The organism is Pseudomonas oryzihabitans (assembly GCF_014522265.1).
Taxonomy (GTDB): domain Bacteria; phylum Pseudomonadota; class Gammaproteobacteria; order Pseudomonadales; family Pseudomonadaceae; genus Chryseomonas; species Chryseomonas aestiva.
On the sequence record NZ_CP017024.1, the window covers coordinates 2,430,176 to 2,486,022 of the forward strand.

The 55,847-nt window shown below is 65.6% G+C and carries 50 protein-coding genes, 1 other RNA gene and 2 pseudogenes (2 of these 53 running past the window's edge); 29 read left to right on the forward strand and 24 right to left on the reverse strand.

Going from position 1 to position 55,847, the window contains the following annotated elements; translation table 11 throughout:
• The 4 genes from secA to BGI51_RS11210 form a co-directional block, all read left to right on the forward strand.
• Positions 1-2,116, forward strand: partial view of a preprotein translocase subunit SecA gene (secA, locus tag BGI51_RS11195; protein WP_187981174.1) — the 3' portion only. Its footprint begins 626 nt before the window's first position; only the last 2,116 of its 2,742 coding nucleotides appear in the window; its start codon lies beyond the left edge, outside the window; the stop codon is at positions 2,114-2,116.
• A gap of 188 nt (positions 2,117-2,304) precedes the next feature.
• The gene (gene argJ / locus BGI51_RS11200) at positions 2,305-3,522 is read left to right on the forward strand and encodes a bifunctional glutamate N-acetyltransferase/amino-acid acetyltransferase ArgJ (RefSeq protein WP_187981175.1); all 1,218 of its coding nucleotides are present in this window, start codon (positions 2,305-2,307) and stop codon (positions 3,520-3,522) included.
• An 82-nt stretch (positions 3,523-3,604) separates the two neighbouring features.
• On the forward strand, positions 3,605-4,243 hold the full coding sequence (locus BGI51_RS11205; RefSeq protein ID WP_133862118.1) for a glutathione S-transferase family protein: 639 nt from the start codon (positions 3,605-3,607) through the stop codon (positions 4,241-4,243).
• Complete coding sequence (locus tag BGI51_RS11210; RefSeq protein ID WP_187981176.1) at positions 4,240-5,187, forward strand: Nudix family hydrolase; 948 nt, start codon at positions 4,240-4,242, stop codon at positions 5,185-5,187. Before BGI51_RS11205 ends, BGI51_RS11210 begins: the two co-directional genes overlap by 4 nt.
• A 141-nt stretch (positions 5,188-5,328) precedes the next feature.
• Here the strand turns inward: BGI51_RS11210 and BGI51_RS11215 are convergent, their stop codons facing one another.
• From BGI51_RS11215 to BGI51_RS11225, 3 genes are read right to left on the reverse strand one after another with little or no spacing between them, the layout of a single operon-like run.
• Entirely contained in the window at positions 5,329-6,378 is a 1,050-nt protein-coding gene (locus BGI51_RS11215; protein ID WP_093254064.1) for an alkene reductase, read from the reverse strand.
• Between the two features lie 15 nt (positions 6,379-6,393).
• Positions 6,394-7,557, reverse strand: coding sequence for an MFS transporter (locus tag BGI51_RS11220; RefSeq protein ID WP_187981177.1), 1,164 nt, complete (start codon positions 7,555-7,557; stop codon positions 6,394-6,396).
• A gap of 16 nt (positions 7,558-7,573) precedes the next feature.
• Complete coding sequence (locus BGI51_RS11225; RefSeq protein ID WP_187981311.1) at positions 7,574-7,864, reverse strand: ArsR/SmtB family transcription factor; 291 nt, start codon at positions 7,862-7,864, stop codon at positions 7,574-7,576.
• A 195-nt stretch (positions 7,865-8,059) separates the two neighbouring features.
• On the opposite strand from BGI51_RS11225, the pseudogene BGI51_RS11230 reads away from it, so the two are divergent.
• The 4 genes and pseudogenes from BGI51_RS11230 (at position 8,060) to BGI51_RS11245 (ending at position 13,906) form a co-directional block, all read left to right on the forward strand.
• A pseudogene (locus BGI51_RS11230) lies at positions 8,060-8,778 on the forward strand (OmpA family protein).
• Positions 8,779-9,028: 250 nt separating this feature from the next.
• Positions 9,029-11,166, forward strand: a pseudogene (locus BGI51_RS11235) (putative bifunctional diguanylate cyclase/phosphodiesterase).
• 186 nt (positions 11,167-11,352) lie between these two features.
• Positions 11,353-12,507, forward strand: a complete 1,155-nt coding sequence (locus BGI51_RS11240) for a phospholipase D-like domain-containing protein (RefSeq protein WP_187981179.1) — start codon at positions 11,353-11,355, stop codon at positions 12,505-12,507.
• 94 nt (positions 12,508-12,601) lie between these two features.
• A complete protein-coding gene (locus tag BGI51_RS11245; RefSeq protein ID WP_187981180.1) occupies positions 12,602-13,906 on the forward strand; it encodes an acyltransferase family protein in 1,305 nt (434 codons plus the stop codon).
• Here the strand turns inward: BGI51_RS11245 and BGI51_RS11250 are convergent.
• Positions 13,881-14,249: a putative quinol monooxygenase gene (locus BGI51_RS11250; RefSeq protein WP_187981181.1), complete on the reverse strand. Its 369-nt coding sequence runs from the start codon at positions 14,247-14,249 to the stop codon at positions 13,881-13,883. The two genes, BGI51_RS11245 and BGI51_RS11250, sit on opposite strands and share 26 nt — an antisense overlap.
• 74 nt (positions 14,250-14,323) lie before the next feature.
• Complete coding sequence (locus tag BGI51_RS11255; protein WP_187981182.1) at positions 14,324-14,725, reverse strand: ketosteroid isomerase-related protein; 402 nt, start codon at positions 14,723-14,725, stop codon at positions 14,324-14,326.
• A 105-nt stretch (positions 14,726-14,830) separates the two neighbouring features.
• Between BGI51_RS11255 and BGI51_RS11260 the strand changes: the two genes are divergently transcribed.
• Positions 14,831-15,418, forward strand: coding sequence for a GNAT family N-acetyltransferase (locus tag BGI51_RS11260; protein WP_187981183.1), 588 nt, complete (start codon positions 14,831-14,833; stop codon positions 15,416-15,418).
• Entirely contained in the window at positions 15,415-16,299 is an 885-nt protein-coding gene (locus tag BGI51_RS11265; protein WP_187981184.1) for a carbon-nitrogen hydrolase family protein, read from the forward strand. Before BGI51_RS11260 ends, BGI51_RS11265 begins: the two co-directional genes overlap by 4 nt.
• 46 nt (positions 16,300-16,345) lie before the next feature.
• On the opposite strand, the gene BGI51_RS11270 is transcribed toward BGI51_RS11265, so the two are convergent.
• The 5 genes from BGI51_RS11270 to yaaA all read right to left on the reverse strand — a co-directional run bounded on the left by BGI51_RS11270 (position 16,346) and on the right by yaaA (position 22,716).
• Complete coding sequence (locus BGI51_RS11270) at positions 16,346-17,866, reverse strand: fumarate hydratase (RefSeq protein WP_187981185.1); 1,521 nt, start codon at positions 17,864-17,866, stop codon at positions 16,346-16,348.
• A 230-nt stretch (positions 17,867-18,096) separates the two neighbouring features.
• Positions 18,097-19,071 (reverse strand): 2-hydroxyacid dehydrogenase, encoded by a 975-nt coding sequence (locus BGI51_RS11275; RefSeq protein WP_187981186.1) that lies wholly within the window; start codon positions 19,069-19,071, stop codon positions 18,097-18,099.
• Between the two features lie 27 nt (positions 19,072-19,098).
• Complete coding sequence (locus BGI51_RS11280; RefSeq protein ID WP_187981187.1) at positions 19,099-19,962, reverse strand: TIGR01459 family HAD-type hydrolase; 864 nt, start codon at positions 19,960-19,962, stop codon at positions 19,099-19,101.
• Between the two features lie 116 nt (positions 19,963-20,078).
• Positions 20,079-21,539 (reverse strand): mannose-1-phosphate guanylyltransferase/mannose-6-phosphate isomerase, encoded by a 1,461-nt coding sequence (locus BGI51_RS11285; protein ID WP_187981188.1) that lies wholly within the window; start codon positions 21,537-21,539, stop codon positions 20,079-20,081.
• A 397-nt stretch (positions 21,540-21,936) separates the two neighbouring features.
• Complete coding sequence (yaaA, locus tag BGI51_RS11290; protein ID WP_187981189.1) at positions 21,937-22,716, reverse strand: peroxide stress protein YaaA; 780 nt, start codon at positions 22,714-22,716, stop codon at positions 21,937-21,939.
• Positions 22,717-23,069: 353 nt separating this feature from the next.
• Here yaaA and BGI51_RS11295 point away from each other — a divergent pair, with 353 nt between their 5' ends.
• The 4 genes from BGI51_RS11295 to moaE all read left to right on the forward strand — a co-directional run bounded on the left by BGI51_RS11295 (position 23,070) and on the right by moaE (position 25,877).
• Positions 23,070-24,461, forward strand: coding sequence for a PhoH family protein (locus tag BGI51_RS11295; RefSeq protein WP_017639124.1), 1,392 nt, complete (start codon positions 23,070-23,072; stop codon positions 24,459-24,461).
• Between the two features lie 230 nt (positions 24,462-24,691).
• Positions 24,692-25,171 carry a cyclic pyranopterin monophosphate synthase MoaC gene (gene moaC, locus BGI51_RS11300; RefSeq protein WP_187981190.1) on the forward strand — a complete coding sequence of 160 codons (480 nt, stop codon included), beginning with the start codon at positions 24,692-24,694 and terminating at the stop codon, positions 25,169-25,171.
• On the forward strand, positions 25,168-25,419 hold the full coding sequence (locus tag BGI51_RS11305) for a MoaD/ThiS family protein (RefSeq protein WP_158896819.1): 252 nt from the start codon (positions 25,168-25,170) through the stop codon (positions 25,417-25,419). Before moaC ends, BGI51_RS11305 begins: the two co-directional genes overlap by 4 nt.
• Positions 25,420-25,421: 2 nt before the next feature.
• A complete protein-coding gene (gene moaE / locus BGI51_RS11310; RefSeq protein ID WP_187981191.1) occupies positions 25,422-25,877 on the forward strand; it encodes a molybdopterin synthase catalytic subunit MoaE in 456 nt (151 codons plus the stop codon).
• 270 nt (positions 25,878-26,147) lie between these two features.
• On the opposite strand, the gene rhlB is transcribed toward moaE, so the two are convergent.
• From rhlB to BGI51_RS11325, 3 genes are all read right to left on the reverse strand, one after another.
• Positions 26,148-27,653: an ATP-dependent RNA helicase RhlB gene (gene rhlB, locus BGI51_RS11315; protein ID WP_187981192.1), complete on the reverse strand. Its 1,506-nt coding sequence runs from the start codon at positions 27,651-27,653 to the stop codon at positions 26,148-26,150.
• A gap of 95 nt (positions 27,654-27,748) precedes the next feature.
• Positions 27,749-28,699 (reverse strand): GGDEF domain-containing protein, encoded by a 951-nt coding sequence (locus BGI51_RS11320; RefSeq protein ID WP_187981193.1) that lies wholly within the window; start codon positions 28,697-28,699, stop codon positions 27,749-27,751.
• A 199-nt stretch (positions 28,700-28,898) separates the two neighbouring features.
• Positions 28,899-29,543 (reverse strand): alpha/beta hydrolase, encoded by a 645-nt coding sequence (locus BGI51_RS11325; protein WP_187981312.1) that lies wholly within the window; start codon positions 29,541-29,543, stop codon positions 28,899-28,901.
• Positions 29,544-29,926: 383 nt separating this feature from the next.
• On the opposite strand from BGI51_RS11325, the gene BGI51_RS11330 reads away from it, so the two are divergent.
• The 7 genes from BGI51_RS11330 to BGI51_RS11360 all read left to right on the forward strand — a co-directional run bounded on the left by BGI51_RS11330 (position 29,927) and on the right by BGI51_RS11360 (position 36,337).
• Positions 29,927-30,955 (forward strand): amino acid ABC transporter substrate-binding protein, encoded by a 1,029-nt coding sequence (locus BGI51_RS11330; protein WP_187981194.1) that lies wholly within the window; start codon positions 29,927-29,929, stop codon positions 30,953-30,955.
• Positions 30,956-31,055: 100 nt separating this feature from the next.
• Positions 31,056-32,243: an amino acid ABC transporter permease gene (locus BGI51_RS11335; protein WP_187981195.1), complete on the forward strand. Its 1,188-nt coding sequence runs from the start codon at positions 31,056-31,058 to the stop codon at positions 32,241-32,243.
• A 9-nt stretch (positions 32,244-32,252) separates the two neighbouring features.
• Positions 32,253-33,353, forward strand: a complete 1,101-nt coding sequence (locus tag BGI51_RS11340) for an amino acid ABC transporter permease (RefSeq protein WP_187981196.1) — start codon at positions 32,253-32,255, stop codon at positions 33,351-33,353.
• 10 nt (positions 33,354-33,363) lie between these two features.
• Entirely contained in the window at positions 33,364-34,131 is a 768-nt protein-coding gene (locus BGI51_RS11345) for an amino acid ABC transporter ATP-binding protein (protein ID WP_039976153.1), read from the forward strand.
• Between the two features lie 264 nt (positions 34,132-34,395).
• Positions 34,396-35,088 carry a phosphatidylcholine synthase gene (pcsA, locus tag BGI51_RS11350; protein WP_133862217.1) on the forward strand — a complete coding sequence of 231 codons (693 nt, stop codon included), beginning with the start codon at positions 34,396-34,398 and terminating at the stop codon, positions 35,086-35,088.
• A gap of 2 nt (positions 35,089-35,090) precedes the next feature.
• Positions 35,091-35,411, forward strand: coding sequence for a GIY-YIG nuclease family protein (locus tag BGI51_RS11355; RefSeq protein WP_187981197.1), 321 nt, complete (start codon positions 35,091-35,093; stop codon positions 35,409-35,411).
• Positions 35,399-36,337, forward strand: a complete 939-nt coding sequence (locus BGI51_RS11360) for a glutathione S-transferase family protein (RefSeq protein WP_187981198.1) — start codon at positions 35,399-35,401, stop codon at positions 36,335-36,337. The genes BGI51_RS11355 and BGI51_RS11360 overlap by 13 nt, the downstream gene beginning before the upstream one ends.
• Positions 36,338-36,396: 59 nt before the next feature.
• Here the strand turns inward: BGI51_RS11360 and BGI51_RS11365 are convergent, their stop codons facing one another.
• The 5 genes from BGI51_RS11365 to BGI51_RS11385 all read right to left on the reverse strand — a co-directional run bounded on the left by BGI51_RS11365 (position 36,397) and on the right by BGI51_RS11385 (position 41,205).
• The gene (locus BGI51_RS11365; RefSeq protein ID WP_187981199.1) at positions 36,397-37,017 is read right to left on the reverse strand and encodes a flavin reductase family protein; all 621 of its coding nucleotides are present in this window, start codon (positions 37,015-37,017) and stop codon (positions 36,397-36,399) included.
• Between the two features lie 10 nt (positions 37,018-37,027).
• Positions 37,028-37,519, reverse strand: coding sequence for a metallophosphoesterase family protein (locus BGI51_RS11370; RefSeq protein ID WP_187981200.1), 492 nt, complete (start codon positions 37,517-37,519; stop codon positions 37,028-37,030).
• A gap of 252 nt (positions 37,520-37,771) precedes the next feature.
• The gene (locus BGI51_RS11375; RefSeq protein ID WP_437179442.1) at positions 37,772-38,896 is read right to left on the reverse strand and encodes a 2Fe-2S iron-sulfur cluster-binding protein; all 1,125 of its coding nucleotides are present in this window, start codon (positions 38,894-38,896) and stop codon (positions 37,772-37,774) included.
• Positions 38,897-38,899: 3 nt separating this feature from the next.
• Positions 38,900-40,156, reverse strand: coding sequence for an aromatic ring-hydroxylating oxygenase subunit alpha (locus BGI51_RS11380; protein WP_187981202.1), 1,257 nt, complete (start codon positions 40,154-40,156; stop codon positions 38,900-38,902).
• A gap of 125 nt (positions 40,157-40,281) precedes the next feature.
• Positions 40,282-41,205 carry a LysR substrate-binding domain-containing protein gene (locus tag BGI51_RS11385; protein ID WP_187981203.1) on the reverse strand — a complete coding sequence of 308 codons (924 nt, stop codon included), beginning with the start codon at positions 41,203-41,205 and terminating at the stop codon, positions 40,282-40,284.
• Between the two features lie 144 nt (positions 41,206-41,349).
• On the opposite strand from BGI51_RS11385, the gene BGI51_RS11390 reads away from it, so the two are divergent.
• Entirely contained in the window at positions 41,350-42,066 is a 717-nt protein-coding gene (locus BGI51_RS11390) for a TetR/AcrR family transcriptional regulator (RefSeq protein ID WP_187981204.1), read from the forward strand.
• A 47-nt stretch (positions 42,067-42,113) separates the two neighbouring features.
• Here BGI51_RS11390 and BGI51_RS11395 read toward each other — a convergent pair whose 3' ends face one another.
• Positions 42,114-44,150: an NADH:flavin oxidoreductase gene (locus BGI51_RS11395; RefSeq protein ID WP_187981205.1), complete on the reverse strand. Its 2,037-nt coding sequence runs from the start codon at positions 44,148-44,150 to the stop codon at positions 42,114-42,116.
• 177 nt (positions 44,151-44,327) lie between these two features.
• On the opposite strand from BGI51_RS11395, the gene BGI51_RS11400 reads away from it, so the two are divergent.
• The 3 genes from BGI51_RS11400 (at position 44,328) to BGI51_RS11410 (ending at position 46,970) form a co-directional block, all read left to right on the forward strand.
• Positions 44,328-45,077 carry an electron transfer flavoprotein subunit beta/FixA family protein gene (locus tag BGI51_RS11400; protein ID WP_187981206.1) on the forward strand — a complete coding sequence of 250 codons (750 nt, stop codon included), beginning with the start codon at positions 44,328-44,330 and terminating at the stop codon, positions 45,075-45,077.
• Positions 45,077-46,003 carry an electron transfer flavoprotein subunit alpha/FixB family protein gene (locus tag BGI51_RS11405; RefSeq protein ID WP_187981207.1) on the forward strand — a complete coding sequence of 309 codons (927 nt, stop codon included), beginning with the start codon at positions 45,077-45,079 and terminating at the stop codon, positions 46,001-46,003. The genes BGI51_RS11400 and BGI51_RS11405 overlap by 1 nt, the downstream gene beginning before the upstream one ends.
• 85 nt (positions 46,004-46,088) lie before the next feature.
• Positions 46,089-46,970 (forward strand): glycine betaine ABC transporter substrate-binding protein, encoded by an 882-nt coding sequence (locus BGI51_RS11410; RefSeq protein WP_187981208.1) that lies wholly within the window; start codon positions 46,089-46,091, stop codon positions 46,968-46,970.
• A gap of 58 nt (positions 46,971-47,028) precedes the next feature.
• Here BGI51_RS11410 and BGI51_RS11415 read toward each other — a convergent pair whose 3' ends face one another.
• The 3 genes from BGI51_RS11415 to BGI51_RS11425 form a co-directional block, all read right to left on the reverse strand.
• The gene (locus BGI51_RS11415) at positions 47,029-48,558 is read right to left on the reverse strand and encodes an apoptosis inducing factor family protein (RefSeq protein ID WP_187981209.1); all 1,530 of its coding nucleotides are present in this window, start codon (positions 48,556-48,558) and stop codon (positions 47,029-47,031) included.
• 81 nt (positions 48,559-48,639) lie between these two features.
• Positions 48,640-49,554: a cation diffusion facilitator family transporter gene (locus tag BGI51_RS11420; RefSeq protein WP_187981210.1), complete on the reverse strand. Its 915-nt coding sequence runs from the start codon at positions 49,552-49,554 to the stop codon at positions 48,640-48,642.
• Complete coding sequence (locus BGI51_RS11425) at positions 49,554-49,979, reverse strand: hypothetical protein (protein ID WP_017639149.1); 426 nt, start codon at positions 49,977-49,979, stop codon at positions 49,554-49,556. The genes BGI51_RS11420 and BGI51_RS11425 overlap by 1 nt, the downstream gene beginning before the upstream one ends.
• A gap of 127 nt (positions 49,980-50,106) precedes the next feature.
• Between BGI51_RS11425 and BGI51_RS11430 the strand changes: the two genes are divergently transcribed.
• Positions 50,107-50,182: non-coding RNA, sX9 sRNA (locus BGI51_RS11430), on the forward strand.
• 43 nt (positions 50,183-50,225) lie between these two features.
• Entirely contained in the window at positions 50,226-52,730 is a 2,505-nt protein-coding gene (gene hrpB / locus BGI51_RS11435; protein ID WP_187981211.1) for an ATP-dependent helicase HrpB, read from the forward strand.
• Positions 52,731-52,794: 64 nt separating this feature from the next.
• Here hrpB and BGI51_RS11440 read toward each other — a convergent pair whose 3' ends face one another.
• Complete coding sequence (locus BGI51_RS11440; RefSeq protein WP_133862081.1) at positions 52,795-53,298, reverse strand: Lrp/AsnC family transcriptional regulator; 504 nt, start codon at positions 53,296-53,298, stop codon at positions 52,795-52,797.
• Between the two features lie 138 nt (positions 53,299-53,436).
• On the opposite strand from BGI51_RS11440, the gene BGI51_RS11445 reads away from it, so the two are divergent.
• Positions 53,437-54,372 (forward strand): DMT family transporter, encoded by a 936-nt coding sequence (locus BGI51_RS11445; protein WP_187981212.1) that lies wholly within the window; start codon positions 53,437-53,439, stop codon positions 54,370-54,372.
• Positions 54,373-54,455: 83 nt separating this feature from the next.
• Here BGI51_RS11445 and BGI51_RS11450 read toward each other — a convergent pair whose 3' ends face one another.
• Positions 54,456-55,196, reverse strand: a complete 741-nt coding sequence (locus BGI51_RS11450; protein WP_187981213.1) for an NPP1 family protein — start codon at positions 55,194-55,196, stop codon at positions 54,456-54,458.
• A gap of 351 nt (positions 55,197-55,547) precedes the next feature.
• On the opposite strand from BGI51_RS11450, the gene BGI51_RS11455 reads away from it, so the two are divergent.
• Positions 55,548-55,847, forward strand: the 5' portion of a protein-coding gene (locus BGI51_RS11455) for a pyridoxamine 5'-phosphate oxidase family protein (RefSeq protein WP_187981214.1). 129 nt of this gene lie beyond the right edge of the window; 300 of the gene's 429 nt are visible here — the first part of the coding sequence; the start codon lies at positions 55,548-55,550; its stop codon lies off the right edge, out of view.

The following is a 55,847-nucleotide window of genomic DNA, read 5'->3' on the forward strand; positions in this document are numbered from 1 at the left end:
CGAGGTGGACTCCATCCTCATCGACGAAGCCCGGACCCCGCTGATCATCTCCGGCCAGGCCGAAGACAGCTCCGAGCTCTACCAGAAGATCAACCTGCTGATCCCGCGTCTGCAACAGCACATCGAGGAAGAGGAAGGCAATCCGACCCAGGTCGGCCACTACACCATCGATGAAAAGACCCGCCAGGTGGAGATCACCGAGCTGGGTCACCAGTTCATCGAGGAGATGCTCACCGAGACCGGTCTGCTGGCCGAGGGCGAGAGCCTCTACTCCGCGCACAACCTGGGCCTCTTGACCCACGTGTTCGCCGGCCTGCGCGCCCACACCCTGTTCCATCGCAACGTCGAGTACATCGTCCAGCAGGACCAGGTGCTGCTGATCGACGAGCACACCGGCCGGACCATGCCGGGTCGTCGTCTCTCCGAAGGCCTGCACCAGGCCATCGAGGCCAAGGAAGGACTGCCGATCCAGCCCGAGAGCCAGACCCTGGCCTCGACCACCTTCCAGAACTACTTCCGCCTCTACAACAAGCTCGGTGGCATGACCGGCACCGCCGACACCGAGGCCTTCGAATTCCGCCAGATCTACAACCTCGACGTGCTGGTGATCCCGACCCACCGCGAGATCGCCCGTAAGGACTTCAACGACCTGGTCTATCTGACCCAGGCCGAGAAGTACCAGGCCATCATCGAGGACGTGAAGCAGTGCCAGGCCGAAGGCCGTCCGGTGCTGGTGGGTACCGCCTCCATCGAGAGCTCCGAGTACGTCGACCAGCTGCTGACCCAGGCCGGCATCGAGCACAAGGTGCTCAACGCCAAGTACCACGAACGGGAAGCCGAGATCATCGCCCAGGCCGGTCGTCCGGGCGCCGTGACCATCGCCACCAACATGGCCGGTCGTGGTACCGACATCCTGCTCGGCGGCAACTGGGAAGTGGAAGTCGCGGCCCTGGAGAATCCCACCGAGGAGCAGATCGCCGCGATCAAGGCCGCCTGGCAGGCGCGCCACAAGCAGGTCATCGATGCCGGCGGCCTGCACGTGATCGCCTCCGAGCGCCACGAATCCCGCCGGATCGACAACCAGCTGCGCGGTCGTGCCGGCCGCCAGGGCGACCCGGGTTCCAGCCGCTTCTACCTGTCGCTGGAAGACAGCCTGATGCGCATCTTCGCCTCCGACCGGGTGAAGAACTTCATGAAGGCCCTGGGCATGCAGGGTGGCGAGGCCATCGAGCACCGCATGGTCACCAACGCCATCGAGAAGGCGCAGCGCAAGGTCGAGGGTCGCAACTTCGATATCCGCAAGCAGCTGCTGGAATACGATGACGTGGCCAACGAGCAGCGCAAGGTGATTTATCACATGCGCGACACCCTGTTGGAAAACGAAGACGTCGGCGACACCATCAAGGGCTTCCGCGAGGAGACCCTGACCCAGGTGGTCAACGAGCACATCCCGCCGCAGTCGCTGCCCGAACAGTGGGACGTTCCCGGCCTGGAAGCCGAGATCTACAGCGTCTTCGGTCAGCAACTGCCCATCGGCCAATGGCTGGACGAAGACGACAAGCTGTACGAGGACACCCTGCGGGTGAAGATCCTCGAACAGCTCGAAGCCGCCTACCTGGAAAAGGAAGACATGGCCGGTCGCGAAGCCCTGCGCAACTTCGAGAAGCAGATGCTGCTGCGGGTGGTCGACGACCTCTGGAAAGACCACCTCACCACCATGGATCACCTGCGTCACGGCATCCATCTGCGCGGCTACGCCCAGAAGAACCCAAAGCAGGAATACAAGCGCGAGTCCTTCAACCTGTTCCAGGAACTGCTGGACAGCATCAAGCGCGACACCATTCGCGTGCTGTCCCACGTCCAGGTACGCCGGGAAGATCCGGCCGAGGAAGAAGAGCGCATGCGCCGCGAGGCCGAGGCCCTGGCCGAGCGCATGCAGTTCCAGCACGCTGAGGCCCCTTCGCTGGTCGACCCCGAGGTGCTCGAGGACGAGCAGGGCGAGGACACCGTGGTGCCCTTGCAGCCCCAGCGCAATGACCAGAAGATCGGTCGCAACGAGCCGTGCCCCTGTGGCTCCGGCAAGAAGTACAAGCAGTGCCACGGCAAGCTCGACTGAGGGCCGGTCCGGGCAGCCGCGGCGACGGCAACCTGTCGGCATAGGCGCCGACAGGTTGTAAACTCCACCCGCTAGGCTGTCTGCGCCCCTTGCCCAGGCTGGGCGAGGCGAGCGCGGGAAGGCTGCTTTCCACGCCGCGACCGGTTTTCCGCTCGCGGCGTTTCCTTTTCTTTCACTGGAGTTTTCCCATGGCTGTCGGTCTCGGTCCGCTCTCCACGCTGCACCCGGTTCCCGGTTTCGAACTCGGTATCGCCTCCGCCGGCATCAAGCGTCCCGGGCGCAAGGATGTGGTGGTGATGCGCTGTGCCGAAGGCTCCAGCGTGGCCGGGGTCTTCACCCTGAACGCCTTCTGCGCCGCGCCGGTGATCGTCGCCCGCCAGCGCTTTGCCGGTCCCGTGCGCTACCTGCTGACCAACACCGGTAACGCCAACGCCGGTACCGGGCAGCCCGGTCTGGCCGCGGCCGAGCGCACCACCAAGACCCTGGCTACCCTGGCCAGCGTCGGCGAGGAGGCGGTGCTGCCGTTCTCCACCGGGGTGATCGGCGAACCGCTGCCCGTGGAGAAGATCGAAGCCGCGCTGCCGGCCGCCCTGGCCGATCTTGCCGAAGACAACTGGGCCGCTGCCGCCACCGGCATCATGACCACCGACACCCTGCCCAAGGGCGCCAGCCGCCAGTTCCAGGTGGACGGCATCACCGTTACCGTGACCGGTATCAGCAAGGGCGCCGGCATGATCAAGCCGAACATGGCGACCATGCTCGGCTACGTGGCCACCGACGCCAAGGTCGCCCGGGGCCTGCTGCAGGATCTGCTGGCCGACGCCGCCAACCGCTCCTTCAACCGCATCACCATCGATGGCGACACCTCCACCAACGACTGCTGCATGCTGGTGGCCACCGGCCAGGCGGCCATGGCGGAAATCACCCAGCCCAGCGGCGGCGCCTTCGAGCAACTGCGCGAGGCGGTGTTCGCGGTATTCGCCGAACTGGCCCAGGCCATCGTGCGTGACGGCGAGGGTGCCACCAAGTTCGTCACCGTGCAGGTAAATGGTGGCGGCAATGCCCAGGAGTGCCTGGACGTCGGCTACGCCGTGGCCCATTCGCCGCTGATCAAGACCGCGCTGTTCGCCTCCGATCCCAACTGGGGCCGCATCCTCGCCGCCGTCGGCCGGGCCGGCGTGCCCCAGCTGGATGTCAGCCTGATCGACGTCTTCCTTGGCGGCGTGCAGATCTGCCAGCAGGGCGGTCGCGCGGCCACCTATACGGAAGAGCAGGGCGCGCGGGTCATGGCCCAGGCCGAGATCGAGATCCGCATCGAGCTGGGTCGCGGCAGCCACAGCGAGACCATCTGGACCACCGACCTGTCCCACGACTACGTGAAGATCAACGCCGAGTACCGTACCTGACGGCTACCCGACGCCTTGGCGCCCGTTCCGACGGGCGCCTGCGGCGGTCCTCGCGGACCGCATCGTTTCGAGGAATCCCCGCATGTCCCAGCTGCAACTCGTGATCGGCAACAAGAATTTCTCCTCCTGGTCGTTGCGGGCCTGGCTGGCCATGGAGCTCAGCGGCGCCGCCTTCGAGGAGGTGTCGATCCCGCTCTATACCCCCAACAGCCGCGCTCTGCTCAAGGCCCAGTCGCCTACCGGCAAGGTGCCGGTGCTCAAACTGGCCGAGGGCACCATCTGGGATTCCCTGGCCATCGTCGAGTATCTCGCCGAGGCCTATCCCGATGCCGGGCTGTGGCCGACGGACACCCTGGCCCGCGCCCATGCCCGCGCCCTGTGCGCCGAGATGCACAGTGGCTTCCTGGCCCTGCGCCGCGAGCTGCCCATGGATCTGCGTCGCCGCCAGCGGCTGAAGTCGACCACCGCCGAGGCGGTGGAAGACATCCAGCGCATCCAGCGCCTGTGGCGCGAATGCCGCGAGCGCTATGGCCAGCAGGGCCCCTACCTGTTCGGTACGCCGACCATCGCCGATGCCTTCTATGCCCCGGTCGCCAGCCGCTTCCGCAGCTACGGGGTGGAACTGTCGGCCGAGGCGGCCGCCTATGTCGAAACCATCTACGCCTGGCCGGCCTTCCAGCGCTGGCTGGCGGAGGCTGAAACGGAGGAGCAGAGCGCATGACTCGTCTGCATGTCGTCGCGGCGGTGATCCGCGACCCCCAGGGGCAGATCCTTATCGCCCAACGCCCCGCGCACAAGCACCAGGGCGGCCTCTGGGAATTTCCGGGAGGCAAGGTGGAGGCCGGTGAAGCGCCGGCCGTGGCCCTTGCGCGCGAACTGGCCGAAGAGCTGGGTATCCAGGTGACAGCGGCGCGCCCGCTGCTGCAGGTGCGCCACGACTATCCCGACCAGGCGGTACTGCTGGATGTCTGGCAGGTGGACGCCTTCAGCGGCGACGCCCATGGCGCCGAAGGCCAGCCGCTGGCCTGGGTGGCCCCGCGTGACCTGGTCAACTACGACTTCCCGGCGGCCAACCGGCCCATCGTCCAGGCGGCGCGTCTGCCAGACCGCTACCTCATCACCCCTGGCGAATTGACCACTGCGGAATTGCTCAACGGCCTGCACCGGGCCCTGGACAGTGGCATCCGCCTGGTCCAGCTGCGCACGCCGGACAACTTCGATCCGCAGTACCGCGACCTGGCGGGCGACGTCCAGGGGCTCTGCACCGGACGCGCCCAGCTGATGCTCAAGGGACCGCTGGAATGGCTGGGCGATTTTCCTGCCGCCGGCTGGCACCTGACCGCCGAGCAACTGCGTCGTTATGCGCCCAATGGCCGACCCTTCCCGGAGCAGCGCCTGCTGGCGGCTTCCTGCCACGACGCCGAGGAGCTGGCCCTGGCCCAGCAGATGGGGGTGGATTTCATCACCCTGTCGCCGGTGATGCCCACCGCGAGCCATCCCGGCGCCCCGACCCTCGGCTGGGTCAAGGCCCAGCAACTGCTGGCCGACTGCAACCTGCCGGCCTACCTGCTGGGTGGGCTGGGCGATGACGATCTCGCCGGCGCCTGGCAGGCCGGCGCCCAGGGCGTGGCGGCGATCCGCGCGTTCTGGCCTACACCGGCGTAGGTTGGCGCTGAGCGCAGCGAAGCCCAACAGGGATGAACGGAACTCGTGACCCTGGGCTTCGTCGGTAGAGCTATCCCAGCCGCCTGCGAAGCCCAAGAAAAAGCCCGCCAATCGGCGGGCTTTTCCTAACGGCGAAGAAAATTACAGCCGCGGATAGTCGATGTAGCCCACCGGGCCCTTGCTGTAGAAGGTGTCCGGGTGCGGCTCGTTCAGCGCGGCGTCCTGTTCCAGCCGTTGCGGCAGATCCGGGTTGGCGATGAAGGGCACGCCGAAAGCCACGGCATCGGCCTTGCCTTCGTCCAGCCAGGCATTGGCCTTGGCCTTGTCGAATTTCTCGTTGGCGATGTACACGCCACCAAAGGCCGCCTTGAGGTCCGGGCCGAGGCTGTCGCTGCCGGCCGCTTCGCGGATGCAGATGAAGGCGACCTGGCGCTGGCCCAGCTCGCGGGCGACATGGCCAAAGGTGGCGGCAGGGTCGCTGTCGCCCATGGTATGCATGTCGCCACGGGTGGACAGGTGCACGCCGACGCGATCGGCGCCCCAGACATCAATGCAGGCATCGGTCACTTCCAGCAGCAGCCGGGCGCGATTCTCGATGGAGCCGCCATAGTTGTCGGTACGCTGGTTGGTGTCGCTCTGCAGGAACTGGTCGAGCAGATAGCCGTTGGCCCCATGGACCTCGACGCCGTCGAAGCCGGCACGCTTGGCGTTCTCGGCGCCATGCCGATAGGCGGCGACGATGCCGGGGATCTCGGCGGTTTCCAGCGCCCGCGGGGTGACATAGTCACGCTTGGGGCGCAGCAGGCTGACGTGACCCTGGGCGGCGATGGCGCTGGGCGCCACTGGCAGTTCGCCGTCGAGGTAACGGGGATCGGAGATGCGGCCCACATGCCAGAGTTGCAGCACGATGCGGCCACCGGCCTTGTGCACGGCGGTGGTCACCCGTTGCCAGCCGGCCACCTGCGCGTCGGACCAGATGCCGGGGGTGTCGGGATAACCCACGCCCATGGGGTCCACCGAGGTGGCCTCAGTGATGATCAGTCCGGCGGACGCGCGTTGCACGTAGTACTCGACCATCAGGTCGCCCGGGACCCGGCCCGGTTCGGCGCGGCAGCGAGTGAGGGGCGCCATGATGACGCGGTTGGGCAGTTCCAGGGCGCCGATCTTGATCGGCTCGAACAGCTGAGTCATGGCTAGCTCTCTTGATTAGCTGGCGGTCGCCAGGCCGCTCTTGCGGGCCTGGCTGGCGGTCAGCAGGGTGGCGATGAGGGCCAGCAGGGCGAGCCCGCTGGCGGCAAGGGGTACCGCGGTAAGACCCAGGCCGTGGTCGATCACCAGGCCGCCGACCCAGGCGCCGAGGGCATTGCCCACGTTGAAGGCGCCGATGTTGAGGGTCGAGACCAGATTCGGCGCGTCCTTGCCGAAGGTGACCACGTTGATCTGCAGGGCCGGCACGGCGGCGAAGGCGGCCGCGGCCCAGAGGAAGAGAGTGATTTCCGCCGGCAGGAAGGCATGACCGGTCCAGCGCAGCGCGGCGGAGGTCAGCGCCAGGGCGACGAAGATGCCTACCAGGCTGGTAGTCAGGCGCCAGTCGGCCAGGCGGCCGCCGACGAAGTTGCCCAGGGTCAGGCCCAGGCCGATCAGCAGCAGGGTGCCGGTCACGCCGCGCGGCGAGACACCGGTGACTTCCTGCAGCAGCGGCGCCACATAGGTGAAGAGGGCGAACATGGAGGCGGCGAAGAACACCGTCATCGACAGCGCCAGCCAGAAGCCCAGGCCGCGCAGGGCGAGCAGCTCCCGGCGCAGGTCTGCGCGCGGCTGGTTGCGGTCGGCCGGCAGTACCCGCCAGAGCCCGATCAGGGCGACCACGCCGATCATTACCACCGCCCAGAAGGTCGAGCGCCAGCCGGCCGCCTGGCCCAGGGCGGTACCCAGGGGCACGCCCAGCACATTGGCCAGGGTCAGACCGGTGAACATCAGGGCCACCGCCGAGGCGCGGCGATTCTCCGGGACCAGGCTCGCGGCGACGACCGCGCCGATACCGAAGAAGGCGCCATGGCAGAGGGCGGTGACCACCCGCGCCAGCATGAGCATGTTGTAGCCGCTGGCCACCGCGCAGAGCAGGTTGCCGACGATGAAGATGCCCATCAGGGCGAGCAGGGCGCGCTTGCGCGGCCAGTGGGCCGTGGCCAAGGCCATGAAGGGCGCGCCGACGGCTACACCCAGGGCATAGCCGGTGACCAGCCAGCCGGCGCTGGGGATGGACACGCCGAGATCGGCGGCGACGTTGGGCAGCAGGCCCATGATGACGAATTCGGTGGTGCCGATGGCGAAAGCGCTCAGCGCCAGCACGATGAGAGAAGCGGGCATCAGGATTCCTTGCAGACTAGAGTTCGCGAGCGAGACGTTGCACAAAGGCCTGGATGGCGGCCTCGTCGCGTTGATAGAACACCCATTGGCCGATGCGCCGCGTAGTGACCAGGCCGGCCCGGGTCAGTACCGCCAGGTGCGCCGAGACCGTCGACTGCGACAGCCCGGCACGGGCCTCGATCTGCCCGGCGCAGACGCCCGTGCCCAGGTCATGGTCCTGGTGCGGGAAGTACCGCCGGGGATCGCGCAGCCAGTCGAGGATCTGGCGACGCAGAGGATTGGCCAGGGCTTTGAGGATCTCGTCCATCACGGTCGCATCGTCATATTGGGTTGTAGCGAACCTTAGATCGTGAAAAATCGATATGCAAGCTATCCATCTTCGATTCTGCCTATCGTGTGTTTAGAGGCTCACTATCGCGATAAGTGTCCAGGGGCGCCGCTTCGTTCAGTTGCGATTCAGATCACGCGGCTAGAATTGCCGGGTGCGGCCCCATTCGCCGCAATGGATCTTCAAGGAGTAAAGACATGGCGCTGCCCACCCGTATCCTTCTCGCCAGCCTGGCCCTGGCCACCCTGGCTGGATGCGCTTCCCCCAATCCCTACGAAAATCAGGGTCAGGCCAGCGGTGGCACCTCCAACACCGCCAAGTACGGTGGCCTGGGCGCTCTCGCCGGCGCCGTCGCCGGTGCTGCCATCGATCACAATCATCGGGGCAAGGGTGCGCTGATCGGCGCCGCGGCCGTGGGCGCAGCGGCAGCGGGCTATGGCTATTACGCCGACCGCCAGGAAGCCGAATTGCGCCGGCAGATGGAAAACACCGGCGTCGAGGTGCAGCGCCAGGGCGATGACATCAAGCTGATCATGCCCGGCAACATCACCTTCGCCACCGACTCGGCCGACATCGCCAACAGCTTCTACAAGCCGCTGAACGACCTGGCCAATTCCTTCAAGCAGTTCGATCAGAACAGCATCGAGATCGTCGGCTATACCGACAGCACCGGCAGCCGCGCCCATAACGTCGAGTTGTCCCAGCGCCGGGCGCAGAACGTCGCCGGCTACCTGACCGCCCAGGGCGTACCCGCGGCGCGGCTGAGCACCCGCGGCGCCGGTCCCGATGCGCCCATCGCCAGTAACGCCACCGCCGACGGCCGGGCGCAGAATCGTCGCGTCGAGGTCAATCTGCGTCCCCTGCCCGGAGCGACCGGCACCCCCGCCCAGTAATGACCGCTCGTCGCCCGTGAACCGCAGTTTCCACGCCCTCGTGAAGGGCGGCGGAAACTGCTTTTCCATTTTGCGCTCTGATAGACGTCGCAAAGGCCTCCTCCTGTCAAATGGCAGGCGGCAGGCGCCTGTCCGGCTGCTACGCTAGTAGGGTTGGAGCGACACATCGCATAACGGACACGAAGGGAAGGGGTAGCCAGCCGCCCATGGCTGCTGCACGGCGGCAGAAGCCGCGGGGAGAAAAGGCTTGATGGAGTGCCCGTTACCGCAGTCAGAGCAAGGCCCGGTGTTGCTGGTGGTGGACGACCGCCAGGAGAACCTGTTCGCCATGCAGGCCGTGCTGGAGGTCGGAAATTGGCGAGTGATCACCGCTGCCTCGGGTGAGCGTGCCCTGCAACACCTGCTGGACGAAACCGTGGACCTGGTCCTGCTCGACGTCCAGATGCCGATCATGGACGGCTTCGAGGTGGCGCGCATCATGCGCAGCAACCTGCGTACCCGCTTCACCCCGATCATCTTCGTTTCCGCCGAGGCCCACTCCTACGAATCGGTGCTGCGTGGCTATGCCACCGGCGCGGTCGACTATCTGCTCAAGCCCGTCGATCCCAATATCCTCCGCCACAAGGTGCGCTCGCTGCTCGATCACGAGCGCAATCGTCGCGAGTTGCTGCAGGCCACCCAGCAGCTGGAGCTGGCCAAGTCCTTCAGCGACTCGCTGCTCGACAATGCCGCCGAGGGCATCCTCACCGTCAACGAGCAGGGCCGGGTGACCTTCGCCAACGCCGCCATCGCCCGCATGTTGCGCTGCAGCGTCAGTGACCTGGTGCATGCCAACTTCCTCGACTTCCTCGAAGGGGGCAGCGGTCTCGACGACTGGCAGACCTCGCCCTTCATGGAACACTACGACCGCCGCGAGACCTATCGCCTGCACGACGCCCGCCTGCGCACCAATCGCGGCGACAGCCTGCCGGTGGCGCTGTCCTGCGCACCGCTGCCGCGCATGCAGCGGGCCATGGTCATCATCGCCCTGGACATGTCGCGCATGCGCGAGTTGCAGGACCAGCTCGAATCCCAGGCCGTCACCGATGCCCTGACCGGGCTGCTCAATCGCCGCGGCTTCAACCAGACCCTGGAAGCGGCGCTGGCGCGCAGCGGCCGCAACGGCAAGCGCATGGCCGTGCTCTACATCGATCTCGACGGTTTCAAGCGCATCAATGATTCGCTCGGCCACGAGGCCGGGGATCGGGTGCTGTGCATCGTTGCCGAGCAGCTCAAGAGCTGCATGCGCCCCTACGACATCCTGGCCCGCATGGGCGGCGACGAATTCACCGCGCTGCTCGATTCCCTCGAACATCCCGAGGATGCCGCCCGCGTCGCCGAGAAGCTGCTGGAGCTGCTGGCCACGGTGCATCGCATCGACGGCATGGAGGTCAGCCTGGGCGCCAGCATTGGCATCGCCAGCTATCCCGATTGCGGCCATACCGTGGACGGCCTGCTGAGATCCGCCGACATCGCCATGTACGAGGCCAAGCGTGGCGGGCGCCAGCAGTATCGCTTCTTCTCACCGGAAATGAATGGCCGTGCGCGTTCCCGGCTGATGCTAGAAGAAAGCGTGCGCAATGCCATCGACAACAAGGATTTCGTGCTTGCCTACCAGCCGCAGGTCTATCTGCGCGATGGTCGCCTGCGCGGCTTCGAGGCGCTGCTGCGCTGGGAGCACACGGTGGCCGGCAAGGTCTCGCCCAGTGTCTTCATCCCGTTGCTGGAAGAAACCCGGCTGATCAACCGCATCGGTGACTGGATCTTCCGCGAAGGCGCCACCAAGCTGCAGTCCCTGCAGGAGATCTACGGCGACGAACTGTTGCTGAGCATCAACCTCAGCCCCGTGCAGTTCGGCATGCCGCAATTGGCGGAGAGCCTGCGCCAGATCATCGAGACCCATGGGCTGCAACCCAGGCAGCTGGAAATCGAGGTGACCGAGTCGGCGCTGATGCACGACATCGACTACACGCGGGCGCAGCTGTCGCAACTGCGTGCCCTCGGTGTGCGCATCGCGGTGGACGACTTCGGCACCGGCTATTCCTCGCTGGCGTACCTGCGCCACTTCGAGCTGGATACCCTCAAGATCGATCAGCTGTTCATCGCCAACATGCTCGATTCCTCGCGTGACGCCGCCATCGTCAGCACCATCCTCGAGCTGGGCCGCAATCTGGATCTGGAAGTCATCGCCGAAGGCGTGGAGACCCTGGAGCAGCGTGACTGGCTGATCGAGCACGGCTGCGAGATCATGCAGGGCTTCCTGGTTTCCCGACCGCTGAGCGCCGAGGTGACCGGACGCTTCCCCAGCAGGTGGACTGGGCCGCCAAGCGGCCCGAGCCAACGCTCTAGGCGCCCTGAGGGCCTGCGCCAGCAGCGAGCAGCCGCCGTCCATCGGCGCAGGCCGCGGGCCAGGCGACGTGCCAGAGCTGGCGGGACTTCCCGGGCCGGCACCTGGCCAGCCAAACCACGCACGCCACTGAACGAACACCCGTCCGTGCCTTCTTATGCAAGGGCCACAGGCACGGAGTAGGAAGCATGCGGGGCGCCGTCTTTCCATGGCGGGAAAACAACAGGTTCGAATTGCTGGTGGACGGCGGTCGGTTCTTTCCGGCCATGCTCGAATCCATCGCTGGCGCCAGTCGCCAGATCGATGTCGAACTCTATCTGGTGGAAGCCGGCAGCTGCTCCGAGCAACTGCTCGTGGCCCTGACCGAGGCGGCCCGCCGCGGCGTCGCGGTACGCTGCCTGTTCGATGGCTTCGGTACCCTGCGGATGGATGCCGGCTTGCGCCGTCAGCTGGAGGAAGCCGGCGCCGAGCTGCGCGTCTTCAATCCCGTGCGCTTCGGCCACGGCCTGCACAACCTGCACCGCGATCATCGCAAGATCTTCATTATCGACGGCGCGGAAGCCTTCGTCGGTGGTAGCGGCGCGACCGACGACTTCTGGGATCCGGCCAAGAGCGACTGCAACTGGCACGAGGTGATGGTGCGCATCCAGGGGCCGCTGGTGGAAGACTGGCTGGCCCTGTTCGAGCGCCAATGGGAAGCGGTCGGTCGCCGCCGCGCCTGGAAGCCGCGTCCGCGGCGCGGGCGCGAGCGTCCACCGCCACCACCCGCTGCCCAGGAAGGGCAGGGCCGGGTGGCCTATGCCGACGCCCGCCAGCACCGAGACATCCTCCAGGCGCTGATTCGGGCCCTGGTGGGCGGCCAGCAACGCATCTGGTTCGCCACTCCCTATTTCCTGCCGACCTGGCGCGTGCGCTGGGCGCTCAGGCGCGCGGCGCGCCGCGGCGTCGACGTGCGCCTGCTGCTCACCGGTCGGCACACCGATAATCCGCCGGTGCGTTTCGCCGGGCAACGCTACTACCGCAGCCTGTTGCGCGCCGGTGTACGCATCTACGAATACCAGCCGAGATTCATCCACGCCAAGATGGTGCTGGTGGACAACTGGGTCAGTGTCGGCTCCTGCAACTTCGATCACTGGAATCTGAGGTTCAACCTGGAGGCCAATGTCGAAGCGGTGGATCGCGGCCTGAGTCAGGCGGTGGCGGCCAGCTTCGTCAAGGATTTCGCCCAGAGCCGCGAGATCACCCTGGAATTCTGGCGCAGTCGCCCCTGGTGGAGACGGGCGCGCGAATGGCTGTGGGGTTCGCTGGATCGCCTGGTGATCGGTGTACTGGGTCGCGGTTAGCAGCCCCGGTTGTCAGGTGCGGGTAACATAACCGATCCGGCGCTGTTGGCCGGACCCATCGTCCCGCGGACGAGGCCAGACGAGTAACGCCTTAGTGCAGACTTTAGATAAACATCGCTTCATCGGTCTGGAGTGGCTCAGGTTCCTGATGGGTTTCTATGTGGTCGTCTACCACACCATCCATTTCTATCCCGAGCGCAAGACCATCCCCCTGCTGGACGAGATCACCAGCATGGGCTTCTTCGCCACCAGCACCTTCTTCGTGCTCTCCGGCTTTCTGCTCGCCCATGTCTATTGCGGTCGCGGCAGCCTGCGCGAGCCGGCGCGCAGCTTCTGGGTCAAGCGTTTCGCCAATCTCTATCCGATCCACATCTTCGCCCTGCTGCTGGCGATGGCGGTGGTGACCTGGATCGGCAGTCTGGGTATCCCGCCGGGCGCCGCCACGGCCAGTATCCGCTTCGTGGTGTTCGACACCAACGAACCCCTGGCGCGAACCAACCCCGAGCTGTTCCAGCACTTCATGAGCAACGCGGAGCTCGCCTTCAACGCCGTGCTGCAGCTGTTCATGCTGCAGGCGTGGAATCCCTATTACCTGACCTTCAACGCGCCCCTCTGGTCGATCTCGGCGCTGTTCTTCTTTTATCTGACCTTTCCCAAGCTGGCCCCGCGACTGATGACCAGCGAGCGTCCCTGGCAGCTGTTGCTGCTGGTCTGGGTGCTCTATCTGATTCCGCCGCTGCTGGTGATCGCCAACCAGAACTATGGCATGCCCTTCACCGGCCTTCTGCAGCGGGTGCCCCTGTTCCGCTTGCCGGAATTCCTCGCCGGCATCCTGCTGTATGCCGTCTTTCGTCGCCAGCACGCGCGGGGCTGGGCGCCGTCGGAACGGCAGCGGCTGTTGCTGGCGAGCTACCTGATCCTGAGTTTCGCCCTGGGTACGGCACTCTTCACCCATGGGCCCAAGTTCTGGTACTTCCTGTTCCATAACGGCCTGTTCCTGCCGTCGCAACTGATCCTGGTTTATCTGGCCGCGCTGGCTCAGGAACCGGCCAGTGAGCGCATCCGCCACTGGTCGCCGCGACTCGGCGGCGCTTCGCTGTCGATGTTCGCCCTGCATGTGCCCCTGTCGGGGATCTACATGACCCTGGAGCAGCTGATCGGCGGCGATCTCAAGGCCTGTCTGAGCGGCAATCGCGAAGTCTGCATCGCCGCCGCCGGGGCCTATACCAACTCCATCGCCTGGTACTGGCTGTTCCTGCTGTCAGTGGTGGTGCTCTGCGTGCTGTTCCAGGAGCGGCTCGTGGTGCCGACTCGCAAGCGCATTCTCAAGGTGCTGCTGCCGCGCCTGGCGCCGCAGCAGCAGCCGCCCCAGGCTAGCGGCGGAAGCCTTCGGCCATGACGAAGAAGCGCGCATTCAGCGCCGCCAGCGGCGCGCGTAGCTGCTCCAGCTGATCGGCCGCACCGAACACCTCGAAGCGTTCCAGGGTGGCGATGGCCTGGGCCTGCTCCAGCAGATCGCCGACGTTGTCCAGGTGGGCCAGCAGCGCCTGGGCATCGCGATAGCCTTCGCGGCAGCGCGCCGTGGCGCCGTCGTAGCAGAAGCCATAGTAGAGGCAGCCGGGTTCGCTCTGGGTGCGCTGCAGCATGGCCACGCCCAGGCGCTTGAAGGCCTCGAGCTGATCGGGTTGGACGGCGAAGACGGGGGCCAGGCTGCAGACGGAATCGCTGGGAAGAGTGGGCATGGAAACTCCTGGGTCAGGGGTGGTCTCCATGCGACCCCTGCCGAGGGGACGGCGCTCCCGTCAACTGACGGACGTCAGCCGCCGACCTGGGCGATCCAGTCGTTTAGGTTGTAGTAGTTGGTTACCCGCGCCACCTTGCCGTCGCGGATCTCGAAGAAGGCCCCCACCGGCAGGCGATAGGTCTGGCCGTTGGCCGGCGGCAGGCCTTCATCGCTGGCCAGGTACTCGCCATGGATGACGAATTCGGCGGCGGCGCGGCGCCCGCTGGGTTCGGCCATGACGACCAAATCGGTCAGGCGTTCGCGATAGCAGCGATTCATGTGTGCCATGAAGGCCGCGAAGGCGGCCTTGCCCACCTGACGCTCGCCCTGGTTGATGTCGTGGACCACATCATCGGTGAGCAACTCCAGAAAGATGTCCATATCGCCGGCATTGAAGGCGGCGTAGTAGGCGTCGATGAGGTCGGTCGTGGTCATGGCGGTTCCTGTCGTGAACGAAAAAATGGCCTTGCCCGCACATGGTAGGGTGCCGCTACGCGGCCGACATAGCCATTCACGTCTCCTGCTTAACCAGAAGAGTCCATGGACATCCAACTCCTCCACGGCGCTGCCATCACCCCGCTGATTCCCGAACTCGCCACCCTGCGCATCGCGGTCTTTCGCGAATTTCCCTATCTCTACGACGGCACCCTGGCCTACGAGTCCCGCTATCTGCAGACCTACGCCCAGTCGCCTGACAGCCTCTGCGTGCTGGTCAGCGACGCCGGCCGCGTAGTGGGCGCTGCCACCGCCTTGCCGCTGGCGGACGAGACCGCGGAATTCCAGCAGCCCTTCCTCGCCAGTGGCTGGCCAGTGGAGCGGATTTACTACTTTGGTGAGTCCCTGCTACTGCCGACCTACCGCGGCCGGGGACTTGGCCGGCGCTTCTTTGCCGAACGCGAGGCCCGGGCGCGGCAGCTGGGGCGCTTCGCCTGGTGTGCCTTTTGCGCCGTGCAGCGCCCGGACAACCATCCTCGGCGACCGCCGCACTACAGAGCGCCACACAGCCTCTGGCAGCGTCAGGGCTTCACCGAACAGCCGACGCTGACCACCCAGTACCGGTGGCAGGATCTCGACGAAACGTTCGAGTCGCCCAAGCCCATGACCTTCTGGCTAAAGGAGTTGCCATGATCCGCCTCGCCGCCTGTCAATACGCCATCGAGCTGCTGGAGTCCTGGGACGCCTACGCTGCGCACCTGACCGACCTCTGCGAGGAGGCCGCGGCCGCAGGCAGTCAGCTGCTGCTATTGCCTGAATACGCCGGCCTGGTGCTCAGCGGCCAGCTGCCTCCCGACGAGCGCAGCGACCTGCAGGGCTCCATTGCCGGCATCCAGCCCCTGATCTCGGTCTGGCGCGACCTCTGCGAAGGTCTGGCGCGCCGGCTGCAGCTCTATCTGCAACCCGGCTCGCTGCCAGTCCTCGACGACGACGGCCGGTATCGCAACCGGGCCTGGCTGTTCGGCCCCGAGGGCTGCCTGGGCCATCAGGACAAGCTGGTGATGACCCGCTTCGAGCGGGAGGAGTGGCACATCGTCGGCGGCCGCGAAGGCCTGCGGACATTCGATACGGCCCTCGGGCGTCTCGGCATCCTGATCTGCTACGACAGCGAATTCCCGCTGCTGGCCCGCCACTTGGCCGAAGCGGGTGCGGACCTGATCCTGGTACCGAGTTGTACCGATACCGTCGCCGGCTTCCACCGGGTTAGGGTCGGTGCCCAGGCCCGGGCGCTGGAAAACCAGGTCGCCGTGTTGCAGTCGCCGACGGTGGGTTTGGCACCCTGGTCGCCGGCGCTGGACGAAAATGTCGGTCGGGCCGGGCTCTTCGTCCCGCCGGATCGTGGCCTGCCCGCGAACGGCGTGATCGCCCAGAGCGCAGAACTCTGTCCGGACGTCAGCCAGTGGCTCTATGCCGACCTCGATCTGGACGAGGTGCGACGGGTGCGGACCCATGGCCAGGTGTTCATCCGCCATGACTGGCTGGAGCAGTGGCAAGTACTGGAACCCAGGCGCTGAATGAAAAAAGCCCAGCACTGAGCTGGGCTTTTTCGTGGGACGGAATCTAGATCTCGACGGCGAGGCTGTCGGCGATCTTCTTCTGCCACACCTGCGGGCCGGTGATGTGCACCGACTCGCCACGGGTGTCGACGGCCACGGTCACCGGCATGTCCTTCACCTCGAACTCATAGATGGCTTCCATCCCCAGTTCCGGGAAGGCCAGCACCTGGGAGCCCTTGATGGCCTGGGCCACCAGGTAGGCGGCACCGCCGACGGCCATCAGGTACACCGCCTTGTGGTCCTTGATCGCCTCGATGGCGATGGGGCCGCGCTCGGACTTGCCGATCATGCCCAGCAGGCCGGTCTGGTCGAGAATCTGGCGGGTGAACTTGTCCATGCGGGTCGCCGTGGTGGGACCGGCCGGGCCGACCACCTCGTCGCCCACCGGATCGACCGGGCCGACGTAGTAGATGAAGCGACCCTTGAGGTCCACCGGCAGCGACTCGCCCTTGTTGAGCATGTCGACCATGCGCTTGTGGGCCGCATCGCGTCCGGTGAGCATCTTGCCGTTGAGCAGCACGGTCTCGCCCGGCTGCCAGCTCTGCACCTCTTCCGGGGTCAGGGTGTCGAGGTCGACGCGACGGGCGCTCGGACCGGCTTCCCAGACGATTTCCGGATAGGCGTCCAGCGGCGGCGCTTCCAGACTGGCGGGACCGGAGCCGTCCAGCACGAAGTGGGCGTGACGGGTGGCGGCGCAGTTGGGGATCATGCACACCGGCAGGGAGGCGGCGTGGGTCGGGTAGTCCTTGATCTTGACGTCCAGCACCGTGGTCAGGCCGCCCAGGCCCTGGGCACCGATGCCCAGCTGGTTGACCTTGTCGAAGATCTCCAGGCGCAGCTCTTCCAGGCGATTCTGCGGACCGCGGGCCTTCAGCTCATGGATGTCGATCTCGTCCATCAGCGATTCCTTGGCCAGTACCGCGGCCTTTTCGGCGGTGCCGCCGATGCCGATGCCCAGCATGCCCGGCGGGCACCAGCCGGCGCCCATGGTCGGCACGGTCTTGAGCACCCAGTCGACGATGGAATCGGACGGGTTGAGCATGGCCATCTTCGACTTGTTCTCGGAGCCGCCGCCCTTGGCCGCGACATCGATCTCCACGGTATTGCCGGGGACGATCTGGTAGTGGATCACCGCCGGGGTGTTGTCCTTGGTGTTCTTGCGGGCACCGGCCGGGTCGGCCAGGATCGAGGCACGCAGGACGTTTTCCGGCAGGTTGTAGGCGCGTCGGACACCCTCGTTGATCATCTCGTCCAGGCTCAGGGTGGCGCCGTCCCAACGCACGTCCATGCCGACCTTGGCGAAGACGGTGACGATGCCGGTGTCCTGGCAGATCGGCCGATGGCCGGTGGCGCACATCCGCGAGTTGATCAGGATCTGAGCGATGGAATCGCGCGCGGCGGCGGATTCTTCGCGCAGATAGGCCTCGTGCATGGCCTGGATGAAGTCGACGGGGTGGTAATAGGAGATGAACTGCAGGGCGTCGGCAACGCTCTGGATCAGGTCATCCTGCTTGATCACGGTCATGTACGCGCTCCTCTTGGCGGTTTCTTGCGTCTCGGTCACGGGCGGTGGCGAGACGGGCGCGCAATTCGGGTCGCACGGACCGGGCCGCGAAGGAGCCCGATCGGAGGGGTGGCCTGACACACTGAGAAAGGCCCACCCGGCCAGGGCGGCCGACCCGAGAGCGGCGCGGCAGTATAGCCTTTAAGCGGCCGGACGGCACGCCACCTGGGTCGACGGTGGGCGATCAGCGCCTAGCGGCGGTCCAGGGCCGCCGGATTGACCAGATCGGTCGGCTGCTTGCCTTCGAGGGCAGCGATCAGGTTGTCCACCGCGCGTTCGGCCATGGCATAGCGGGTCTCGTGGGTGGCCGAACCTATGTGCGGCAGGGTGACCACATTGGGCAGTTCGAACAGCGGCGAGGCTTCCAGCGGTTCACGGGTATAGACGTCCAGACCCGCGCCGCGGATCTGGCCCTGGCGCAGCGCCTCGATCAGCGCCGGCTCGTCGATGACCGGGCCACGCGCCAGGTTGATCAGGATGGCGCTGGACTTCATCAGCCCCAGTTCGCGTGCGCCGATGAGGCCTTCGGTAGCGGCCGACAGGGGCACCACCAGGCAGACGAAGTCGGCTTCCCTGAGCAGGTCGTCCAGCTCGCGGCGCTGGGCACCCATCTGCTCTTCCAGCTCGGGCTTGGCGCTGTTGGCGGTATAGAGAATCGGCATGTCGAAGCCGAAGTGGCCCCGCTTGGCGATGGCGGCACCGATGCGACCGGCGCCGACGATGCCCAGGGTACGGCCATGGATGTCGGTGCCGAAGTGTTCTTCGCCGATGCCATTGCGCCAGTGTCCGGCCTTGACGAAGGCATCCAGCTCCGGCACCCGCCGGGCGGCGCTCACCAGCAGGGTGAAGCCGAGGTCGGCGGTGGTGTCGGTGAGCACGTCCGGGGTGTTGGTGAGCAGGATGCCGCGCTCGGTCAGGTAGTCCACGTCATAGCTGTCGTAGCCGACCGAGACGCTGGCGATGGCTTCCAGGGTGGTGGCCATTTCCAGCTCCTTCTCGCCCAGCTTGCGACTGGCGCCGATCAGGCCCTGGGCCTTGGCTGCGGCAGCGGCGAAGAGATCGAGGTTGGCACTGAAGGGGATCACCTCGACGGTGAAGTGTTCGCGCAGGCGTTCCACCAGCTGTTCGGGCAGGCGGTTGAAGACCACTACGTGCTTCTTGCTCATCGATACCTCGGCGTGTGGAAAAAGGGGTCAGGCCAGGCCGGCTGCCGCGAAACGCGGCAACGCGGGATGCTGCTCCAGCAGGGCGGCGAGACCCTCGCGGGTGGGCTCCTGATTGAAGTCCAGGCCCAGGGCCTCGCGGTGGATGCCGGTGGCGGCCAGCCACAGACAGTCGATGTCCGCCGCCACCGCGCCGGGCACGTCGGTCACCAGGGAATCCCCGACGAACAGCAGGCGCTGGGCACCGCGGGTGGCCAGTTCCTCGGCTGCGCAGCGGAAGGCATAGGGATCGGGCTTGCCGTACCAGGTGACCTCGCCACCCAGGGCGGCAAAGCGATCGGCCAGCTTGCCGGCCGCATAGAAGGGTAGACCCCCGGACACCACGTTGCGATCCGGATTGGCGCAGAGAAAGGGCTTGTCCAGGGCGGCGGCCAGGGGCGCGAAGCGGGCTTCCAGCTCGTCCTCGGGGAAGCTGCCGACGCCGAGGATGATGGCCGCCTGGTCGATATCCTCGACGAAGCGCGCGCGGATCTCCGCGGGCCAGCCGGCCTGGCCGGTGCCAGGACCGGAGAGGTAGATACCGCCTGCGCGGAATTTCGGATCCTGCTGAAAGGCGTCGATGGCCAACTGACCCGAGGTGGTGATGCCGGCAAAGAGTTCGCGCGGCACGCCCAACTTGCCCAGTTCTTCGACCATGCCGTCCGCATCGCGAGAGGCATTGCTGAGAAACCACACCGGCTTGCCCTCGGCGGCGCGACGCTCCAGCCAGGCGCGGGCACCGGGAAAGGTCTCGTAGCCGTCGATCAGCACGCCCCAGAGGTCGAGGATGAAGCCGTCGTAGGCGGCCAGCGCCTCGTCCAGTTGATCGAGGCGGAGCAGGGTGGGAGCGGTCATGCGGCGGATCCGATGGCGAAAAGGGAAACGACAAGCCTAACCCGTTTTGCCGAGCGGCTGCCGAAAACACAGACACCGGCCTGAGCCGGTGTCTGTTTGGTGCCTGTTGGCAGTGCTTAGCGCGTGGGCGCCTTGCCGGCCTTGGCGACTTCCAGGGCCTGGGTGTCGACGCGGCCGTAGATGTCTTCGAAGCGGACGATGTCGTCTTCGCCCAGGTAGCCACCGGACTGCACTTCGATCAGCTCCAGCGGTACCTTGCCGGGGTTGGCCAGGCGGTGCACGGAGGTCATCGGCAGGTAGGTGGACTGGTTCTCGGTCAGCAGGAAGACCTTGTCGTCACAGGTGACCTCGGCGGTACCGGAGACCACGATCCAGTGCTCGGCACGGTGGTGGTGCATCTGCAGCGACAGCTGAGCGCCCGGCTTGACGGTGATGCGCTTGACCTGGAAGCGCTGGCCCATGTCGATGGAGTCGTAGGAACCCCAGGGACGGAAGACTTCCTGGTGTGCCTTGACCTCGTTGCGGTTCTGCTTCTCGAGGGCGTTGACCAGCTTCTTGACGTCCTGGACCTTGTCCTTGTGGGCGATCATGACCGCGTCCTTGGTTTCCACCACGACCACGTTTTCCAGACCGACCAGGGTCACCAGCTTGCCGTTGCCGTGCACCAGGCAGTTGCGGCTGTCATGCAGGACGACGTCGCCCTTGATGACGTTGCCGTTGTTGTCCTTGGCATGGACGTCCCACAGCGCGGACCAGGAACCGACATCGTTCCAGCCGGCGCTCATGGGCACCACGCAGGCGCGGGTGGTCTTTTCCATCACGGCGTAGTCGATGGAATTGTCCGGGCAGACGGCGAAGGTGGCGGCGTCGATGCTGATGTTGATGCCGTCGATGCTGCTGCGCTCCAGCGCCAGCAGGCAGGTGTCGTAGATATCGGTGTCGTGCTTCTTCAGCTCTTCCAGGAAACGGCTGGCGCGGAACAGGAAGATGCCGCTGTTCCAGCAGTAGTCGCCGGAGGCCACGTATTCGGTGGCGGTGACGGCATCGGGCTTCTCGACGAAGCGCTCGACGCGGGATACGCCCTGGGGCAGACCGTCGTTGGAGCCGGTCTTGATGTAGCCGTAACCGGTCTCGGGCGCGGTGGCCGGAATGCCGAACAGCACCATCTCGCCACGCTCGGCGGCGGCGGCGGCCTGTTGCAGGGCGGCCTTGAATTCGGCTTCGTCCTCGATCACGTGATCGGCGGGCAGCACCAGCATCAGGTCGTCCTTGCCGTCAGCGACCAGTTGCATGGCAGCGATGGCCACGGCCGGCGCGGTGTTGCGACCGAAGGGCTCCATGATCAGCGCCTGCGGCTTGCACTCGACGGCCTTGAGCTGCTCTTCCACCAGGTAACGGTGTTCGGCGTTGCAGACGATGATGGGGCAATCGATGCTGCCCTCGCAGCCCAGGCGATTGATGGTCTCCTGGAACATGGTCTGTTCGCTGGTCAGGGCCAGGAACTGCTTGGGGTAAAGCTTGCGCGAGAGGGGCCAGAGTCGCGAGCCGCTACCACCGGACAGGATGACGGGAATCATGGGCGTTACTCCTTCAGCGTCTGCTGATTTGTGGCCGCTGTCCCTGAGGTCGGGACGAAGCGTCCATGCTTCGAAAGATCAACCGGCCGAAAGGTCGACCGGTACAAATTGAACGTGCGGACTGATTGCCATTGGCCAGCATGACCCGGGGCAAGGACCAGACAAAGACAGAATCAAACGAAAGTGGTTCTCAGCGAATTTTCCTTTTTTCGGAAAGGCAGCGGTTTTGAGAGGTCCGGCAACTTTTCGCGCCTGGAACGTCTCCGCCACGGGGCTGAAACCTTTTTTATTGGAGGGAGATGACAGTCTTTCACGGATGGCGGGCACCGAATGTGACCCTCTAGCCAGTTCGATGGCCCAGCGTGTGGGCAATTGTGCCATCCGTCGATTCGCTCGGCTAATTCGGCGGTGTATCGCGCAGAAACACCAGCTTGTCTGCCGAGGAACGCTCGGTCGAGTAGCGATAACCCTGGTCATCGAAATCGCGCAGGTCGTCCACCGTGGAGACGCGTTGCTTGATCACGTGCCGTGCCATCAGGCCCCGTGCCTTCTTGGCGTAGAAGCTGATGATCTTGTAATCGCCATTCTTGAGATCGCGAAACTCCACATCCACGATCCGGGCCTGCAGGCGCGCCCTGCGCACCGCGCTGAAATACTCGTTCGAGGCCAGATTCAGCAGGACGTCGTCACCCTGGGCCGCAAGATCCGCCTTGAGCCAGTCACTGATACGGTCGCCCCAGAAGGCATAGAGGTCCTTGCCGCGCGGATTGGCGAACTTGGTACCCATCTCCAGGCGATAGGGCTGCATCAGATCCAGCGGACGCAACAGGCCATAGAGTCCGGACAGCATGCGCAGGTGCCGCTGGGCGAAGTCGAAGTCGTCTTCCTCGAAATCCTCGGCGGCCAGGCCGGTGTAGACGTCGCCTTTGAACGCCAGCAGCGCCTGCTTGGCATTCTCCGGTGTGAAATCCGAAGTCCAGCTGCCGAAGCGGGCGACATTGAGCGTGGCGATCTTGTCGGACACCCCCATGAGCGCGGCGACCTCAGCCGGGGCGAGCTGGCGGAGCCCGTCGATCAATTCGCGGGAATGCTCCAGGTATTGCGGCAGGGTATGGCGGGACGTGCTCGGCGGTGTGCTGTAGTCCAGCGTCTTGGCGGGTGAAATCACCATCAGCATCGGCTTGGCTCCTCTTGGCGAGGCGCCATTCTAGAAGTCTCCGCCGCCGGGCTCCAGTGGGCCGTGCCGATGGGATCAATAGGTATTGACCACGTTCCCGGGGCGAGGTTGCCGGGTCAGGCGGCAGGAAACAGGGACGCGCGAAAAAAATCGGGTACGGCCAAAAAAAGCTTTTGTGCCTCAGGTCTTTTGCGTTATTACCGAAGTGTCCGTCGCATCTCCCGGGTCCCGTGCCCTCATGTTGGCCGGTCCGTGAACCCGTTGCTGGAGCGACGGCACCTTTCGCAGCGGAGCGTCGTCTGGCGCTCCGTCGACAGGCTTGCGAGTCAAGCGTTTCTACGAGGTGACCGAGTATGGATGATCACGGACGTTCCCGCCCCACCCAGCCCACCCTCTATGTGCTCGACACCAACGTACTGATCCACGACCCGAACGCGCTGCTCAATTTCGAGGAGCACCACGTTGCCATTCCCATGACGGTCCTGGAGGAACTCGACAAGCTCAAGACCGGCAAGCACAACGTTGCCGCCGAGTGCCGGCAGGCGATCCGCCTGATCGACAGCGTGCTCGCCGAATCCTCGCCCGAGGACGTCGAGCGGGGCGTACCCATTCCCCGCGGCAAGGGCGAGGCCAAGGGGCGACTGTCCATTCTCATGGGCCGTCGCGCCGGCCCCATGGCCTGCCTGCCCGACGACATCAACGACAACCGCATCATCAACCAGCTCGTCGAATTGCGTACCCAGCATCCCCAGGAGCGGGTCGTGCTGGTGACCAAGGACATCAACATGCGCCTCAAGGCGCGTGGCTGCGGCATCGCCGCCGAGGACTACCAGACCGACCAGCTGCTCGACGACGTCTCCCTGCTGTCCCAGGGTTATCACAATCTGCCGGGATCCTTCTGGGATAACGTGAGCAAGGTGGAAAGCCGGCAGGAGCTGGGTCGCGTCTGGCACCGGGTACAGCTGTCGGCCGAGATGCCACCCTTCAACGTCAATGACTTCGTGCTCGACGAACAGGGCTTCGTCGGCTGGGTCAAGGCGGTGCGCGACGGCGAGGTCATCCTGCTCGACATGCATCAGGAACCCCTGATGCACCAGGAAGCCTGGGGGCTGAAACCGCGGGACATCTACCAGGCGCTGGCGCTGTTCGCCCTGCTGGAGCCTGACATTCATCTGGTCAACCTGACCGGCGCGGCAGGCTCGGGCAAGACCATCCTGGCACTGGCCGCGGCCATCGAGCAGACCATGGTCACCAAGAGATACCGGCGGATCATCGCCACTCGCAGCGTTCAGGGCCTGGACGAGGACATCGGCTTCCTGCCCGGCACCGAGGCCGAGAAGATGGAGCCCTGGCTGGGTGCCATTACCGACAACCTCGAAGCTTTGCACATGGACGACCACAACCCCCACGGCAGCGTGGACTACATCCTCAGCAAGGTACCGCTGCAGTTCAAGTCGCTGAACTACATCCGCGGCCGCAGTTTCCAGCAGAGTCTGATCCTCATCGACGAATGCCAGAACCTCACCCCGCACCAGATGAAGACCATCATCACCCGTGCCGGCAGCGGCTCCAAGGTGATCTGTCTGGGTAACCTGGCGCAGATCGATACGCCCTATCTCTCGGCCACCAGCTCCGGCCTCACCTACCTGTCCGAGCGCTTCAAGGGCTTCAACCACGGAGTGCACATCACCCTGCAGGGCGTACCCCGGTCCATCCTCGCCGAATACGCAGAGTCCCATCTGTAAGTGCTAGGGCTTGTCTGAAAAGTAGCCGAGCGAAGGTCAGGCAAGGCAAGAATCCGTGAGGAAGCGGAGTTTACGAGTGGTAAATGAGCATTCCGAACGGATTTTTTTACGCAGCATGACTGAGCGCAGGCACTTTTCAGGCACAGCCCACGATCCCCGTCTGGTCACGGGCGGGGATCAAATCCCCAGTAGCAGGTCTACAATGGCAGGTCCTTTCCAGGAGTCATGCCGTGCTGACCCATCTCGATTCCCAAGGCCGTGCCAACATGGTCGATGTCACCGACAAGCAGGTGACCTTCCGTGAAGCCACCGCCGAAGCCCGGGTGCGCATGCGTCCGGAAACCCTCGACCTGATCCAGAGCGGCGGCCATCCCAAGGGCGACGTCTTCGCCGTGGCGCGTATCGCCGGGATCCAGGCAGCCAAGAAGACCGCCGACCTCATCCCGCTCTGCCATCCGCTGATGCTGACCGGTGTCAAGGTCCAGCTGGTCGCCGAAGCCCCCGATGGGGTACGGATCATCGCCACCTGCAAGCTATCCGGTCAGACCGGCGTGGAGATGGAGGCTTTGACCGCCGCCAGTGTCGCGGCCCTGACCCTCTACGACATGTGCAAGGCGGTCGATCGCGGCATGACCATCGAGGCAGTGCGGCTGCTGGAAAAGAACGGTGGCAAGAGTGGCCACTTCCGCGCCGAGGAGCAGCCCGCATGATCCGCGTGCAATTCTTCGCCCGCTATCGCGAAGTGCTGGGCCTCGCCGAGGACAGCCTCGCCTGGGAGCCTGGGCTGGCCACCGTTGGCGACCTGCGTGAACACCTGGTCCAGCGCGGCGGGATCTGGGCCGAGACCCTGGGCGAGCGCGGTCTGATGTGCGCGCGCAACGAAGAGCTCTGCGGACTGGCCGAGCCGTTGCGCGAGGGTGACGAGGTCGCCTTCTTTCCGACCGTGACCGGAGGTTGAGCATGACGATCCGTGTGCAGGCCGAGGCCTTCGATCCCGGCCAAGAACTCAACGCCCTGCATGCCGCCAACACCGGTATCGGTGCCGTGGTGGGCTTCGTGGGTTACGTGCGGGATTTCAACGACGGCCGGGACGTCGGCGGGTTGTTTCTCGAGCACTTTCCCGGCATGACCGAAAAGGCCCTGGCGCGCATCGTCGAAGAAGCGAACCAGCGCTGGCCGCTGCTCAGGGTCGATATCCTGCATCGCATCGGCCGACTGGAGCCAGGCGAGCCCATCGTCTTCGTCGGTACCGCCAGCGCCCATCGCCAGGCGGCCTTCGAGGCCTGCAATTTCGTGATGGACTATCTCAAGACCCGCGCCCCCTTCTGGAAGAAGGAAGACACCTCCGAGGGACCGCGCTGGGTGGAAGGTCGCGCCAGCGACCAGGATGCCGCAGAGCGTTGGGCGAAGGGGTGATGAGGTAGGGTGGAAAACCGCGTCAGCGTTTTCCACCTGCTGCCTCAAGGCTGGCGGTGGATGAGGTTACGCCGTCATCCACCCTGCGACGGATTACTTCCAACAGCTGGCAATCACCGCGCGTGCACGCCGGTAACACTTATCGCGGCCATGGGCCGCTCCTACAGGGGCGCGATACAGGTGTAGGAGCGGCCCATGGCCGCGATAAGAGAGGTTCAGCAAGCGGTCGCGTTGATAGGCCGCTTAGAGTGGCGTTCCAACGCGTCTGCCTCAACGCTGCCGCGGCACCGGCTTGAGCAACTCGGCTGGCGGCATCTCGCAACCGATCTTGCGGCCCAGCAGGGCTTCAATGGGCGGCAGGGCGAAGGAGTCGTCCTCGCCGGCAAAGCTGATGGAAGTACCGGTGGCGCCGGCACGACCGGTACGGCCGATGCGGTGCACGTAGTCGTCCGGGTCTTCCGGCAGGGTGAAGTTGATCACGTGGCTGATGCCGTCGACGTGGATGCCGCGGCCGGCCACGTCGGTGGCTACCAGCACGCGGATCTTGCCGGCACGGAAGCCTTCCAGGGTCTTGATGCGCTTGTGTTGAGGCACATCGCCGGACATCTGGGCGGCGCTGATGCCGTCCTTGGTCAGGCGCTCCTCGATGCGGCGCACCTCGTCACGCCGGTTGGCGAACACCATCACCCGCTCCCAGTTGTTCTGGGCGACCAAGTTGTAGAGCAGGCGGTACTTGTCGCTGGAGGACACGGCATAGACGTGCTGCTCGACGGTGTCGCTGGCCACGTTTTCCGGCTCGATCTCGACGATGGCCGGATCGGTGGTCCACTGCCGCGCCAGATTCATCACGTCGTCGGTGAAGGTGGCGGAGAACAGCAGGGTCTGGCGTTCGCTCTTGGGCGGGGTCTGGCGAATGATCTGGCGAACCTGGGGGATGAAGCCCATGTCCAGCATGCGGTCGGCCTCGTCCAGCACCATGACCTCGACCATGTCCAGGTGCACCTCGCCGCGCTGGTTGAAGTCAAGCAGACGGCCCGGGGTGGCGACCAGGATGTCGCAGTAGCGCGCTTCGAGCTGCTTGAGCTGCTTGTCGAAGTCCATGCCGCCGACAAAGCTCATGACGTTGAGCCCGGTGTACTTGGCCAGGTCCAGGGCGTCGTTGGCGATCTGCACCACCAGTTCGCGGGTCGGCGCGATGATCAGCGCCCGTGGCTCGCCCATGTATCTTTCCTTGGGCGGCGGCGTGGTCAGCAGCTGGGTGATCGTCGAGATCAGGAAGGCGGCGGTCTTGCCGGTGCCGGTCTGGGCACGGCCGATGGCGTCCTTGCCCTTGAGGGTGAAGCCCAGTACTTCCGCCTGGATCGGCGTGCAGTAGGGAAAGCCAAGGTCATGGATGCCGTGCATCAGCCGCGGATCCAGCTTGAAGTCATGGAAGCGCTTCTTGCCTTCCTGCGGTTCGACCGCGAAGTCTTCCAGTTTCCAGGTGTCGACCGGCTTGGGCTTGCGCGGGCTGCGCTCGCGGCGCGGCTTGGCGGATTTTTCCGCCTGGGCGCGAGGTTCCTGTTTTTCGGCCTGGGCACGCGGCTCCTGGCTACGGGATTCGCCTGAGGTGCGCGGTTTGCGTGGCACACGCTCGGCCTGAGGCTCGGGCGCGATGGGTGCAGGAGAGGAGGGGGCTGCAGGAGCGACGCTGGGGGTAGCTTGGGGCGCAGGGGAGGGAGTCGGCTGAGCGACCTCCTGATCCTTGCCCAGAAATTTTTTGAGTGCCTTGAGCACGGAGGGTCTCGATCATCGAAAGCGGAATGAGACCGCAGTGTAAAGCAACCGACGTGCCCGGCAACAACTACCTGCCGAACGCAGGCGCAATCCGGTCAGCCACTGATCCGATTGCGCCCGGCATCCTTGGCCTGGTAGAGCGATTTGTCCGCACGTCCGACCAGTTCATCCAGGGAGTCGGCCTTGCGCATCTGCGCCAGGCCGATGGAGACGGTGACCCCCGGCAGCCTGCCGCAGGGCGAATAGAAGTCCTTGATCTCCGCCAGGCTCTGGCGCAGGCGCTCGGCGATGGCGATCGCTTCGTCGCGATCGATTTCCGGCAGCAGGATGACGAACTCTTCACCGCCATAGCGCGCCATGCTGTCCTTGGGCCGCAGCTGGTCGCGCAGGGTGTTGGCGACCAGGCACAGGGCATAGTCGCCCGCCAGGTGGCCATGGGTATCGTTGTAGCGCTTGAAGTGATCGACATCCAGCATCAGCAGGCTCAGCGGCTGCCGGTTGAAGGCGCAACGGGTGCTTTCGCGCTCGAACAGCTGCTCGAGACGCCGACGGTTGAAGAGGCCGGTCAGGGTGTCGACGTTGGCGTTGCGTTCGGTGTCGACGATGAGCTGATTGCCACGACGCATCCGCTCGCAGAGGATGCCGAGCAGGTTGTGCATGGCCTTGGAAGAGCGTTCGATCAGCTCCAGCACCAGGTCGCGATGCAGGCAGAGCACCAGGGTATCGGCTTCGGCGATGACATGGGCGCTGGGCCGCTCGCTGTCCATGAAGCTGATTTCGCCCGAGCACTCACCCGGACCGAGCAGATAGATGGGCGGATTTTCCGGCGAACCCAGGTGGACCCGCAGGCGACCTTCCAGCACGAGGTACATGTACTGGTTGATCATGGCGGGCGAGAGCAGGCACTCACCGGCGACCAGGCTGCGGGTGGCCGAGCGGGCGATCAGGGCTTCCAGCAGATGGGTCTCCACGCCCTTGAACAGGCGCAGGTCCTTCAGGGAAGCGACCGGGACTTCGGCCAGCCAGGCCGACAAGGGGGCGGCCATCAAAGGATCACCCCGGGGGCTGAAAGGAAAACTCGGGCCATAGCTGCTCCATGCACATCACGACCTTCAGGCACCCCTACTGGACCGGATGGGTACCCCAAAGTTCGTTCGCTTTGCCCTTTCCAGGCCTCCCTTCGCCCCCAGATTCCGCAAATTGTCGACCGGTTTCCAAAAACGAAGCGGTCCGCTGATTCGCGCTTTATTTTCCGCCGAGACGTGCCAGCAGCCAGTCCCGGATATCCTGGATTTCCGCCGGAATCACCTCGTGGCGCATGGGATAACTGTGCCAGAGCGCTTCCACGCCCGCGGCCACCAGCGCCTCGTAGGCGGCGCGCCCGAGGGCCAGGGGAACCACATCGTCCTGGTCGCCATGCAGGCACAGCGCCGGGGTCGCCCCACCGCGATTGACCTGGGCGTCTTCGAAGCTGGGCGCGTAGGTCGACAGCGCCATGACCCCACCCAGGGTGGGGCAGGAGGTGTTGTAGGCGGTATGCAACACCACGGCGCCACCCTGGGAGAAACCGGCCAGCACGATGCGTTCGGCGGGAATGCCCTGGGCCTGCTGGGTCTCGATCAGGCCTCGTACCGTGGTGGCCGATGTTTCCAGCTGGGCGCGGTCGATGGCCCGGGCAGGATTCATGGCCAGGATGTCGTACCAGGAGGGCATGGCCCAGCCGCCATTGATGGTGACCGCCTGGGTCGGTGCCTGGGGCAGGACGAAACGGGTCGAGCTCAGGCTGCGCTGCAACAATTCGGCAACGGGTTCGAAGTCATGCTGGGTTGCCCCCAGGCCATGCAACCAAATGACGCAGCTATCGGCGGTTCCGCTGGGCGATTCCAGCACAAGAGGCGAATTTTCCAAGGCTTTGCTCCAGTTTGGTGCCACTAAAAATGGGTGTGGTAACAGATGGTGCACAAAATGCGTGTCGCATTTTCGTAATTTAGTTGTCCGGCTTTTTGCTCGAAGTCTCGCGATTGCCGGGTTTGAGCCAAGTGAGCATCTGTCGCATTCACTGGTCCGCAAATTGCCTCATCTAGGCTGCGGCCAGGTAGTGCACTAACAGGTAACACTGACTCACTGCTTCGTCATGCCTTCCAGTGCGTCTCCTTCTTCCCTTGATGAAGGACGCCCAGGGATCGGGTGGGCGGGTTCCACGGCAATCAGGCGAGAGACATCGTGCTGCCGTGCGACTGGAACGTAATTCATAAACAAAGTGGAGCTTATCGATGAAGATGGTGAAGTCTACCCTGGCAATTCTGACCACCGCCGCTGCTCTTGGCCTGTCCGGCATGGCTCACGCAGGCGCTACCCTGGATGCGGTGAAGAACAAAGGTTTCGTGCAATGCGGCGTCAGCGATGGCCTGCCGGGCTTCTCCTACACCGATTCCAAGGGTGACTACAAGGGCATCGACGTCGACGTCTGCCGCGCCGTGGCCGCTGCGGTCTTCGGTGACTCCACCAAGGTTCGTTTCACTCCCCTGACCGCCAAGGAGCGCTTCACCGCGCTGCAATCCGGCGAGATCGACGTGCTGTCGCGCAACACCACCTGGACCAGCTCCCGCGATGGCGGCATGGGCCTGATCTTCGCCGGGGTCACCTACTATGACGGCCAGGGCTTCCTGGTGAACAAGAAGCTGGGTGTGAAGAGCGCCAAGGAACTGGACGGCGCCACCGTGTGCATCCAGGCCGGTACCACCACCGAACTCAACCTGGCCGACTACTTCCGTTCCAACGGCATGAAGTTCACCCCCATCACCTACAGCACCTCGGACGAGAGCGCCAAGTCGCTGGAAGCGGGTCGTTGTGACGTCCTGACCTCCGACCAGTCGCAGCTGTACGCCCAGCGCAACAAGCTGTCCAAGCCCGACGACTATGTCGTGCTGCCCGAGGTGATCTCCAAGGAGCCCCTGGCACCGGCCGTCCGTCGTGGTGACGAGGACTGGCTGACCGTGGTCAAGTGGTCGCTGTTCGCCCTGGTCAACGCCGAAGAGCTGGGTCTGACCTCCGCCAACGTCGAGGCCCAGGCCAAGGACTCCAAGAACCCTGACGTACGTCGTCTGCTGGGTGCCGATGGCGAATTCGGCAAGGATCTGAAGCTGCCGAAAGACTGGGCGGTGCAAATCGTCAAGCAGGTCGGCAACTACGGCGAAGTCTTCGAGCGCAACGTCGGCATGGGCAGCGATCTGAAGATCAAGCGTGGCCTCAACGCCCTGTGGAATGCAGGCGGTCTGCAGTACGCCCCGCCGGTCCGTTGATCTCGGCGCCTTAGTCGCCGACCACCTTCCGGATGTGCAGATTCTCGCCCTGCAGCGTTCCCCGCGCTGTGGGGCGAGAATTTAATGAGGCTTCTAGTAGATGCAAAACGTTAGCAAACCGTCCTCGCCGGTCCGTGGGTCTCTGCTCACCGATCCGCAGGCACGCTCCTGGCTGTTCCAGATCGTGGCCGTGATCGCCGTTGTGGCCTTCGGCTGGTTCCTGTTCACCAACACCCAGGCCAATCTCGCCAACCGGGGTATCACCTCCGGCTTCGGCTTCCTGAACAATACCGCCGGCTTCGGCATTCCCCAGCACCTGATTCCCTACAGCGAAGGCGACACCTACGGGCGGGTCTTCCTGGTCGGACTGCTCAACACCCTGCTGGTGTCGGTCATCGGTATCTTCCTGGCGACCATCATCGGTTTCACCGTGGGTGTGGCCCGGCTGTCGAACAACTGGCTGCTGCGCAAGGTCGCCACGGTCTACATCGAGACCTTCCGCAACATTCCCCCGCTGCTGCTGATCTTCTTCTTCTATTTCGCCGTGCTCGCGCCCCTGCCAGGTCCGCGCCAGAGTCTGAGCCTGGGCGAAGCCTTCTTCGTCAACAACCGCGGTCTGTACATGCCCGCGCCGATCGCCGATGCCGGGTTCCTGCCCGGCTTGATCGCGCTGCTGATCGCCATCGTCGCCAGCGTGGTGGTGGTGCGCTGGGCGCGCAAACGGCGGCATGCCACGGGCCAGCGCTTCCCGGTGCTGTGGACCGTACTGGCGCTGCTGATCGGGATCCCGCTGCTGGCGGCCCTGGTCTTCGGCAGGCCGTTGCACTGGGAGGTGCCGGAACTGCAGGGCTTCAACCTGCGCGGCGGCTGGGTGATCATCCCCGAGCTGGTGTCCCTGGCGCTGGCCCTGTCGGTCTACACCGCGGCCTTCATCGGCGAGACGGTGCGTGGCGGCATCCAGGCGGTCAGCCACGGTCAGACCGAGGCGGCCAGTTCGCTGGGGCTGCGTCCGGGGCTGACCCTGCGGCTGGTGATCATTCCCCAGGCCTTGCGGGTGATCATTCCGCCGCTGACCAACCAGTATCTGAACCTGATGAAGAACTCGTCGCTGGGTGCCGCCGTCGGCTATCCGGAGATGGTGGCGCTGTTCGCCGGCACCGTTCTGAACCAGACCGGTCAGGCCATCGAGACCATGGCCATCACCATGAGCGTCTACCTGGCCATCAGCATCAGCATCAGCATCCTGATGAACTGGTACAACAAGCGCATCGCGCTGATCGAGCGTTAAGGAGCGCGTATGAGTAACCAGACCCATACTTTCAAACCGGACCTGCCGCCGCCGCCTTCCAGCGTCGGTGTCCTGGCCTGGATTCGGGGCAACCTGTTTTCCAGCATCGGCAATACCCTCCTGACCCTGTTCGGTCTCTACCTCGTCTGGCTGATCGTGCCGCCGGTGGTGAACTGGGCCTTCATCAATGCCACCTGGAGCGGCAGCACCCGTGCCGATTGCGTGCCAGGCGGTGCCTGCTGGGTGTTCATCAAGGAGCGCTTCGGGCAGTTCATGTACGGCTTCTACCCTGGCGATCAGCGCTGGCGCGTGGATCTGACCGTGGTGATCGCCGTGATCGGGGCGATTCCGCTGTTTCTCGACAGCTTCAAGCACAAGGCCCGCTACGGCCTGGCCCTGCTGGTGATCTATCCGCTGGTGGCCTTCTGGCTGCTGTATGGCGGTCTCGGTCTGCGCGTGGTGCCCTCCAGCGAGTGGGGCGGCCTGATGCTGACCGTGGTGATCGCCGCGGTAGGCATCGTCGGCGCCTTGCCGCTGGGCATCCTGCTGGCCCTGGGGCGCCGCTCCAAGCTGCCGGCGATCAAGGTCATCTGCGTGACCATGATCGAGTTCTGGCGGGGGATCCCGCTGATCACGGTGCTGTTCCTGTCGTCGGTGATGCTGCCGCTGTTCCTGCCCGATGGCATGAACCTGGACAAGCTGTTGCGCGCCATCGTCATGGTGATCATCTTCGAGGCGGCCTATATCGCCGAGGTGGTGCGAGGTGGCATGCAGGCCATTCCCAAGGGGCAGTACGAAGCCGCTGCGGCCATGGGCCTGGGCTACTGGCGGACCACCGGCCTGGTGATCCTGCCGCAGGCGCTCAAGCTGGTGATCCCGGGCATCGTCAACACCTTCATCGCGCTGTTCAAGGATTCGAGCCTGGTGGTCATCATCGGCCTGTTCGACCTGCTCAACAGCATCAAGCGCGCCACCTCCGACCCGGCCTGGCCTGGTCTGTCCACCGAAGGCTATGTGTTCGCCGCCCTGGTCTTCTGGATTTTCTGTTTCGCCATGTCCAGCTACTCCGCCCGCCTGGAGCGCAAGCTGAACACCGGCCACAAGCGTTAGGAGTCAATAGATGAATGTAAGCAACAAGCAGCCGGTCGACAGCAGCAAGGTCATGATCCAGCTCAAGGACGTGAACAAGTGGTACGGCCAGTTCCACGTGCTCAAGGACATCAACCTGACCGTTACCCAGGGCGAGCGTATCGTGCTGTGCGGGCCGTCCGGCTCGGGCAAGTCCACCACCATCCGCTGCATCAATCGCCTGGAAGAGCACCAGAAGGGCCAGATCATCGTCGACGGTACCGAGCTGACCAACGATCTCAAGCAGATCGAGACCATTCGCAGCGAAGTCGGCATGGTGTTCCAGCACTTCAACCTCTTCCCGCACCTGACCGTGTTGCAGAACTGCACCCTGGCGCCCATGTGGGTGCGCAAGCTGCCGAAGAAGCAGGCCGAAGAGATCGCCATGCACTACCTGCAGCGGGTGCGCATTCCCGAGCAGGCCAACAAGTTTCCGGGCCAGCTGTCCGGCGGCCAGCAGCAGCGCGTGGCCATCGCCCGGGCGCTGTGCATGCAGCCGCGCATCATGCTGTTCGATGAGCCGACCTCGGCGCTCGATCCGGAAATGGTGAAGGAGGTGCTGGACACCATGATCGGCCTGGCCCAGGACGGCATGACCATGCTCTGCGTGACCCACGAGATGGGCTTTGCCCGCACCGTGGCCAACCGGGTGATCTTCATGGACAAGGGCGAGATCGTCGAACAGGCCGCGCCGGACCAGTTCTTCGACAACCCGCAGAACGAGCGCACGCGGCTCTTCCTCGGCCAGATCCTGCACTAGGAAGCGACCGGGGCGGACGTGCTCCGCCCCGGTCGTCCTGCGAACCCAGTCACGGGCGTTCGGCGGGAAGGCGGGCAAAGGACAGCAAGGCGCGGTATCCTCAATGTTTGGCGCCCGGTTTCCGGGGTCGGCGGTCAAGGCCCGCCTTGCCGTTCACCGGCTTCATTGTCGATTTCGTAGCGTATTGCCAGAACAGGCGGTGCGCTGGACAGTCGAAGCCGTCATCATAGAGAGACGCCCGTGAACTCCATTTCCCATCCGCTCATGCTGACAAAAGCCAAGGCCTGGGGCGCCCATGCGGTGACCTCCAGTGGTGTGATCCTCGCGCTCCTGGCGCTGCTCGCTCTGGTCGACGGTCAACCCAAGGGTTGCCTGATGTGGCTCGGCATCGCCCTGCTCGTCGACGGGCTCGACGGTACCCTGGCGCGCAAGTTCGAAGTCAAGCGGGTCCTGCCCCATTTCGACGGCTCGGCGCTGGACCTGGTGGTCGACTACCTGACCTATGTGTTCATTCCGGCGATCTTCATCTATCGCTTCGTTCCCTTGCCGCCGCACTTCGAGCTGGTGGCGGTGGGCATCATCCTATTGTCGTCGCTGTTCTGTTTCTGCAATGTGAACATGAAGAGCGCCGACAACTATTTCGTCGGCTTTCCCGCGGCCTGGAATGTGGTGGCGCTGTATTTCTACGTGCTGGACCTGGCGCCCTGGTTCAGCATGGCGGTGGTGCTGGTGCTGGCCGCCCTGACCCTGACCCGGGTCAAGTTCCTGCATCCCTTCCGCGTGCGCCAGCTGATGGCCTTGAACATCGCCGTGACCTCCATCTGGCTGCTCAGCAGCGCCATGATGGTGTTCGTGCATCCCGACAAGCCGCTGTGGCTGATGGTCCTCTGGTTCGCCAGCGGCATCTATTTCGTCGGCGTGTGCGTCTGGCGTACCGCCCGGGAGTGGTTCGCCTGACGGTGAGCGACGACCCCCTGCCACCCGCGCGCACCTGGTATGTCTACCTGGTGCGCGCCGAGAATCAGGCGCTCTATTGCGGCATCAGCGATGATCCCGAGCGCCGTTTCGCCCAGCACCGCAGTGGCCGCGGTGCCCGCTTCTTCGCTTCCAGCCCGGCCCAGGCGCTGGTCTATGTGGAAGCCTGCGGCGACAAGTCGACCGCCCTGCGCCGCGAAATCCAGATCAAGAAGCTACCCAAACGAGCCAAGGAAGCCCTGGTGCTGGCCCTGTCCGGCACCTCGCCCGTGGCTGATTCAGGAGTGCTGTCATGTCCGAGCTGATTCTGCATCACTATTGGCAATCGCCCTTCGCCGAGAAGGCGCGCCTGCTGCTGGGTTTCAAGGGGCTGGCCTGGCGTTCAGTGATCATTCCGCGGATGCTACCCAAGCCCGAGCTGGTGGCGCTCACCGGCGGCTATCGCAAGACCCCGGTGCTGCAGGTGGGGGCCGATGTCTATTGCGACACGGCGCTGATCGCCCGCCGACTGGAGGCGGAGAAGGCGGTACCGGCGCTGTTTCCGGAGGGTCAGGAAGCGGTCGTGGCCGCCTTTGCCGGCTGGGCGGATTCGGTACTGTTCCAGCATGCGGTGGCGCTGATGTTCCAGCCGGAGATCATGGGGCCGCGCCTGGCCAGCCTGCCGCCGGAGCAGGCCCAGGCCTTCATGGATGACCGCAAGGCGCTGTTCAGTGGTGGCAGCCTGAGTCGTCTGACACCCGAGCAGGCCCGGCAACAGCTGCCAACCCTGCTGACCCGGCTGGAAACCCAGCTCGGGCGCAGCGCTGGCGAATTCCTGTTTGGCGCGCCTTCGCTGGCCGACATCGCCCTGGCGCACAACTTCTGGTTTCTCAAGAGCACACCACAACTGGCGCCCCTGATCGACGAGCGTCCCGAGATCGCCGCCTGGTTCGCCCGGGTGCTGGGGTTCGGTCATGGTACCCATGAGGAACTCGGCGCCGCCGAGGCGCTGGAGATCGCCAGGACCGCGGAGCCGCTGGCCTTGCCGAGCGACCAGGCCGTTGCCGTGGAAGGCTTCGCTTGGGGTGACCGGGTGAGCGTGGCGGCGACCGACTATGGGGTGGATCCCGTGGTGGGCGAGCTGGTGCATGCCGACAGCGAAGCCCTGGTGATCCGTCGCCACGACGCGCAACTGGGGGCGCTCCAGGTGCATTTCCCGCGACTGAATTTTCGCGTCAGCGCCGCAGGCTAGTGAGCCTGGAATGCAAAACGGCGCCCTGGGGCGCCGTTTTGCATTCCAGGGCCGACCGCTCAGTCGGGGCGACGCATGCGGAACAGCGCGGCCTCGGTGATCTCGAAATAGTCGGCCGGGCCACCGCCGCGCACGATGGGGCGGGCAGCCGCGGTCTGGTAGATGCCATCCTTGAGCAGGCGCTTGTCGATATGGGCGGCGACTACCTCGCCCAGCACCAGCCACTGATCCAGTTCATCTCCGGCGGCGGTCTTGAGGCGGACGACTTGGCTCAGCTTGCACTCGAAGGCCACCTGGGCCCGAGCGACACGCGGCACCTTGACGACACTGGAGGGCGCGGGTTCGAGGCCAGCCAAGGCGAATTCGTCCACTTCGGGCCCGACCATGGCGCTGCTGGTGTTCATCTCCTCGGCCAGTTCACGGGTGGCCAGGTTCCAGACGAACTCGCCGGTGCGCTCGATATTGGCCACGCTGTCCTTGTAGCCCTGGCTGGAAAAGCCGATCAGCGGGGGCTTGTAGTTGAAGGCATTGAAGAAGCTGTAGGGCGCCAGGTTGAGAACGCCGCTTTCGCTATGGGAGGAGATCCAGCCGATGGGACGGGGCGCGATGATGGCGTTGAAGGGGTCATGGGGCAGGCCGTGGCCCTGGCTGGGTTCGTAGGAGTGGTAATCGATGCTCATCGGGATTCCTTCAGGGGGTGAGTTCCAGGATCTCGGCCTGGAGCTGGCCGGCATCCAGGGTCAGGCGGCCGACGCTGATCGGCAGCCGAAAGCGCCGCGGGCCAGCGCTGCCGGGATTTATGTAGAGTACGCCAGCACGCTCTTCGATCAGCGGCTTGTGCGAATGGCCGCTGACCACCACCCGCACCGTGGCACCGGCGGCCGCCAGATCCAGCTCGGGCAGGATGTGCAGCATATGGATGTCGACGTCGGCCAGGGTCAGGGTGACGCGCTCCGGGATGTCGTCGGCCCAGGGCAGGTCGTCGTTGTTGCCGCGGACCACCGCCAGCGGTGCCAGCTCGCGCAGGGCGTCGAGGATGTCGGGCTTGCCGATGTCTCCGGCGTGCAGGATGAAGTCGCTGCCGGCCAGGGCTTCCAGCGCCTGGGGCCGCAGCAGGCCATGGGTATCGGCGATCAGGCCGACGCGATAGGGGCGAGGTGCGGTGGCTAGGGGGGCATTCATGGGGGCTCGGTGTCTCTCAAGGCCGTCAGCGGGATCGCCATCGATCACGGGGCTGACGCTTCAGTTGAGAGGTGTCCGGACCCTCAGGAGTTCTATACGGAAGCGAAACGCTGGGCGGTGGTCCGCGCGAATCGAGGAACGGCTGTCCTGACCCAGACCCAGCGCGCCGTAGCGCACGGCTGAGCAAAGGCTGGCGGCAGAGACGCCTCGTCGAGGAGCGTCCGGTAGGGCGCCTTCACGGGACCGAAGCTGCTAGAGGTCGAGCACCAGATTGGACGTGGGCCTGCTGCAGCACAGCAGTCGCAACCCGCGGTCGATCTCGCGCTGGCGAATGCCACCGGCATGCCGCATCTCCACCTGGCCTTCGAGCAGGGCCGTCTTGCAGGTACCACAGAGGCCTTGCCCACAGGAGGAGGGCACGATGACACCCGCGCGCCTGGCGGCGCTGAGCACTGTCTGGTCGCCCGCCATGCTGAACACCTTGCCCGAGCGGGCCAGGGTGACAGTGAACAGGGCCTCGCCGACCGCGGTAGGCGCGATTTCGGCGGGGGCCGCCGGACTGCCGATCGTGAAGCTCTCCTGGTGAAAGTGGGCAAGATCGAAGCCGCGTTCCTGCAGGGTGCGCTGGACGGCGTCCATGTAGCCCTGGGGGCCACAGATAAAGACCTCCCGTTCGCGGAAGTCCGGCACCAGTCGCTCCAGCAGGGGCAGATCCAGACGGCCGAGCGGGCCCTGCCAGTCCGCTTCGGCGCCGGGTGCCTCGCAGATGGCGAAGACCCTGAGGCCAGGTTGTGTGGCCTGCAGGTGCGCCAGTTCGTCGCGGAAGATGATGTCCCGGGGGGTACGGGCACTGTGGACGAAGGCGATGTCCGGATCGCTACCCAGGTCGAAGGCGGCGCGCGTCATGGCCATCAGCGGCGTGACCCCCGAGCCGGCGGACAGATAGAGCAACCTGCGCACCGGATGTCCGACCGGGGTAAAGATGCCTGCCGGGCCGGAAGCCTGCAGCCGGCTGCCAACCTCCAGGTGATCGTGCAGCCAGTTCGACACCGGCCCGCCGGGTACGCGCTTGACGGTGATGGCAAGGCTGAAGGGGCGGGTCGGCGTGGAGGACAGGGTGTAGCAGCGCGACAGCCGCTGGCCGTCGATGGTCAGCGACAGGGTGATGAACTGACCCGGCTCGAAGGCGAGGGCCACGAAGTCGGGACAGCGAAAGACGAAGGTCTTGACGTCGGCGGTCTCGACCCGAATGGCGCAGCATTCGAGGGTCTTCTGTTCGGCACTGCTCCAGGCCGCGCCGAACGCCGACCAGGTCCGGGCGTCGTTGAAGCGGCTGCCTTGCGCGGTGGCCAAGGGGGTGAGCGCGGTCATGGTCATTCCTCACACCCCGTGGGCCGCGAGGCGGGCGGCGTACCAGCGGGTGAATTGCTCGACGTAGGTCTCGGTGAAGGTCGAGAAGGGGCCGGGCACGTAGGCGGGATCCTGGGTGCCGCGCTGGGTGAGGGCGACGAGCCCGGCGTCCTGCAGATTGGTCGCCTGCCAGACCTCGATCAGGGTCTGGAGGTCGTAGTCGACGCCTTCCACGGCCTCGGCATGGACCAGCCACTTGGTCCTGACCAGGGTCTGGTCCGGGCCGAGCGGGATGAGGTAGGAGACCACGGCGTGATCGCTCATCACGTGGGTCCAGGAGTTATGGGTCCAGAAATGCACATCGCCCAGGTCGCGGCGCTGCAGGTCGCCCAGCAGCCGGGTACAGGCCACGCGGGTGGTCAGGGTCTGGGATTCGCCGTGGTTGGCGATGACCAGGCGCTGCGAGCGGAACTGGGTGACGCTGTCTTCTTCCAGGTGCTCCACGGCGGCGCAGAGATGGCCCTGGTCTTCCCAGTCCTGCCGGGCCGCGGCATTCTTCGCCTGATACTCCGCCAGGGCCTGGAGCGATTCCGGACTCATGCCGTCGGTGCAGACGCCGAAGTCTTCCGGCAGGAAGGAGGCGTTCAATTCCGGATGGCCCGCAGCACAGTGATAACACTCGCGATTGTTCTCGATCACCAGCTTCCAGTTGCCGTTCTCGATGATCTCGCTCTCGTGGGCGATCTTGCTGAGCTGCAGGGCGTAGGGTGCGAAGCGGGACGTCATCTCGGACGCGAGCGTAGCGATGTCCTGGGGTGGGTCTTCGCTCAGGCAGACCAGGATATGGGCACCCACTACCCGTACCGCCACCGGCAGGAGGCTGCGACAGCTGGCGTCGAAGTCCTGGCCCATGTGCGCGGCATGCTTCAGTTGGCCGTCGAGGTCGTAGGTCCACTGGTGATAGGGGCAGACCAGCATGCCCACGGTGGACTTGCCCGCCTCCCTGAGCCGCGCGCCCCGGTGCCGGCAGACGTTGCGAAAGGCCCGGATGTTCTCGTCGTCGTCGCGCACCAGGATGATGGAGGCCTTGCCGATGTCGAGGGTGGAGACATCGCCCGGCTCGGGGATGTCCGCGGTCACGCCGACCACGATCCAGTGCCGGTTGTAGAAGATCTCGAGGTCCGTGGCGAAGACGTCTTGCCGGCCATACAGCTCGCCGGGTAGACCATGACCCGGCTGGCGCTGGGCGAGCAGCTCGCGATGGCTCTTGGCAGGGGCGTTATCCATGGGGCACCTCAGGGGAGACGTTGGCCGGGGGTAGGTGGCCGCAGTATCGAAGCGCCCCTGGAAGGGGTCAACGCGCTTTATTGTTAAGCTGGCATGAGTCTGGGTTATGCGATGTAACCCTTGATCTAGAGCGGTCCATGGGCGCCTGGCTCGTCGCGCAGCCAGGTCGGCAGCAGCTCGCCCACCACCGACTGGCGACCATGGGGCACCACCAGGTAATAGGCATCGCGCGGCTTGACGATGAAGTCCGTCACCCGGACCAGTTGGCCGTCCGCCAGCAGTGGGGCGACCAGACGCTGCCAGCCCAGGGCGATCCCAAGGCCCTGGGTCGCCGCCCGGATGGTGTCGGCATAGTGGGTACAGCGCAGGCCGATGCGCAGCCGTGGTGGGGTATGGTCCAGGGCGCGGAACCAGGTGCTCCAGGTCATCCAGCCTTCCAGCGTGGCGTCCGAGTCGATCAGCGGACTCTGGTAGAGGTCCGCGATGGAGTGCGGTGCGGCATGGCTCACCAGCCACTCGGGTGCGCAGACCGGAAAGACCTCTTCGTCGAACAGCAGGGTGGCCGTGCCATCATCCCAGCTGCCATCGCCGTAGCGGATGGCCAGATCGGCCTCGCGATGCAGCGGCGGGACCAGGCGCAGCTGGAGATCGGGCAGCAGTGCCTGCAAGGCCGGCAGGCGGGGCATGATCCGCAGATGGGAGAAGGCGCTGGTACAGGCCAGGACGATTTCCTGCTCGGCCTGGCCGTCGAGAATCTTGTCGAAGGTCGCCGCGATGCGCTGCAGGGAATCACCCATGACCAGAAACAGCGCGCTGCCGTCGGGGGTAAGCTGGATGGCACGGTGCAGGCGGTGGAACAGGCGGGTATCCAGCAGTTCTTCCAGGAAGCGGATCTGCTTGCTGACTGCGGCCTGGGTCACCCCGAGTTCCTGGGCGGCCAGGGTGAAGCTGCCAAGGCGAGCGGCAGCCTCGAAGACCAGCAGGGCGTTCATGGACGGGATGAGCCGGCGATAGCCTTTGGAACGTCGCATGGATTCGGAGCGCTGCATGGGAGCCTGCCTTCGCCGGGGCTATGCCTTCAGTCCCGATTCGTCACGGCGGACGCCGTCGAGAAGCAGGAATCCACCTGGGTGCGCAGAGAAAAGCGCGGTGCTGTACAGTTGCTGGACAGTATTGCACGGGATAAGCGGTTGATGGCGCGACAGAGCAAGGCGCGGGACAGGGAAAAGGCCGCCGACAGTGGCTGGCGCGGCTCGGCCGATGGCTGGCTGGAGGCAGCCTACGAGGCCCTGAAGGAATCCGGCATCGATGGCGTCAAGGTGATGCCGCTCGCCAAGCGTCTGAAGCTGTCGCGTACCAGCTTCTACTGGTTCTTCGAGGATCGGGAGCAGCTGCTGGCCGCGCTGCTCGATCGCTGGCGCGACAAGAACACCGGCAATCTGATCCGGCAATGCGAGAGCTATGCGGAAAGCATCGCCGAGGCGATCCTCAATGTCTTCGAGTGCTGGTTGAACGCCGAGCTGTTCGACTCCCAGTTCGAGTTCGCGGTACGCAGCTGGGCGCTGCAATCCGCGGAAGTGACGGAGGCCATCGCCCTTGCCGATCGCACGCGCATGGCGGCGCTTTCCAGCATGTTCCAGCGCTTCGGCTACGACGCCGATGCGGCCGACACCCGGGCGCGGACGCTGTACCTGACGCAGATCGGCTATATCTCGATGAAGACCGCCGAGGGGCTGACCGAACGCTTCCGGCGCATTCCGCACTACACCAGCATCTTTACCGGTGAGCGCCCCACCCAGCGTGAACTCGACCGCTTCTTTGGCAAGTTCGGTTATGCCGAAGCCGAGCCCGGGGTCTTCGTGCCGCTCAGCGAGACCTTCCGCCAGGCGCCGGCAGCGGGCGAGCTCTAGGTCTGTAGGCAGCTAGCCCTGGCCGGCGACCAGGGCGGCTCGCTGGGCTACAGATCCTTCATCAGGCGCAGCGCATCGTAGATCGCCGCATGGGTATTGCGCGCGGCCACGGCATCGCCGATACGGAACAGCTGGAAGCGCCCGGCCGGGTTGGTGACGAGGTTCTGCGGCTTGCCGGCGATCAGGTCCTGGTGCTCCACGGCGCCGTCGTTCTTCGACTGTGGTCGCAGCTCGAAATAGAGATCGTCCAGTGGCACGGTCCCGTGGTTCACCACCACCTGATCGATCACGCGTTCCTTGTGCACCGGGCCGTAGTCGCTCTTGAAGGTGGCGACCAGCCGACCTTCGCGCCGTGCGACCCGGTCGACGCGGTAGGTCACCGTGAAGGTCACGTCGAGATCCTGCAGCGTCCTCATGTAGGGCACCAGGTTCATGGCCATGACTTCCGCGGAAAAGGCCCGATCCGGGGTGACGATCTCCACCTGGGCGCCGCTCCTGGCGATGACCTCGGCGGCCTGCAGGGCGGCATGATCGCCGGCGTCGTCGAAGATCAGCACCTGACGACCGGGTTTGACGTCGCCGGAGATGATGTCCCAGGTCGAGACGGTGAGGTCGTTGCCCTGGCTGAGGATCTCGGTGTGGGGCAGGCCGCCGGTGGCGACGATCACCACGTCGGGTTCTTCGGCCAGCACCGTGTCGGCCTCGGCCCAGGTGTTGAAGGCGAATTCCACGCCCAGACGGTCGCACTGGGCCATGCGCCAGTCGATGATGCTGATCATCTCGCGCCGCCGTTCGCTCTGGGCGGTCAGGCGGATCTGGCCGCCGGGGCGATCGGCGGCTTCGAACACCTTGACGCGGTGGCCACGCTCCCCGGCTACCCGCGCCGCTTCCAGGCCGGCCGGGCCGGTACCTATGATCACCACCTTGCGCGGCAGCGCCGCCCTGGGGATGTCGTGCGGCATGGTGGTCTCGCGGCCGGTGGCGGCGTTGTGGATGCAATAGGCCGCGCCCCCCTGGTAGATGCGATCCAGGCAATAGTTGGCGCCGACGCAGGGGCGGATCTCTTCTTCGCGCTTCTCGATGATCTTGCGCACGATATGCGGATCGGTCATGTGCGCCCGGGTCATGCCGATCATGTCGACCTTGCCCGAGGCGATGGCGTGGCGCGCGGTGGCGACGTCGGGAATCTTCGCGGCGTGGAAGGTCGGAAAGCCGGTGGCCGAGCGGATTTCACCGGCGAAATCCAGGTGCGGCGAATTGCGCATGCCCTGGATCGGGATGACGTCGGTCAGGCCGGCATCGGTTTCGATATGGCCGCGGATCACGTTGAGGAAATCCACCAGGCCACTGTCCTTGAGCAGTCGGGAGATGGTCATGCCGTCGTTGGCGTCGATGCCGCCGGGCAGGGTCTCGTCGCCGGTGTAGCGAATGCCCACCAGGAAGTCTTCGCCGCAGCGCTGGCGAATGCCGCGCAGGATCTCGAAGGTGAAGCGCATGCGATTTTCCAGCGAGCCGCCATAGGGGCCGTCCAGGGTATTGGTCAGCGGCGACCAGAACTGATCCATCAGATGGCCGTAGGCCTGCAGCTCCAGGCCGTCGAGGCCGGCGTACTTCATGCGCTCGGCGGCGTCGACGTAGTCCTTGATGATGCGCTCGATATCCCAGTCTTCGATCTGCTTGGGGAAGGCCCGGTGCGCCGGCTCGCGCTCGTGGGAGGGCGACACCACCGGCAGCCAGTCCGCCTTGTCCCAGCGGGTGCGGCGGCCCAGGTGGGTGAGCTGGATCATCACCGCCGCGCCATGCTCATGGCATTCGTCCGTCAGGTCCCGCAGCCAGCCCACCACCTCGTCCTTCCAGGCCAGCACGTTGTTGAACACCGGCGGGCTGTCGCGGGAAACGGCCGCCGACCCGGCCGTCATGGTCAGGGCGACCCCGGCCTTGGCGCGCTCGACGTGATAGGCGCGGTACAGCGCCTTGGGCATGCCGTCCTCGGGATAGGCCGGCTCGTGGGACGTGGTGATGATGCGATTGCGCAGGGTCAGGTGCTTGAGCTGGTACGGCTGCAGGAGCGGATCGGTGGACATCTCGGGCTCTCCGGGCTGAAGACATCAGGCGTGTTTTCACTCAATCTGGGGTGAATGTACATTAGTGTCAATAAATAAATCCATCGTGTACATTTCTCTTGCCGACGACGCCGAGCCATGGCTAGGATTGGCCCATCTCAGGTGGTAGCCACGGCCCCAGGGGCCCCAGGAGAGACGATGAAAGTGCTGGTCGCGGTGAAGCGCGCCATCGATCCGAACATCAAGGTGCGGGTGAAGACCGACGGTTCCGACGTCGAGCTGGCAGGCGTCAAGATGGCCTTGAATCCCTTCTGCGAAATCGCCGTCGAGGAAGCCATCCGCCTCAAGGAGAGGGGCATCGCCCAGGAGGTCGTGGTGGTGACGGTCGGCGGCAGCGCCGCGCAGGAGCAATTGCGCGTGGCCCTGGCCCTGGGAGCGGATCGAGCGCTGCTGGTGGAGCTGCCGGGCCCCCTGGAACCCTTGAACGTGGCCAAGGCGCTGACCCGGGTCGTCGAGCGCGAGCGTCCGGACCTGGTGCTGTTCGGCAAGCAGGCCATCGACCAGGAAAACAGCCAGACCGGCCAGATGCTGGCGCAACTCGCCGGCCTGCCCCAGGCCACCTGCGCCTCGTCGCTGAGCCATGCGGCGGGTGAATGGATCGTCGAGCGTGAGATCGATGGCGGGCGCCAGACCGTCGCGCTGCGCTCACCCGCGGTCGTGACCTGCGATCTGCGGCTCAACGAGCCCCGCTATGCCTCGCTGCCCGCGATCATGAAGGCCAAGAAGAAGCCGCTGGAGATGCTTGACGGCACGGCGCTGGGCATCGCGACCAAGACGCATACCCGCTTGCTGGGCGTGCAGCCTCCCATCCAGCGCTCAGCCGGCATCCGGGTCCAGTCCGTCGATGAACTGGTGAGTCACCTCAAACAGCGTGCGGGAGTGCTCTGATGGCTACCTTGATCCTCGCCGAACAGCACCAGGGCCAGCTCAAGGCTGGCACGGCGAACGTTGTCATGGCGGCCAGGGAGCTGGCGCAGCCCATCGAGTTGCTGTTGATCGGGCCAGGTGCTGCCGCGGCGGCGGAGCAGGCGGCGGCCCTGGTTGGGGTGGACCGGGTGCTGGTGGTCGAGACCGCCGCGCCGTGCGCCCCGGAAAGCCAGGCCGAGCTGATCGCCGGGCTGGCGGGCCGGCAGCCCGGGCAGTTGTTGGCCGAGGCCAGCGTCCAGGGGCGTAGCGTCCTGCCGCGGGTGGCAGCCTTGCTGGATGTGGGGATGATCGCCGAGGTCATCGGCATCGACAGCCCGACCGTGTTCCGCCGGCCGATCTATGCCGGCAGTGCCATCGCCCGAATCGAATCCCTCGATGAGGTGCAGGTCCTGACGATTCGCGCGTCCGCCTTCGCCCCGGCGGAGCAGGGGGAGCCGACTTGCCCGATCGTGCGCCTGGAACAGGCGTTGCTACCGGCGGCGAGCCGCGTCGTCAGCGAGGTGCTCAGCACCAGCGCACGGCCCGAGCTGGGCAGTGCCCGCGTGGTGGTATCCGGCGGGCGTGGTCTGGGCAGCCGGGAGAACTTCGCCCTGGTCGAGCGGGTGGCCGATCGACTGGGTGGCGCCGTCGGGGCCTCGCGCGCCGCGGTGGATGCCGGCTTTGCCGGCAACGACCTGCAGGTGGGCCAGACCGGCAAGCATGTCGCGCCCGATCTCTATGTGGCCGTGGGGATCAGCGGCGCCATCCAGCATCTGGCGGGCATGAGCGGTTCCAAGGTCATCGTCGCCATCAACCAGGATGCCGAGGCGCCCATCACCCAGGTGGCCGACTACACCCTGGTGGCCGATCTGTTCCAGGCCCTGCCGGACCTGGAGCGGGCGCTCTAGCGGACGCTTTCTACTCAACAACAACACGTTCTTCGCCTTGAGACTGCCAGCAACAACAACACTACAAACGCCGGAGATAGAGCTGATGAATGTTGCACAGAACATGAAGCGCAAGGTGCTGGGTCTGGTCGCCGTGGTGGGCCTGACGATCGCCAGCCAGGTAGTCCAGGCCGCCCAGGGACCGGTCCGCATTGGCTGGGTCAACTGGTCGGACGCGGAAATCACCGCGAAGCTTGCCCAGGTCGCCATCGAAGACCAGCTGAAGTTGCCGGTGAAGCTGGTGCAGGCTGACATCGGCATCCAGTTCCAGGCCATGGCCAATGGCAGTATCGATCTCATTCCCATGGTCTGGTTGCCCACCACTCATGCGGTGTTCGTCGACAAGCACAAGGACAGGCTCACCGATCTGGGCGTGCTCTACGAGGGCAAGCTGGGGATGGCGGTGCCGGAGTCCGTTCCCCAGGGCGAACTCTCCAGTATCGAGGACCTGAAGAAGCCGGAAGTGCGAGCCAAGCTCGACGGCAAGATCCTTTCCTCGGAAGTCGGCAATGGCCAGTACAAACTGACCGAGAAGGCCTTCGACGTCTATCAGCTCAAGGGCTACAAGATCGTCGCTTCGTCCGAAGTCGGCATGCTCACCGAGATGGATCGCAATCTGAAGCGCGGCAAGTGGTCGGTGATCAATGCCTGGAGTCCGCACTGGATGTTTTCCAAGTGGAAGCTGCGCTATCTCGACGATCCCAAGGGGGTCTTCGGCACGGCGGAGCAGATCCATGCCATGGCGCGCAAGGAATTTCCGGCCGAGTACCCGCAGGTTGCCACCTTCTTCGCCCACTACCACCTGCCGGCCGGCGACTTGCAGCAGCTGATGCTCCAGGCGCGTGACAGTTCCGCCGACAAGGTCGTGGCCGATTACTACGCGGCCCACAAGCAGCTGTTCAGCGAGATGTTCAACGCGAAGAACTGAGGCGCCTCGGAGCGACCGGAACGCCCCTGTCCCGCAGGTGCGTCCGGGTCGTTCCCGCTCAGGACGTTGCCAGGACGTCCAGGGCACGTGCGCGTGATAGCGGCTGGCGCATGAGCTGGCTCAGCACCGCGGTGGCGCGCTCCCGCTGGCAAGCCACGACGCCGACCACCCGGTCTTCGGCCAGCAGCAGGGCGACGAAGGTCTGGTCGCCCAGGCTACCGTCGAGGTGCATGTCGTCCCACTGGCGGGGATGACCGAGGTATTCGTAGCGCTTGCCGTGATGCAGGGTCCAGAAGAAGGGCACGTCCGCGTAGCGTTCGGCGTGGCCGAGCAGATTGCGCGCCGCCAGGCGGCCGTGTTGCTGGGCCAGGCGCCAGTGTTCAATGCGGGTCGGCTGACCGGCAAAGGGAAAGGTGGCCAGATCGCCAACGGCGTAGAGGCCCGCGGCGGCCTGGAGCTGGGTATCCACCGGGACGCTGCCGTCTTCGGCCAGGGGTAGATTGGCCAGGAAGGCGGTCGCCGGGGCGATGCCGGTACCCACCAGGACCAGGTCGGCGGGCAGGTGGGTGCCGTCCTTGAGGCTGACCTGGCGCACCTGGTCGTCGCCGGCAAAGCCCACCACCTCGCTGGGAGCATGGAAGGTCACGCCATTGGCTTCATGCAGGGTCTTGAAATGCTGGCCGAGGGTCTCGCCCATCTGCTTGACGAAGGGCAGGGAAGCGGGGGCGACCACGTCCACCGCCAGGCCCTGCTTGCGCAGGGCGGAGGCGGCTTCCAGGCCGATGAAGCTGGCGCCGACGATCACCACGCGGCCTTCTTCAGGCAGATTGGCCAGGATGGCGGCCGCGTCGGCGCGGGTCCGCAGCAGGTGGACGCCCTTGAGCTCGGCACCGGGCACGTCAAGGGGCCTGGGTTCGCCGCCGGTGGCGAGCACGCAGCCGTCGTAGTTCAGGGTCTGGCCGTTGGCGAGTTCCAGCTGGCGGACCTGGGGATCCAGGCGCGTCACCTCGACGTGCAGGCGTTCGATGCGCTGCTGGCGGAAGAAGTCGGCCTCGCGCAGCGGTGGAGCTTCATCGGGGGCCTTGTCGCCCTGGAGGACGAATTTGGACAGGGCGGTCCGGTCATAGGGTTCACCCGGTTCGCGGCCGATCAGCAGCAGGCGGCCGCCAAAGCCGAATTCTCGCAGGGCCGCCGCTACGGCGGTGCCCGCGGCGCCCGCACCGATGACGATGAACAGGCGATCGTCGGACTGGGGCTCCGCCGTCTGCGCGGGCAGGGGCTCGGTCCCGACCAGCACCTCGCCGTCGCGCACGTCCACCGGATAGCGTTGCAAGGCATCCAGCGCCGGCGGTTCGCAGAGGCGGCCATCGTCGACGGCGAAACTCGCCTTGTGCCAGGGACAGACCAGGCGGCCCTGGCAGACCGCGCCCTCGGCCAGCGGCGCGCCGGCGTGAGGGCACTGCGCCTGGAAGGCACGTACCTCGTCACCGACGCGCAGCAGCAGGATTGCGGTGCCTTCGATCTCGACCGCGGTACCGCGGTCTTCGCGCAGGTCGGCAAGGTGCGCGACCGGGTGCATGGTTTTCATGGTGGACTCCGGCGCCGTCTGGGGCGCTCTCTCGAATCAGGCTCAGCAGATTCGAGAGGGCGCAGCGGCGCCGGGTTCCGCTCAGGGGGCGGGCGGCAACGGATGACGGTGCGGAACGTCGGGTGCGTCCAGCGGATCGGCGTGGACCAGCACCTCGGCCTGGGGATACTCGGCGCGGATGGCGGCTTCCACCTCATCGCACAGCACATGGGCACGGGACAGGCTCATCTCGCCCGGCAGCTCCAGGTGCAGTTGCACGAACCAGTGATTGCCGGAGAGGCGGGTGCGCAGGTCATGGGCACCTTCCACCCCCGGAACCTGGCAGGCCAGCTGCAGCATGTGCTCGCTGATGTCGGCGGGCAGTTCCTGGTCCATCAGCACGCCAAAGGAGTCGCGGGCGATGCCGTAGGCGCTCCAGAGGATGTAGAGGGCGATGGCCAGGCCGAACAGCGGATCCAGCCAGTACCAGCCGAAGCCGGTCAGCGCCAGGGCGATCAGGATGCCGACATTGAGCAGCAGGTCGGAGCGATAGTGCAGGGCGTCGGCGCGGACCACCGTGGAGTCGGTGAGGCGGATGACGTGCTGCTGGTAGGCCACCAGCACGGCGGTCAGGGCCAGGGAAAACAGGGTGACGGCGATGCCCAGGGCATGGGCACCCAGGGGTTCGGGTTGCTGCAGCCGCCCGATGGCCTGCCAGGCGATGAGCACGGCGCTGACGCCGATGAAGACCGCCTGGGCGATGCCGGCCAGGGACTCGGCCTTGCCATGGCCATAGCGGTGGTCGTCGTCCGCCGGCTTGAGGGCGTAGTGCACCGCCAGCAGGTTGAACACCGAGGCCAGGCCATCGAGCAGCGAGTCGGTCAGGCCGGCGAGCAGGCTGACCGAGCCGCTGAACCACCAGGCCACGGCCTTGGCCAGGATCAGCGTCGTCGCCACCGCCACCGAGGCGGCAGTGGCGCGACGCAGGAGCCGCTCGGTGCCGTGCGGGTCGCTCATCAGGCGCGCGGGGCGAGGCCCAGGCTGGCGAGCTGCTCGTTGCTGCCGCTGCGCTGCAGCAGGCGCGGATCGTCCAGCGGCAGGTTGTGGCCGGTGGCCTGCTGGATAATGGCCTTGAGGCGCGCGCGATCGACGCTGCCATCCGGGTTGACCGCCTTGTTCAGCTCGCTGGGATCAACCTCGGCGCGCTTGTTGTCGGGCAGGTAGATGGCGCCGGTGGCGAAGTCCACGCCAAAGGCGATCAGGCCGGGAATGATGTAGAACAGCAGGCCGATGGCATCGAGGGCGACGATGCCCGGATCGATCCGGCCACTGCCGGTGATCTGGCCGCGGCGCTCGGGATAGAACAGCGAACCGCAAGCGGTCAGCTGGGTGAACAGGGCTGCGGCGAGGACGCCACACACCGCGCGGGTACGCATCGACATAGACAACCTCCGGTTGGATGAGGCCGCCACTATAGCGGCCGGAATCACGGCGGGCGAGACGCTTTGGAGCGACAAACAAAACTACTGCGCGTCTGCCATACAGGCGCGTGCAGTGCTCGGAATCCTCATGTACCACTCGTACACTGCGGTTCCTGCGCGCCGCGCGCACCTGCCTGACAGCCGCTCGCTACATTTTGTTAGCCGCTCTTATACTGCCCGCCCCGTTGAGACCACCGGCCGTGCCCAATGACGCCCTTGCCCATCGATGTTGTCCTGCCCGAGCTGCGCCAGGCCCTCGCCCACCGCGATGACTGCGTGCTGGAAGCGCCGCCGGGGGCCGGCAAGACCACCCGGGTGCCCCTGGCGCTGTTGCATGAGCCCTGGCTGGCCGGTCAGCGCATCCTGCTGCTGGAGCCGCGCCGGCTGGCGGCGCGCGCCGCCGCCGAGCGCCTGGCCGCGGAACTGGGCGAAGGCGTTGGCGAGACGGTGGGCTATCGCATCCGCCTGGAAAGCCGGGTAGGCCCGCGCACCCGCATCGAGGTGGTCACCGAGGGCATCCTCACCCGACGGCTGCAGGACGATCCGGCGCTGGAGGGCGTCGGCCTGGTGATCTTCGACGAATTCCACGAGCGCAGCCTGGACGCCGACCTGGCCCTGGCGCTGACCCTGAGCGGCCGCGAGCTGCTGCGTGACACCCCGCTCAAGCTGCTGGTGATGTCGGCAACCCTGGAAGGCGAACGCCTGGCTGCCTTGCTGGGCGGAGCGCCGGTGGTGCGCAGCGAAGGGCGCATGTTTCCGGTGACGACCCGCTGGAGCCGACCGCTCGGCCAGGACGAACGCCTGGAGGCGCGGGTGGCCGCCACGGTGCTGCAGGCACTGGACGAGGAGACCGGCAGCCTGCTGGTCTTTCTGCCCGGCCAGGCGGAGATCCGCCGCACTGCCGAGCGCCTGGCGGAGCAACTGCCCGCGGGGGTATTGCTCTGTCCGCTGCACGGCGAGCTGGAGCTGGCCGCCCAGCGCGCGGCCATCGAGCCGGCGCCGGCGGGTACGCGCAAGGTGGTGCTGGCCACCAACATCGCCGAGACCAGCCTGACCATCGAAGGGGTGCGGGTGGTGGTGGACGCGGGCCTTGCGCGCGTGCCGGCCTTCGATCCCGGCAGCGGCATGACCCGCCTGACCACCCGCCGCATCTCCCGTGCCTCGGCGACCCAGCGCCAGGGTCGCGCCGGCCGCCTGGAACCGGGGGTCTGCTATCGACTCTGGTCGGAAGAGCTGCATCAGCAGCTGCCGGCCTATGACAGCGCCGAGATCCTCCAGGCCGATCTGGCCGGTCTGGCCCTGCAACTGGCGCGCTGGGGCATGAACGCCGAGGAGCTGGCCTGGCTCGATCCCCCGCCCGCTGCCGCCCTCGCCCAGGCCCGCGATCTGCTGCTGCGGTTGGGCGCCCTGGACGACCAGGGCGTGCTCACGCCTCACGGCCAGGCCATGAGCGGCCTGCCGGCCCATCCGCGGCTGGCCCACCTGCTGTTGCGCGGTCAGGCCTGGGGCCTGGCCGAGCGTGCCTGCGAGATCGCCGCGCTGCTGGGCGAGCGCGACCTGACCCCGGGGCAGGGCGCCGATCTGCACACCCGTCTCCTGCTGCTGGCGGGCGAAGGCCGGGGGCCGCGCGGCGGCGTGGCGCGCATTCGTCAGCTGATCCGCCAGTATCGCGGCCTGTTGCGCGGCCCGGCCGGGCAGCCGGTGGCCGATCCCGAACACCCGCGCTGGACCGGCGCTTTGCTGGCCTGCGCCTATCCGGATCGCATCGCCCAGCAGCGCAAGGCCGGCGGCCAGGACTATCGCCTGGCCAATGGCCGGGCCGCCAGCTTTGGCGAGCCGGATGGGCTGATGAAATCGCCCTGGCTGGTGGTGGCCGACCTGGGCAGTCGCCAGGGGCAGCGCGAAGAGCGCATCTACCTCGCCGCCGAACTGGATCCGGCGCTGTTCGAAGGGCCGCTGGCCGAGCAGGTGGTGAGTCACGACGAACTGGACTGGGATGAACGCGAGGGGGTGCTGCGTGCGGAACGCCAGCGGCGGATCGGCCAACTGGTGCTGAGTCGCGAGCCGCTGAAGAATCTGGACGCCGCCGCCCGCAGCCGGGCGCTGCTCGGGCTGGTGCGGCGCAAGGGCCTGGAGTTGCTGCCCTGGACGCCGGACTTGCGCCAGTGGCAGGCGCGGGTGGCGCTGCTGCGCCAGCTGGACCTGCAGCAGAAGCAGACGAGCGACTGGCCGGATGTGAGCGACGCCGCCCTGCTGGTCAGCCTGGAAGACTGGCTGCTGCCCTATCTGGAGCGCGTCACCCGGCTGGCCCACTTCGCCACTCTGGACCTGGCCACCATGCTGCAGGGCCTGCTGCCCTGGCCGCTGCCGCGGCAATTGGACGAGCTGGCGCCGCGCAGCCTGGCGGTGCCCTCCGGTTCCAGCATCCGCCTGGACTACAGCGAGCAGCCGCCGGTGCTGGCGGTACGGCTGCAGGAGCTGTTCGGCCTGGCCGACACCCCGCGCCTCGCCGGTGGACGACTGGCGGTCAAGCTGCACCTGCTCTCGCCCGCGCGGCGACCGGTGCAGGTCACCCAGGACCTGGCCAGTTTCTGGGCCAATACCTATGGCGAGGTGAAGAAGGATCTCAAGGGTCGCTATCCCAAGCACTACTGGCCGGACGATCCCTTGATCGCCGAACCCACGGCGCGAGCCAAGCCGCGGGGAACCTGACCGAAGCCTCGAGCGGAACCGCCTGGACGTAGGCCCGACCTGACTGGCCTGGCGTTCCGCACGCTCAACCGTTGCTGCCGGCCGGACGCTTTCGCAGATGATTGGTGGGCAGGGCCGTGGTGTATTTCACCTGGCTCAGGGCAAAGCTCGATCTGATGCTGGCCACGACGGGGATGGACGTCAGGCAGTCGAGCAGGAGCGTCTGGTATTTGCTCAGGTCTTCGCTCACCACCCGCAACATGAAGTCCGCCTCGCCGCTCATGAGGTAGCACTCCATCACTTCCGGGCGCTCCTTGATCGCATTGGTGAAGATCTCCAGGGACTGCTTGTCCTGAAGCTTGAGCGACACATGCACGAAGACGTTGATGGCCAGGTTGAGCGCTGCCGGATCGACCAGCGTCACAGCGCCGCGCAGGACGCCACGCTCCTTCATTTCCGCGACGCGTCGCCAGCAGGGTGAAGCGGAAAGGCCCACGATGTCGGCCAGCTCCGCATTGCTGAGCTCCGCATTTTCCTGAAGCGCATCGAGGATACGCAGGCTGGCCTCATCGAGCGTCGCTCGGCTCATGGTGAGATTTTCCTATGCTGCTCATTTTGTGGGTAGAACTTACCTATCTTCTCTTTTTAGAGGAACAGATAGGTGCGTTTTTTCGCTGGTATCGCCGCATCATGACCCTGGGAAATCTGCTTGCGACAGGGTGGCACCATGAGCGTTTCAATCCAGCATCTGGCGAAAAGCCGCATCAAGGGCCGGGGCATCTCCTCCACCTACCTGTGCCTGGGACTCATGGTGCTGCTGTGGGGCAGTAGCTGGCCGGTGACGAAGCTTGCCCTGCACAGCGTGCCGCCGCTCTGGCTGGCGACCCTCAGATTCGCCAGTGCCGCGCTCTGCCTGTTCGCCTATCTCGGCGTGCGCGGGCAACTCAGGCGGCCCACCCGGCAGGACCTGCCCATCGTCGCCAGCGTTGGCCTGTTGCAGATGATGACCTTTACCGGACTCGGCATGGTGGCGATGGTGCATGTCGACACCAGCAAGGCCGTGCTCCTGGCCTACACCACGCCGCTGTGGTGCGTGGTCGTGGCCTGGGTGCTGTTTCGTGAAGTGCCGACCCGGCTGCAGCTTGCCGGGCTGCTGGTGGGGATGGCGGGCGTCGTCGCGGTCTGCTCCCCTGGAGAGCTCGACTGGACGCAGCCGGACACCCTCGTGGGGGCGGCCTTCCTGCTGCTGGCGGCGGTGAGCTGGGCGTTCGTCATCCTGCATGTGAAGCGCCACCGCTGGGTAACCCCGGCCCTGCTCCTGGCGCCCTGGCAGATGCTGTTGGCCACCATTCCCCTAGCCATTGCCGCCTACCTCGTCGAGGGGCCGCCGGTCGCCATCGTCTGGGATCGAACGCTGGTCGAGGCACTGTTGTTCATCGGTCCGATCGCGACGTCGGCCTGCTTCGTCATCTCGGCGGAGCATGGGCGGAGGATCTCCACGTTCGGCATGTCGAATTTCACCCTGGGGGTGCCGCTCGTGGGTACCGCCTTCTCCTGTCTGGCGTTTGGCGCGACCGTCTCCCCGCTGTTTCTCACCGGGCTCGGTCTGGTGATCCTGGGGGTCGGGGTCTCGGCCCTGGCTACGCGGACCGGCCGTCGCTAGCGGGGTGTCTCCGCAGTCGCCAGCACATCGTTGGCTGGACGCCTGCGGCCACGCAGCCAGGGAGCCCCAGCTACCCCACAGGGTCACTGGGTCTGCCAGGCCTTCTGCAGGTTGGACCAGAAGGCCCCGCCATCCTTGAAGGGTACGTTTGCCGCGCCAAAGTCATAGCTGTTCAGGGTGTTCTTGGCGGGTACCGGCATCCGGCTCCAGCTGATCAGTGGCTGGCTGCGCCCCATGTCGTTGGTGGCATCGGGAGAGTGGTCGGCGAAGCCCTTGTAGGTCGCATGATAGGTGACCTTGGGATGGACGCCCTGGGCGAGATAGCCGCTGCGGCCGCGCCAGACGGGGGGATTGAAGTTCACCTGATATTTGCCGTGGGTGGAATAGTCTATCTTCAATATGGGCGAGCCGACTTTGCACTCATTGGTCCAGACGACGATATCTTCCCAGTCATGGCGATGACCGCCGGCGGCGCCCAGATAGTTCGGCGGCTGATCCTTGGGGAAATACCAGGAATACATGATCGCGCAGTGTTTGAAGTATTCGGCCATGCGCGAATAGACCTGGCCATTGGTGCCGCGACAATGCCCATCCGGAGCGCCCGAGGGATGCAGGCCGCCGCTGACATTGCCCGCGGAATCCACCGCCGGATAGTTGTTGCAGGAGTCCGGACCGTCGGCAATCATCGGCTGATAGTAGTATTCGACGGCGGTGGCGTCGGCACGGATCTGTTGTACCTGATCGTGGTTGATAACGGCGGCGAATACCGGTGACGTCAGGCAGAGTGTCGTGGATACCATCAATAGCGAGATCTTACTGCTCATGAAGAATCTCTCCGCTAAGTAGTAGGGCTGGCGTTCATTCGAAGATGGGGTGCTTGCCGAAAGTTGCTGTATCGGCAACCAAGTCGAACTTGGTCCGCTGGGATTTTCCCTGGCGCGCTTGTTGATTTTATTTAACGGCGGTGACACTTGAATGGCAGGTGCGGCCTAAGAAAGGGAGCGTTGGCATAAGGCGACAGGGGGATGACCGATCTGCATGAGTGCAGGTCATTTCCACTGAACGCCCTCCGTCCGAAAAGCCCGGTCGCGACCGCCGCGCCGGAACCAAGCGGCCGCCGCCCCCGGTCTGAATGCAGACGGGCACTGCCTGCCCGTCCAACCGGAGCGACCCCCATGGCCGACAAGACCCTGCACGACCTTTCCAAAGCGATGCGCGATCTGGATTTCTGCATGCTGACCACCGGCACCGGGCGTTTGACCAGCCGGCCGATGAGCAACAACGGCGACGTCGAATATGACGGGGACTCCTGGTTCTATGCCTACGAGGACTCGGCCAAGATCCGCGACATCGAGCAGGATCCGGCGGTGGGGCTGAGCTTCAGCGAGGGCAAGAGTCTGCTCGGCAAGCCCGGCCTCTTCATCGGCATCGAAGGGCATGCCGAGCTGATCCGCGACAAGGCGCAATTCGAGGCG

Excerpts from the sequence above, each read along its gene's own strand:
- moaE (WP_187981191.1), top strand. The coding sequence starts at position 25,422 with ATGACGATCCGTGTGCAGGCCGAGGCCTTCGATCCCGGCCAAGAACTC.
- BGI51_RS11305 (WP_158896819.1), top strand. The coding sequence starts at position 25,168 with ATGATCCGCGTGCAATTCTTCGCCCGCTATCGCGAAGTGCTGGGCCTC.
- BGI51_RS11265 (WP_187981184.1), top strand. The coding sequence starts at position 15,415 with ATGATCCGCCTCGCCGCCTGTCAATACGCCATCGAGCTGCTGGAGTCC.
- BGI51_RS11260 (WP_187981183.1), top strand. The coding sequence starts at position 14,831 with ATGGACATCCAACTCCTCCACGGCGCTGCCATCACCCCGCTGATTCCC.
- BGI51_RS11275 (WP_187981186.1), bottom strand. The coding sequence starts at position 19,071 with ATGAGCAAGAAGCACGTAGTGGTCTTCAACCGCCTGCCCGAACAGCTG.
- BGI51_RS11400 (WP_187981206.1), top strand. The coding sequence starts at position 44,328 with ATGAAAGTGCTGGTCGCGGTGAAGCGCGCCATCGATCCGAACATCAAG.
- BGI51_RS11255 (WP_187981182.1), bottom strand. The coding sequence starts at position 14,725 with ATGACCACGACCGACCTCATCGACGCCTACTACGCCGCCTTCAATGCC.
- BGI51_RS11225 (WP_187981311.1), bottom strand. The coding sequence starts at position 7,864 with ATGGACGAGATCCTCAAAGCCCTGGCCAATCCTCTGCGTCGCCAGATC.
- BGI51_RS11205 (WP_133862118.1), top strand. The coding sequence starts at position 3,605 with ATGTCCCAGCTGCAACTCGTGATCGGCAACAAGAATTTCTCCTCCTGG.
- BGI51_RS11375 (WP_437179442.1), bottom strand. The coding sequence starts at position 38,896 with ATGACCATGACCGCGCTCACCCCCTTGGCCACCGCGCAAGGCAGCCGC.
- argJ (WP_187981175.1), top strand. The coding sequence starts at position 2,305 with ATGGCTGTCGGTCTCGGTCCGCTCTCCACGCTGCACCCGGTTCCCGGT.
- BGI51_RS11410 (WP_187981208.1), top strand. The coding sequence starts at position 46,089 with ATGAATGTTGCACAGAACATGAAGCGCAAGGTGCTGGGTCTGGTCGCC.
- BGI51_RS11285 (WP_187981188.1), bottom strand. The coding sequence starts at position 21,539 with ATGATTCCCGTCATCCTGTCCGGTGGTAGCGGCTCGCGACTCTGGCCC.
- BGI51_RS11295 (WP_017639124.1), top strand. The coding sequence starts at position 23,070 with ATGGATGATCACGGACGTTCCCGCCCCACCCAGCCCACCCTCTATGTG.
- BGI51_RS11360 (WP_187981198.1), top strand. The coding sequence starts at position 35,399 with ATGTCCGAGCTGATTCTGCATCACTATTGGCAATCGCCCTTCGCCGAG.
- BGI51_RS11450 (WP_187981213.1), bottom strand. The coding sequence starts at position 55,196 with ATGAGCAGTAAGATCTCGCTATTGATGGTATCCACGACACTCTGCCTG.
- BGI51_RS11210 (WP_187981176.1), top strand. The coding sequence starts at position 4,240 with ATGACTCGTCTGCATGTCGTCGCGGCGGTGATCCGCGACCCCCAGGGG.
- BGI51_RS11335 (WP_187981195.1), top strand. The coding sequence starts at position 31,056 with ATGCAAAACGTTAGCAAACCGTCCTCGCCGGTCCGTGGGTCTCTGCTC.
- BGI51_RS11440 (WP_133862081.1), bottom strand. The coding sequence starts at position 53,298 with ATGAGCCGAGCGACGCTCGATGAGGCCAGCCTGCGTATCCTCGATGCG.
- hrpB (WP_187981211.1), top strand. The coding sequence starts at position 50,226 with ATGACGCCCTTGCCCATCGATGTTGTCCTGCCCGAGCTGCGCCAGGCC.
- BGI51_RS11215 (WP_093254064.1), bottom strand. The coding sequence starts at position 6,378 with ATGACTCAGCTGTTCGAGCCGATCAAGATCGGCGCCCTGGAACTGCCC.
- BGI51_RS11365 (WP_187981199.1), bottom strand. The coding sequence starts at position 37,017 with ATGAGCATCGATTACCACTCCTACGAACCCAGCCAGGGCCACGGCCTG.
- BGI51_RS11250 (WP_187981181.1), bottom strand. The coding sequence starts at position 14,249 with ATGCCCACTCTTCCCAGCGATTCCGTCTGCAGCCTGGCCCCCGTCTTC.
- BGI51_RS11240 (WP_187981179.1), top strand. The coding sequence starts at position 11,353 with ATGCGGGGCGCCGTCTTTCCATGGCGGGAAAACAACAGGTTCGAATTG.
- BGI51_RS11380 (WP_187981202.1), bottom strand. The coding sequence starts at position 40,156 with ATGGATAACGCCCCTGCCAAGAGCCATCGCGAGCTGCTCGCCCAGCGC.
- BGI51_RS11345 (WP_039976153.1), top strand. The coding sequence starts at position 33,364 with ATGAATGTAAGCAACAAGCAGCCGGTCGACAGCAGCAAGGTCATGATC.
- BGI51_RS11395 (WP_187981205.1), bottom strand. The coding sequence starts at position 44,150 with ATGTCCACCGATCCGCTCCTGCAGCCGTACCAGCTCAAGCACCTGACC.
- BGI51_RS11390 (WP_187981204.1), top strand. The coding sequence starts at position 41,350 with ATGGCGCGACAGAGCAAGGCGCGGGACAGGGAAAAGGCCGCCGACAGT.
- BGI51_RS11445 (WP_187981212.1), top strand. The coding sequence starts at position 53,437 with ATGAGCGTTTCAATCCAGCATCTGGCGAAAAGCCGCATCAAGGGCCGG.
- BGI51_RS11415 (WP_187981209.1), bottom strand. The coding sequence starts at position 48,558 with ATGAAAACCATGCACCCGGTCGCGCACCTTGCCGACCTGCGCGAAGAC.
- BGI51_RS11340 (WP_187981196.1), top strand. The coding sequence starts at position 32,253 with ATGAGTAACCAGACCCATACTTTCAAACCGGACCTGCCGCCGCCGCCT.
- BGI51_RS11385 (WP_187981203.1), bottom strand. The coding sequence starts at position 41,205 with ATGCAGCGCTCCGAATCCATGCGACGTTCCAAAGGCTATCGCCGGCTC.
- BGI51_RS11320 (WP_187981193.1), bottom strand. The coding sequence starts at position 28,699 with ATGGCCGCCCCCTTGTCGGCCTGGCTGGCCGAAGTCCCGGTCGCTTCC.
- BGI51_RS11420 (WP_187981210.1), bottom strand. The coding sequence starts at position 49,554 with ATGAGCGACCCGCACGGCACCGAGCGGCTCCTGCGTCGCGCCACTGCC.
- pcsA (WP_133862217.1), top strand. The coding sequence starts at position 34,396 with ATGCTGACAAAAGCCAAGGCCTGGGGCGCCCATGCGGTGACCTCCAGT.
- yaaA (WP_187981189.1), bottom strand. The coding sequence starts at position 22,716 with ATGCTGATGGTGATTTCACCCGCCAAGACGCTGGACTACAGCACACCG.
- BGI51_RS11330 (WP_187981194.1), top strand. The coding sequence starts at position 29,927 with ATGAAGATGGTGAAGTCTACCCTGGCAATTCTGACCACCGCCGCTGCT.
- BGI51_RS11405 (WP_187981207.1), top strand. The coding sequence starts at position 45,077 with ATGGCTACCTTGATCCTCGCCGAACAGCACCAGGGCCAGCTCAAGGCT.
- BGI51_RS11425 (WP_017639149.1), bottom strand. The coding sequence starts at position 49,979 with ATGTCGATGCGTACCCGCGCGGTGTGTGGCGTCCTCGCCGCAGCCCTG.
- BGI51_RS11270 (WP_187981185.1), bottom strand. The coding sequence starts at position 17,866 with ATGACCGTGATCAAGCAGGATGACCTGATCCAGAGCGTTGCCGACGCC.
- BGI51_RS11280 (WP_187981187.1), bottom strand. The coding sequence starts at position 19,962 with ATGACCGCTCCCACCCTGCTCCGCCTCGATCAACTGGACGAGGCGCTG.
- BGI51_RS11370 (WP_187981200.1), bottom strand. The coding sequence starts at position 37,519 with ATGAATGCCCCCCTAGCCACCGCACCTCGCCCCTATCGCGTCGGCCTG.
- BGI51_RS11220 (WP_187981177.1), bottom strand. The coding sequence starts at position 7,557 with ATGCCCGCTTCTCTCATCGTGCTGGCGCTGAGCGCTTTCGCCATCGGC.